This is a genomic window from Arthrobacter sp. 49Tsu3.1M3, from assembly GCF_900168135.1.
Classification (GTDB): domain Bacteria; phylum Actinomycetota; class Actinomycetes; order Actinomycetales; family Micrococcaceae; genus Arthrobacter.
Genome location: NZ_FUZD01000014.1, coordinates 57,100 through 103,688, shown reverse-complemented (window position 1 = coordinate 103,688; position 46,589 = coordinate 57,100). Strand labels below are relative to the sequence as shown.

Genomic DNA, 46,589 nt, shown 5'->3' with positions numbered 1-46,589 from the left:
GGCTGGAACCCGCCGGCACCGTTGAGATCGTTGCCGTTGGCGTCCTTGGAATCGACGTTGAAGTTCAGTTGGGTGTCGAATTTTCCGGGCGCCGGGAGGAAGACGGTGTTTTGCGCCATCGCCAGGATCTTGCCGGTACCGGGTGCGATGGAGACCATCGCCGTGCCCCATTTGTCCGGGTTGGCCCCGGCCGTGCCATCGACCTGCGCCTGCGCGGCCAGTTGGAGCCGGCTGTCCAGGGTGGTGGTGATGGTCAGGCCGCCGCGGAACAGCTTCCGCTCGCGTTCGGCCATATCCGCGCCGTAGGCCGGATTGTTGAGAATGAGGTGGGAAACGTAGTCGCAGAAGTACGGTGCCATTTCCGCGCCGGCGCATCCCTGCCTTCCTGGGGTGATCTTGAGATCCACCGGAGCGGCCACGGCTGCATCATGCTGCGCCTGGGTGATGGCGCCGTAGCTGAGCATCTTGGCGAGAACCTGGTTGCGCCGCTGGACGGCGTTTTCCGGATGGACGTCAGGATTGTAGAAGCTGGGGCTGTTCACGAGGCCGGCCAGCAGGGCAGCCTGCGGCAGGGTGAGGTCCTTGGCAGTGGTGTTGAAGAAGTAGCGGGACGCGGCTTCGATGCCGTAGGCGTCCCGGGCGAAGAACACGATGTTCAGGTACCCCTCCAGGATCTGGTCCTTGGTGTATTTCTTTTCCAGTTCGACGGCGAGCCTCATCTCGCGGATCTTGTCGGCCATGCTCTTTTGCCCGTTGAGGACAATCTGGTCGCCCCTGTCCGCCGACACGAGGGATTCGTTGAGCACATTGGTGACGTACTGCTGGGTCAGGGTGGAGGCACCCTGCCTGGCGCCGCTGGTCAGGTTGGATACCAGCGCCCGGAGAATCCCCTGGGGGTCGATGCCGGCGTGTTCGTAGAAGCGGCGGTCCTCGATCGCGACGATGGCGTCCTTGATGTACGGGGACATCTGGTCGAGCCGGATTTTTACGCGGTTTTCCGCGTAGAAGGTGGCGATCGGTTTCCCGTCGGCGGTGAGCACCCTGGTCGATTCCGACGGCGGATCAACGGTCAGTTCCGAGGGGAGGCTGTTGAACAATTTGATCGAGTCGCTGACGGCGAAACCTGTCGCGGCCACCGTGGGGACCAGAAGGCTGGCGGCCAGGACACCGCACACCGCGCTCGCCGTCAGGAACCAGAATAGCCTCCACAGGGTCTTGGCTACGAGGGATCCGGTGCGTTTCCTGGGCGACATGGTGCCTGGACTGGCTAGGTCAATGAGTCGATGGCGACGGTGATCGCCAGGATTAGCGGGACGTCCTCGCCGCCCGCGATTTCGACGCCGTAGGACTCGCGCACGCGGAACCACTTCTTGGAGATCGTGGCGACCGTATGGCCGTCGCGCTCGATCTCGTATTCGTGGTCGACGATGTTGCCGTGTGCCTTCATGTCGGGGCCGCCCTTTACGTCGATGGAGAAGCGGTCCCGGAGCCCTACCAGGGCCTTGTGGACGGTCGCGGCGGTGTCGCTGCCGCGCTCGACGGCGACCTTGTCCCGGATCGAGAGCTTGCGTTCCTGGATGCGCGCCACCTCGTTGCCGGAGGCATCCTCCAGGACGAAAGTGTCCCGCATGCGCAACGCCTTTCCATTGACTTTGTAGGCCCGTCTGCCCTCGCCGTCTTCGATCCAGAAGTCATCCCCGATCGACAGCAGTTTCTCGCGCATCTGAAACCGCTCGCCCATGGGTTCGTCGGGCCGGTGCCGTAATAGTCCCATGCCCCGACCATAGGACCGCTCCTCCGGCCGGCGCCTCACCCGAACCGGATGGTCCGGGGAACCAACCAGGGTCATGGGCCGGCGTGGCTCCAGCGCTGCTCGATCCGGCCAAATTTCCAGACTGCGAGCGCGATCAGCCAGATGATGACGAAGAGTCCCACGATGATGTACCCGACGTTTTCGAGGTCCAGCGCACCGATGGCGGCCGCCGGCCCCGATTCGAGTCCCAGTTTGTCCGCCACGAGCCCAAGCAGCACGGTGACACCGACCACCAGGGCCACAATCACCGAGAGCACCGTGACTGTGAGGTTGTAGAAGACCTTGCGGACCGGCTTCAGGAACGCCCACCCATATGCGCGGGACATGAACACGCCGTCGGCGGTGTCGAAAATGCTCATTCCGGCGGCGAACAGCACCGGCAGGACCAGGATGGCGTACCAGGGCAGGGAGAAGGCCGCGGAACCGGCGGCGAGCACGAGCAGGGCCACCTGGGAGGCGGTGTCGAATCCCAGGCCCATCAGCAGGCCGACGGGATAGATGTGCCATGGCTTGGTGATTCGTTGGGTGGTTCCGCCGAGGAGCCGCGCCAGGAAGCCCCGGTTGTGGAGCTGGTGCTCAAGCTCGGCCTCGTCCAGTTCCCCGGTCCGCATCTCGCGGAACACCCGGGCGATGCCGACCACCGAGACGAGGTTCATCAGACCGATCAGGATCAGGAACGTTCCAGCCACGACGCTTCCCACCAGTCCCAGCGTCTGCACCAGGGCCGAGTCCCCGTCGTGCACGGTGCCGGCCATGGCCCTCGCGCCGAGGGCCAGGAGCAGCGCGGCGCCGAACACCACGGTGGAGTGGCCCAGCGAGAACCAGAAGCCCACGCCCAGCGCGGCCTTTCCCTCGCCGACCAGCTTGCGGGTGGTGTTGTCGATGACGGCGATGTGGTCGGCGTCGAACGCGTGCCGCACTCCCAGCAGAAAGGCGGTAACGCCCAGCCCCACCCCGTACACGCCGGAGCGGCCCAGCGCGAAGTTCTGCGGAGCCACCGCCAGGGTCAACACACTCCAGCCGACCACGTTGAGCAGGAGGACGAAGCCGGTGATACCGGCGAGATGGAACTTGTCCCGGCGTTCCCAGCGACCGGACGTCGCCCCAACCGGCTGCGCTACAGGCAACAAGTTGCTCATAATCCGTAAGGGTAGGCGCGGGGGTCGCCGCTGCCAAGACCTCGCGGACTGCGGACCTGTGCGTGGCCGTGAGGTGCGCCGGCATCGTCTCCGCTTGCGCCGTTGACAGAAGACGCCCCTATCCGCCGGTGCGGCCGCCATGCAAGCATGGGGTCACCAATCATGCACAGCACTCCGATCATGCACAGCACTCCGATCACGCACAGCGAGGGGACTCGATGAAATCCAATGAACTGCTGCTGGATGCCTTCGGCCGGATCCGTGAGACGGTGGCCGCGGCCCTGGCCGGGGTTGATGATGCCACCCTGCTCCGGCGGCCCGGAGGCAACGGGAATTCAATGGCCTGGCTCATCTGGCACCTCAGCAGGGTCGAGGACGCGCAAGTCGCCTCCGCCGCGGGCCTGGAGCAGGTGTGGAGCTCAGAGGGGTTTGCCGACCGCTTTGGCCTGCCGCTCTCCAAGCGCGACACCGGCTACGGCCATTCGAGCGGCCAGGTGGACGCGGTGCAGGCACCGCCGGAACTGTTGCTTGAATACTACGAAGCCGTCCACCGGCAGACCGTGAATTTCCTGGAGAACCTCGGCGACGACGACTTCGACCGCATCGTCGATACCCGCTGGGACCCGCCCGTCACCCTCGGGGTGCGGCTGGTCAGCACGATTGCCGATTGCCTCCAGCACGTGGGGCAGGCGGCCTACGCTAAGGGCCTGAACTCCGCGCACGGGCACGGCTAGAGCGGTCCCGGCCATGCAGGCGGCCGATATTCGCGGACTCTTCCCGGGGCTACAGGACACCATCTATCTCAACACCGCCTCGATGAACGTCGGCTGCGCACCTGCCCGCGAGGCCTACGAGCTGGCCGTCGAGCGCTGGTCCGCGGGCAGGTTCGACTGGATGGATGCCGAGCGGGCAGGGGAGGAGGCCCGCACCATGTTCGCGGAGATCGTCGGGGCGACGGCGCGGGAGATCGCGATCGTCCCGGCCGTGAGCTCCGCCGCCGGGATAGTGGCCGCCAACCTGCCGCCGGCGAAGCGCGGCGAGAATGTCGTGGTGGCCGGGAACGAATTCGCCTCGAACTATTTCCCCTGGCTTCTGCTCCGGAACCGCGGTTACGAGGTCCGGGCCGTGGCACCGGGCGGTGACGGCGTGAGGGCCGAGGCATTTGGCCAGGCGGCCGACGGCGGCACCCGCCTGATCGCTGTGAGTGCCGTCCATTCGGCCAACGGCTACCGGGCGGACCTGGCCGCACTCAGCCGGGTCGCGGCCCGCTCCGGCGCCTGGTTTTTCGTCGACGCCTGCCAGGCCGCGGGCGCGGTGCCCCTGGATGTGGTGCGCGACGGCGTCGATTTCCTGGCCGCCGCGAGCCACAAGTTCCTGCTCGGCTCCAGGGGCATGGGCTACCTCTATGTCCGCCGCGGGCTGCTTGACCGGATCCAGCCCGTCGGTCCGGGCTGGAAAGCCGCGCGCAACCCGGCCGCGAGCTTCTACGGACCGGCCATGGATCTCTCACCCACGGCCTCAAAGCTCGACGCCTCCTTGGCGTGGTTTCCCGCCCTGGCCGAGCAGGCGGCGCTCGGCACCTTCCGCAGGTTCGGCATCGGGGCCCTGCTCGATCGCAACGCCCGGCTCGCCCGGCGTCTTCAGGAGGCCCTGGCGGCGCAGGGCTCCGCGTTCCGGCCGTTCGCTGAGCAGCACCGCTCCACGATCTTCTCCGTTCCGGTGACCGACACCGAGGCGGTCCTGGCGCGGCTCCGCCAGGCCAACGTTGTGGCATCGGTCCGGGAGGGCAGGATCCGGCTGGCGGTACATTTCTACAATCTGGACGAAGAACTCGATTGCGTGGCCGGGCTGATCGGGCGGGGCTGAGCGGCGGCGGCGCCTCTCATGGAAACTGGTGCGCGCCGCAGCACCGGTACTAGGCGCGCCCTGGGTCCTTGCCGTCGCTGGCGTACACGAGGCCGATCTGGCGCCGAACTTCGTCCATGGCCTCCATGACCTGAACGCTCTGCCGGGGCGGCAGAACGTCGTTGGCAATGGAGCCGGCCGCAATGAGCCGCTCCATTTCCTGGGCCTGGTATTGCATGCCGCGGCCGGTGACGGGTTCATCGAATCGCTCGACGACGTTTCCGTCGGCGTCGTACCGGGTGAAGGCCGACGGCGTGTACCAGACTGACGGGAGCTCGATCCGGCCTTCGGTTCCGATGATCGAGGCCTGGTTTGGTCCTGCCGTGTCCAGCGCGCAGTGCAGCACGGCCTGCTGCCCGCCATCGTATTCGAAGATCATCGCGGTCTGCCGGTCAACTCCGGTTTCGGTCATGCTGGCCGCTGCCCGGATCCCTGTGGGCGGCCCGAAGACATCGAAGGCGAAGGAGACGGGGTAGATGCCCAGGTCCAGGAGCGCTCCGCCTCCCAGCGCCGGGTCGTTGAGGCGGTGCGCCGGATCCTTGGGCAGATTCTGGTTGTGGTCCGCGATCACTGTGCGGACCTCGCCCAGGGCGCCGGACCGAATCAGCTCACGGATGCGAACCATGTGCGGAAGGTAGCGGGTCCACATTGCCTCAAGGGCGATCAGCCCCTTCGTCTCCGCGAGCTCCACAATCTCCCGGGCCTGCCAGGCGTTCATGGCGAAGGGCTTTTCGATCAGCACGTGTTTACCGGCATCCAGGGCCAACAGCGCATTCTCGTGGTGGAACGGGTGCGGCGTCGAAATGTAGACAACGTCGACGTCCGGGTCGGCCACGAGGTCCTCGTAGCTTCCATGGGACGTGGGGATCTGAAACCGGGCCGCGAACTCGGCCGCGGATGCCATGGTCCTGGAGCCAACGGCCTGGACCACTGAGCCGTTGTCGACCAGGTCCGGCGTTTGCAGCCCGGCGATGAACCCGGTGCCGAGAATTCCCCATCTCGCCCGGGGCGCGGAGAGACCTGCGGTGCCGGGTATGTCGTGCTCTGCCATGCGTTTGGGTTCCCTTCGAACATGCGGTCACGAAAGCATCGGGCGGCTCGTGGAGCGTCCAACGGCTTCGCGGGACGTGTTCGTATCCTAATCCCGATGCCTGCATTCATGGTGTGAGCGGACCCCGAAGCACACGCAGGGCCGCGGCGGCGTCACCTTCAATGACGGCGCTCTCTGCCAGGTTGGATCGACCCCAAAGACCCAGATACATCACCGGCAACGGGGCGGAAATCGATGCCAGGGCGGCACCAGGTCCCAGTGTCCAGCTGGCGGTCCCTGGCACCTGGAAGGTCACAGCTTTGTCCGGGGGCGGCATTCGGTCCAGCCGCAGCTGCCGGGGCGCGAACATAGCCAGGACCTCGTCGACACCGTCGATCATGAAGTCGTCCGCCAGGGCGGGGATCTCCAGGCCAAGCGCCTGGCAGGCGTCGACCAGGTGGATGGCGTGTTCGTGGGCCTGTCGCCGAAGCCAGAACCGGGCGGTGCGCGGCGGCGGGCCAAAGTTCCAGCATTCGCTCTCGGGATCAAGGCCCGTCATCGTCTCGAGGAAGGGTGCGGTGCCCGCCAGAAACCAGGCTGCGGCGCCCTCGGCCGGCGGTGCAGGTTCCTGGACAAAGGTGCCAGTCCGGACTACCCCGGCTGCCCACCTCTCGATTGAGCCGAGATGCCCGAAGAGCTGCTCGAGCGTCCAGCCGGCGCACGCCGGTACAACGCGGGCAAGCGTGTCCGGCGGCTGCCGGGCGAACGTGCCGAGGTGGTCCAGGGAGCTGGCCAGCTCGGCCAGGAATTCATCGGGTGACATGGGAGGAGCCTAGCGCGACGCGGGGGCAGTCCGCGGCCCGGCCCGCGCGCCCGCCAAGTACGCACTCTTGTCCGCCCAAGTACAGGGCAGGTAGTAGCTGGATGAATACGGGAATCGAAGCCGAAAAGTCGAGTAGCCTCCACTCGCGCGCTCATCACCCCCCGCTTCTAGGCTCCAAAGTACTGGGTTAATAAAGTCAATGTAGTGGTCAGAAACGGGTCTCAGCCATGCATGATCAAACAGAATCTTGGGTTTCGTCCGGCCAATTTCAGGGCCGATCGCGCGGTGGACATACGGGTGGGGCACCGCATCTCCGGAGGCAGCAGGCGGCCGGGATCCACGCCGCCCAGCCCCGACGACGCGGGTCGTCCCGGGGCGCGTGGGCTGCCCTGCTGTCAGCAACGCTCACCCTCGCCGGCCTGTCCGTCGGTGGGACCGCCGTTGCGGACGTGGGGACCATCGCCCACGATTCGCTGCGGACAGGATGGGACCAGGACGAGGCCGGACTCTCGCCGTCGGCAGTCGCATCCTCGAATTTCGGCAAACTGTTCTCCGCAAAAGTGGACGGGCAGGTCTACGCCCAGCCACTCGTGGTTGGCACGACCGTGATAGCCGCGACGGAAAACAATGCTGTCTACGGGCTGGACAGCGCGACGGGCGCCGCCAAGTGGACGCGCAAACTCGGACCGTCTTGGCCGGCGTCGACAGTTCGCTGCAGTGACCTCACGCCCAACATCGGAATCACGTCCACCCCCGTTTACGACCCGGCTACGAAGAGTGTCTTCCTGCTGTCGAAGACCAACGACGGGGCGACAGCCCAGCTCCCGCACTGGTACATGCATTCCCTCGATGTGGCCACGGGGGCGGAGAAGCCCGGCTTCCCCGTCGTCATTGATGGCGCGCCGACGAACGACCCCAGCCGTCCGTTCAATGCCATGACCGCGATGCAGCGCCCCGGGCTGCTCCTCATGAACGGGGTCGTGTATGCGGGCTTTGCCAGCCACTGCGACTACACGCCGTTCGTCGGCTACGTCGTCGGCGTATCTACCGCGGGCCGGCAGACCACAATGTGGGCGACGGAATCCGGCAACGCCAACGCGGAGGGTGGGATCTGGCAATCTGGCGGAGGACTCGTGTCCGACGGTCCCGGTCAAATCCTGTTCACCACGGGAAACGGCATTTCACCCAATCCGGGCCCGGGAACGAAGCCGCCCACCACCCTGGCGGAGGCGGTGGTCCGGCTCCGGGTCGGCAGTGACGGCAACCTGAAAGCCACCGACTTCTTCAGCCCGGCCGACAACGCGAAACTGAACCGCAACGATGCCGACCTGGGGTCCGGCGCTCCCGTCGGGATCCCGGACGGCTACGGCACCGCAGCGCACCCGCACCTGATGGCCCAAATCGGCAAAGACGGCCACATGTACCTTCTGGACCGGGACAACCTGGGCGGCATGGCGCAGGGGCCCGGCGGAACCGACGCCGTCCTGGACAAGGCCGGTCCGTACAGCGGAGTGTGGGGAAAGCCCGCGTTTCTCGGGACAAGCACCGGTGGCTACCTCTATGTCGTCGAAAACAACGGGTTCCTTCGCGCGTTCAAGATCGTCCCTGGCGCTTCGGGCGGGGTCAGCCTCGCCGCCGTCGGGACCTCCGCCGGCACGTTCGGGTTCAGCTCCGGTTCGCCGGTGGTGACGTCCTCCGGCAAGGACGGGTCCTCCGCCCTGGTCTGGGTGGTCTATGTCAGCGGAGGCACCGGCGCCGGCGCCGAACTGCGCGCCTACCGCGCGATACCGGACAACACCGGGAACCTCAAGGAAGTGTTCAGCGCCCCCCTGGGCATAGGGGCCAAGTTCTCCTCGGTGGCCACTGATAAGGGCCGCGTCTACGTGGGAACCCGGGACGGGCAGGTCTTGGGTTTTGGCGCCCCGACAACATCAGCGGTAGGGGCGAAAAACACCGACCTCGGTAACGTCGCGGTGGGGAAGACCGTGACCGGGAACGTGACGATCACCGCGTCACGGGCGGTAACGGTGAGCTCCATCACAACGAGCGCCCCGTTCAAGATCGGAACCACGCTCACGCTGCCCCGGAACCTGGCCAAGGGCGCAAGCATGACGGTACCCGTAACCTTCTCGCCGGTCGTTCCGGGCCAGGCGGACGGCACCCTGACGGTCAAAACGGCCGACGGCGAGACCGATCTCCTCGGCCTCCACGGCGTCGGCACGAAGGAGGGCCTGGGCGCGACTCCGCCCACGGTGCAGTTCACCGACGTCCCGACAAAAACGATCAGCCGGCAGACCGTCAACATCGTCAACACCGGCACAACCGTCGCCAAGATCACCGGGGTCACGCTGCCGGCTAACGCACAGCTCCGCGCCGACCCCGCCACGGTTCCGTCTGTGGGGCAGACCATCCAGCCCCTCGCGTCGGTGGCAGTGTCCATGACGTTCAGTCCCACGTCAACGAATCCCGTGACCGATACGCTCGTCGTCACCAGTGACCGCGGGTCGGTAACCGTGAAGGTGACCGCGACCGCCGTCTCGGGCGCGGCGCACCTGCAGATGCCCCGCACCCTGGACTTTGGTGACGTCCCCGTGGGGACCTCCGCCACCAGGGCATTCCAGATCACGAACACCGGCAACGTACCGATGACGATCACCAAGGCGAAGGCGCCGTTGGGGGTCTTTTCAACCACCACTCCCATTGCCGAGGGATTGAAGATTCCTGCCGGCGAATCCGCATTCCAGAGCGTAACTTTCACGCCGACGGCCTTCGGGCAGGCGGGAACTTCCGAAACCTACTACCTGATCACGGCGGACGACGGTCAGGGCGCGTTGAAGGTGATGCTCACCGGGAAGGGCACCGACGACCCCATCGCTGCCTACGCGTGGAAGATTGGCGCGGGCGACCCGCGGTCGTCCCTTGGCCGGTCGCTGACTTTGGAGTATCCCGTTGCTGGAGGGAAGTGCCAGGACTATGTGAAAGGTGTGATCTGCTGGTCCCCGGCGACCGGGGCACATTCGGTACGTGGTGAGGTTTACAAACGCTACAAGGCTGCGGGGGCCGCCGCGGGTGCGCTCGGCTTCCCCACGACCGACGAGAAGGGCTCGACGGACGGAGTGGGAAGGTACAACCACTTCTCCGGGTCGGGCGGTTCCTCGATTTATTGGACCCCGACGACGGGGGCCCACTTTGTCCTCGGTGCGATCCGGGCCAAATGGACGGCGCTGGGCGCGGAGACCGGGGCCCTGGGGTATCCGATCACGGATGAGAAGCGCAGTCCGGACGGGGTGGGACGGTACAGTGACTTCTCCGGTTCGGGCGGGTCCTCGATTTACTGGTCGAAATCGACCCAGGCACACGCAATTGTGGGTGCGATCCGGGCCAAGTGGGCGGCCGTGGGCGCGGAGACGGGCCTGGGTTACCCGACCACAGACGAAAGACGCTCCTCTGACGGCGTGGGGCGGTACCAGCACTTTTCCGGCGGCGGTGGAAACTCGATTTTCTGGTCGCCGAAGACCGGGGCGCACTATGTGCTGGGTGCGATCCGGGCCAAGTGGGCGGCCGTGGGCTGGGAGACGGGCCTGGGTTACCCGACCACAGACGAGAGGGGCGCCGCTGATGGCGTGGGGCGGTACCAGCACTTTTCCGGCGGCGGTGGAAACTCGATTTTCTGGTCGCCGAGGTCCGGGGCGCACTATGTGCTGGGTGCGATCCGGGCGAGGTGGGCCTCCCTCGGCTGGGAGAGGAGCCGGCTGGGCTATCCGACCCGTGACGAGTACCCGGTTTCTGTCGGCCGGGCCTCGGACTTTCAACGGGGCCGCCTGACGTGGAATTCGAGCACCTATAAGGTCACGGGTTAGCGGGGGCTCGTCAAGTCAGATCCTCCCGGACCGATTGGCGTCCGGACCTTATCGGTCCGGACGCCGGTCGGTCCGGACCTGTTCCGTCCGACCTGAGTGGTCTGGAAGCGGGCGACGGCTGCGGCGTAAATTGAAGATGCGGGCCGGCCGGTCTCCGGCGGTGGTGCGGTCCAACGAACCTGCATATTGAATCCGAGCAGGAGCCCGCCAAGCTGAGGAGTGATCACATGAGCCAACTTATCCAGCGCCTGCTTGCTGCGTTCAACGACCACGATCTTGAGGCAGCGGCCGCGTTGTTCCATGAGTCGTACAAAAGCGTGCAACCGGTGCACCCGGCCAGGGCATTTGTGGGACGGGCGCAGATGCACGCGAACTGGGCAGCGATATTCGCTGGCGTTCCCGATTTTCACGCAGAATTGCTCCGCTCCGTGGACGACGGTAACAACACATGGAGCGAATGGACCTGGCTCGGCACCCGCACCGATGGGCGGTCCTTCGACATGCGCGGCGTAACGATTTTCGAGATCAAGGACGGCCTCATTACGAGCGGAAGACTCTACATGCAAGAGCTTGAACGAGGGGACGTGGGCATTGCAGAGGCAGTCCATACGCTAACGGGCCGCCGGCCGGACCGGCCCACGGGTGGTCGCGGGGACTGAAGCGGAGGGCCCCAGGCGGCTGAAGGAAGGCTGCGCGCGCGTCTGAGCGATTTGGCCTGGTGCCGGAGCTGGCGCCGCGTTGGGCCGCCGCCGTCGTCGTTGTTGGCAAGCTGGTAGTAGCCGGGCGCCGGGCAGCGGTGGCTGTGCGTGCAGGACCCTTGCCGGAAGTCTGACTTCGGAGGAGGATGATCGGCACACTGAGGAGGCCCGCCATGACCCAGCTCGGCAAGTTTGAGAAGTACCTGATTGAGGAATTCTTCGACGACTACCGCTCCGGCGCCATGAGCCAGTACACCTTCACGCGCCGGGTGGCGTTCATCACCGGCAGCATGGCGGCGGCCTCGGCAGCGATGCTCCTGGTGGGCTGCACGCCCGAGGAAGTTCCCCGCAGTACCGATCCTATGCCGACGCCGGCGTCGTCCGCGCCGGAGTCCGGCACCGCGTCCGCGTCCGCGGTGCCGGGGGCCAAAAGCCCGTTGTCCGTCCCGGAGGGGGCGGCTGGACTCACGACGGCGACCGTGCAATTCGCCTCGGGCGGCACCGACATCAGTGGCTATCTCGCACGGCCCGACCACGGGGGCGCCGGGCCGGCCGTGCTGGTCTGCCACGAGAACCGCGGGCTGACACCGCATATCCAGGATGTCGCGCGCCGCTTCGCCAAAGCCGGATACGCGGCACTGGCCCTGGACCTGCTGAGCCGGGAAGGCGGTACCGCGGGAATGGACCCGGATGCTGTCCCGGGAGCACTGACCCAGGCCGGGGCGCAGCGTCACGTCTCCGACTTCACGGCCGGCTTTGACTACCTGAACGCCCAGGACTTCGTTGATCACGGGCGGATCGCCATGAACGGCTTCTGCTTTGGTGGTGGCATCACGTGGCAGTCGGCGACGGCGATCCCGGGCTTGAAGGCGACCTCGGCGTTCTACGGACCCGCCCCTGACCTGGACAAAGTCTCAGCCATCAAGGCGGCCGTCTTTGGCGTCTACGCCGAACTGGACCAGCGGATCACCGGCGCCATGCCGGCGCTTCGGGATGCCTTGGCCAAGACTGATGTCCGGAACGAGCTCAAGATCTATCCCGGCGTGGACCACGCCTTCCACAATGACACCGGGCCGCGCTACAACCAGGAGCAGGCCACCGCCGCGTGGAACGACACGCTCGCCTGGTTTGGCAAGTACGTGTAAGCGACGGGGCCGCCGCAGATGTCTCCCGACCGGATAGAGGAACGATGACCGTAGGACGAACGACGGCGGCCCCGACCGCGGCGGGCGCGTTGACTCTTGGCGTGTATGGTCCCGCGCCGGGCATGGACCGGCCGGCCGAAGCCGCCACAGCCGTGACGCTCGACTCCGACGGGGCCCAGGCCGCCGTCGTCCACGGCTGGGGACCGGTGGTGGCGGGGGACGAATTCAGCTATTCAGGGCCGCCTGACCCCGCGAAATGGACGGTTTACGCGGGCCCGGGTCACGCGGGCAAGGGGATCCGGAGTCCGAATGCGCTTGCAGTGGGCGGCGGCGTCGTGACCCTCAGCGGCGACGCGGCAGGCACCACGGGCGGAATGTCCGCCAGGTTTGCCAATCAGCAGTACGGCCGCTGGGAGGCCAGGATGAAAACGAGTGCCCGGGATCTGCAATACCATCCGGTCCTGATCCTGTGGCCGAACAACAACAGCTCACCCACGTGTGCCGAAGTCGACTATGCGGAAGGCACTGCGAACACCACTCTGATTAGGTTCAACCTGCATCACGCCTGCAGCGGACCGGGCTTCCAGACCCGGGCGGCCCGGCCGCTCGACACGACGCAATGGCACAACTATGCAGTCGAGTGGACCCCCGCCGGAATTACCGGATACCTCGATGGGTCCTTGTGGTTTACGGACACGAACCCGGCACATCAGCCCACAGTGGGCATGCACCAAACAGTGCAACTGGACTGGTTTCCCAACGGCACGCCCACCAAACCCAGCCAGATGCAGGTCGACTGGGTCCGCGTTTACAAGTAAGCGCTGCGCTTACTCGCCCGAGGCAAATTCCGGCCGGAACGGGCCGTCAGCCTCCGACGTCCCTTCGCGGTGCCCGTCCAAAGCCTTCAACGCCGCAAGGTGCTCCAGCAGGGCCCGTTCCGGATGCCCGGGATGCGCAGCCAGCTGCTGGCGCAACAACTCCCGTGCGCGGGTTTGCTCCGGGGCAGTGTCGTCGAGGACGGCGTCAATGATTCTGGCGGCCTGATGTCGGATTCCGGCGGCAGATGCGGCATGTTCCGCACCGGATACCAGGTTCTCGGAATTCTGTTCTTCGAGGCGTCCTGGAGTGGACGACGGCTCCACCGACATGGCTGTTCCTTTGGTCATCGTTCCGGCTGAGTCCGGAACCGGCCTGCCGCCTTCCCCCAATCCCGGGTACTGTACCCGGGTCCTAAGACGGGCCACCGTGACAAACCTACAACGACGCCGGGCCGCCAACCCCACACGGGAGCGAAGTTTTCGCCAAGTTTCAGGCATACGGCATAAGGCACAAGGCACAAGGCGGCTGGCCGCGAAATGCTAGCGGCCGCCGGCGCCACGGGGCGTATCCGCTGCAGTGCTTGTGTTGGTCATCTGCCCGAAAAGACGCGGAAATACTCGCCGGGTAGCCTCGCAGCAACGAATCCGTTCGAAAGGTAGTGCGTCATGCGTGTTGGACTGATCCGGGTGATGACGACGTCGGACCGACGCCTGCTCCACGCCCACGGGAAACTCCTCCAGGAAGCATTCGGCTTTACCGTCACATCCCGCTGCATTCCCGACCAGCCGTCCGGCGTCTACGACCAGGCGTCGCTTGAATCTGCGGCACCGAAAGTTGTCCGGCTGGCGAGGGACATGGCGAGGGACGCCGACGCCCTGATTATCAGCTGCGCGTCCGATCCCGGGCTGGCCGCCACCCGGGCAGCCGTGGAAATCCCGGTCATCGGGGCGGGCTCCGCAGCGGCGGCCGCGGCTCTTACTTTCGGCGGCCGGATTGGAGTTCTGGGTCTCGGCGCACACGTACCGGGCCCGATCTCGGAGGCACTGGGCGAACGCATGCTGCTCATTGACGGGGCCGGGCACGTTGAAACGCCCGATGAGTTCCTCATGCCGGCGGGGATCTTCGATGCCCTCGCCGCAGCCCACATGCTGGTTGATGCCGGCGCCGACGTCATTGTCCAGGCCAGCACTGGCCTGAGCAGCATCGGCATGGCGGACGTGCTCCGCCGCCGGCTCGGGGTTCCGGTGATCGACGCCGTGACGGCGGCCGGTTCAATGCTGGTCTCAGCGGTAGCCGCCCGGGAACTTCAAGGGGTTTGAGTCCTGCCGCCAGCAGCGGCGCGCCATCGGCCAACACCGAGGCAGCCCCGCGCCGCAGTGCGGGGCGGGGCTGCCTGGTGATTTGCCGGTCCTACTTGTAGACGCGGACCCAGTCGACCTGCATCTGGGAAGGCTTGGTGGCCGACCCGTCGGGGAACCAGTCCAGCTGCAGTGTCTGGTGCATGCCCACGGAGGGCAGGTGCGCCGTGTTCGTGTCGGAGAAGGTCTTCACGCCGTCGATGTAGCCGGTGATACCGGCCGGGGTCCACTCCACAGCGTAGTTGTGCCACTGGGTGGTGTCGATCGTCTTGGCCGCCGTGGTCTGGAAGTTCGAGCCGCCGGAGGCATAGTGCAGGAAGAACTTGATCTGTGCAGTGTTGGTGCTGCCCTCGGCGTAGTCGATCTCGGCGCAGTTGGGGGAGGTGTTGTTGTTGGGCCACAGGATCAGCACGGGGTGGTACTTCGGGTCCCGGGCGCTGGTCCGCATGCGCGTCTCCCACTTGCCGTATTTCTGCTGGGCAAATTTGGCCGACATGCCGCCCGTGGTGCCGGCCGAGTCGCCGCTGACGGTGGCCACGCCATTGGCAACCGACCACGCCTGCGGGCTCCTGACACCCTTGCCGGCATGGCCGGATCCCTTGAAGACACTCCACTTGGTGGAGTCGGGGGCGCCGGCCTCGGAAAACTCGTCACCCGCGACAACCGCACCCCAACCCCGTGCCGTGGCGGCCTGGGAACCGTCGCCGGTCGCGGCGACGGCGGCCTGCGCAGCGACGGGCGCCGTTGCTGCCGTCGGTGCCGGAGCGGCTGCCGCGTGGGTGCCGGCCGCTTGGGCGCCAACTGCCGGAGCGGCCGGCGCGGCGGCCCGTGCAGGTGCCGAATCGGCTCCGGGAGCCGCAGGTGCACCGGCGGTGCCGGTGGCAGGCTTGGGGGCCGAGGGGGCCGCCGGCTTCGGCGCTGCGGCCACCGAGGCCGTGGCCTTCGCGGCAGGACGCGCGGCCTGGGTTGCCGCCGACGACGTGGAGTCCGCAGCAGAATGCGCGGTCCCGGTGGCCGGGGAAACGGCTGCGGCGCCCGTCGTGGGACCGGCGCTGCAGCCGGTCAGGGACAGTGCGCCCAGGCTCAGCGCAATCGCTACTTTGTTCAGCTGTGATGCCGTGGAGCGTGCCTTCGGCCGTGCATCTTTGAACGTTGATTTATTGAACGTTGATTTATCGAACAGCGGTTTCTTGAACAACGGACCCCTCCGGGCTTTTGTGGCTGGCACGCACAACCGACGCTGCCAGGGCGGCGGATAATGCGGGAAGTTTCATCCGGCCCCTGCCGCGAAGCATGGCCGAGCAGACGCCGAACGGCGCAACGGGGCCCTGCAAAAGGGGCGGTCCGGGGCCCTGCATTCGGGCCGGGCCTCACGGCCAGCCGCCAACGTTACCGGACCGTTACCTCAGCCCGCAAACCTCCCGGATGCGTGACGTGCCGCGTGCCGCCTCCGCCCGGGGTGCCGCGCTACACGCAGCTGGGCTGATAAGCCGGATTGCCCGGGCGGCCGGCCGGCTGACCAAGGGCGTCGGACACGAGACGCTGGGTGACGGGGTCGTTGGGCGCCTGGTCGTGGTCAATCACGTCTGCCGGGCACTTGTCCTGGATGGTGATATTGGTGACCTGCCGGGCCGGGCCGGCGAGGAACTGGCTGGGGTAGGGCGTCACCACCTCGTCGTGCGTCGTGGAGATCACCGTGTAGGCCGGACCAGGAACCGTGTCGCCAATGGAGTTCAGCTCGGTGAGGAATGGTGAACCTGCCTGCTGGTCGGCGCAGGCCTGGCAATTCGACCCTCCCACTGAGGTGGCCGGCGGAACGGCGTCCGGTGCCGGCGTGATGAGCCCGCGGGTTCCGTGGTTGGACGGGGCGATGCCCACAAGGTGGTTCACCTTGTCCGCGCCTCCAAGGAATCCGAGGTAATAGCGCGGCATCATGCCGCCTTGGCTGTGGCCCACGAGATCGACTTTCCTGGCACCCGTCGAGGCCAGTACCTTGTCGACAAACGGGGCGAGCTGACGGGCTGAGTCTGCTACCGGGCCCGTGGCGTCGACGCCGTTGGTCGCACCGTAGTTCAGCGCGAAAATGCAGTAGCCCTGGGTTTTTAGCGCGGGCGACATCGTTGCCCAGTTCTTCGCCATGTTCTCGAAGGTTCCCGGCACCAGGATCACCGGGTACGGGTGGGCTGCCGAGGGCTTGCAGGTCCAGTCATTCGCCCCTGGTGGCGAAACGTCTACGGTGTCGGCCTGGGCCGCCGGTACCCCCATCAGGGAGGCGCCAAGCAGCGTCAGGGTCGTAGCTGCCAGGGTTGCGAGTGCTGCGGGCGTTTTCGGGTATGGCACGGATTACCTCTTCAGTTGGACCCGTCAGCTGGGACGGTCTGTGGGAATGGAAGTGAGGTAGGGGATCAGCCCCCGCTGTGATCCGACTCACGTCTCTCAATTCACGCTAGGGAAGGTGCTCCGCGGATCGCTCCGACATGCACGTTTGTGCAGGCCTTTTTCGACTTGAGCCGTGACGGTTGGGTTGCGTGGGGAGACGGCTGCACAATTGTGCAGGTTCGGGCGTGCCGCCCGCCGTTGCCTCCGGGACCCTCACTCTCCGGGCGGAAAATCGTAGGAGGCCGGGATTGTCGCCGGCGCGGTGCCGTAGGACAGGACGATCTCGTCGTGCGCCTTGAACGGGAGGTCCCGGATCCAGGCGTCGGACTTCCGGCCGTTCACGTAAACGGTCCATCCGTCCAGTGAACCCCCACCGGCGCCGGCGGCGCCGCTGCCACCGAGGACGCCCCACTCCGTCAGGAGCTGCCCGAGCGTGAAGACCTGGCCGGCGGTGGGGGACTCGATGTGGACCACGCCTGTGGTGTCGTGGGTGTGCAGTGCTGAGATGCCGTTGGCCCTGTTGTCAGCTCCCGTGGTGATGCCGATATTGGCCGGCACCGCGATGGGCTTGCCGTCCTTCAGCACGTCCAGATGTGCGTGATAGTGGTCCACGTTGCCCTCCGCCGTCAGCACCGTGAGGCCCGCTTGGGCGATCCGGCCGGGCGCCCCCGTGATGTCTAAAGCAAAATCAGCGGCGGGTGCCGCGGATGCCGCAGGCGAGTCAGGCGACGGTGGGGTAGATGGCGCCGGGGCAGAGCAGCCCGCCACCCCCAGCGTCATGGCGGAAAGTGCGATGGCGAGTGTCAGCTTGGTGTGCATGGTTGTGTAAACCGCTTTCGATCGGAGGCCTGCCTGCTCAGTCTAGGCAGATGGTCCGGGCCCACGCTCAGGACGGCATCGCACCGCGTTTCCACCGCGAGCCGAGAGGGGAAAGAATGGACAGGTGAGTGATGCCGGCGAATTCATCGACCTCTCGCTGCAGCGCGAAGCTTCCTGGCGCCGCGCTGAGCAGCTGCAGGCGCGGCTGGAAACGGAGCCGGCGGGCAGCGGCCTCCGGTACTACGGCACGTCCGTGGGCGCCGTGCGCGGCACGGTCCGGGATGCCGGCCGCCGCTATCCCGGACTGTCCCGCGATGAGGTCACTGCGCTGAGTTCCGAACTGTGGGGCACCGGGCCGGGAGGCTCCGGGAATGGAGGCTCAGGGCTGGGAGGATTCGACGTGGGGGCCGCGCCGGTTTTCGAGCGCCGGCTGGCCGCCGTCGTCCTGCTGCAGGCCAACGTGAAGCTGCTGACCAACTCCGACCTCACCCGGCTGGAGGGCTTCATCCGGCAGGCGCGGGTGCGGGACCTTGTGGATCCGCTCGCCGTCGACGTCGTCGGGCCCCTGGTGGACGGACTGGATGTTCTGGCCAGGGTGCGGGCCGACAGCGTCCTGGACCGGTGGGTGCGAGAGCCCGATGCCTGGCTGCGCCGGGCCGCGCTGCTCTCGCCGATGCTGGCGCTGCGCGCGGGCGCGGGGGACTGGGACAGGTTCGTCCGGCACGCCAACGCGGTGCTCGGCGAGCCTGGCGGGACGTTCGACGCCGACGGCACAGCTGTCCGGGACGCCGTCTCCCTTGTCCTGGCAGAGATGGCCAAGCGGAGGCCGGAGCTGCAATTCACGTCCGTTGGAGCATGACGATCCGAACCTTCGCCGCCGGCCCGGCCTTGGTCAAGGCACTTAGACGTTCGGACAGTCAGGCCTTCGGACCCCCCGGATCGCCCTGCCCGACAGCGCTGCCGGAATTTCCGGACTTGCCGCCGGCATTTGCCGGGAGCGCGAAAGTCCTGGCCGCCCGTGACCCGGCGACGGCGCTCGCGGCTATGGTGACCAGCGCACCCACCAGCAGGGCCGCGGCCTCGCCTGGGAGCAGGACCTGAAGCTGCGTTCCGATGCTCGCCGCAGCCACCGGTACGCCAAGCTGGGCCGCCGACAACACCCCCAGCGACAGCGGGAGTCCCAGGAAAGCCAGGTCGGCGTGCGCCAGCAGGGCCCCGGCCCCCAGCACCAGGCCGAGGGCCATCATGTCCGGGTGCCCGGCCAGGTCCCTGAGCGTCAGCGATGCACCCAGCCACACGAAGAAGAGCGGACCCAGGAAGCCGTCGCTGAGCGCGAACAGTTGCCGGGCCAGCCGCCGCGGTTCGCCGACCGCAGCCATCACCAGCCCGAAAGAAAAGCCTGCCATCATCACAGACACATTGCTCCACGTCGCGACACCGGCCAGGGTGAAGAGCACGGCCAGCTGGATCCGTAGCTCCAGGGCAAACTTGCGGCTTTCCGAGAGCCGGTGCACGCGCCGACGGACGCCCCGGCGCTCCAGCCAGCGCAAGCCGAAGAAGAGCACCACTGCGCACCCGGTCACCGCGAGGACACCCCGCGCCGCCTGGACTGCGTGGGGCGGATCCACCAGGAGCGGCAACGCCACAATGCAGGCTGTGTCGGCTATTGCCACCTGCGCTGTCATGGCGACGACATCCGGGCCGCCGAGGCGCAGGGAATCGACGATTGGAAGCACCAGTGCGGCCGACGAGGACGCCAGCAGCACGACGTAGAGGGGGGCATGTCCAGTCCCGAACATCAGTCCGACGCCGGTTCCGACCACCACCGCAGCCGCTGCGGCCACCATCGCCCGGCGGGAGCCCTTGCCGAGAGCGCCACGGATGTTCGGATCCCGCACGGGAACGTGGGTGCCTGCCACGAACATCATCAGCGCAAACCCGATATTGGCCAGCAGGGTGAACGTCGGGTCCGCGGGGTCCACCAGGGCCAGGCCTGAACGCCCGATCGCGATGCCGGCCAGCAGCTCACCCAGCATGACAGGCAAGTGCCAGCGCGCCGGCAGGGCCAGCAGGGGGCCAGCCAGGGCGATGACGGCGATCAGCGCCAGGGACAGGAAGGTCACGGTTCGCGGCGCCCGGCCGGCGCCGGGCCGGACCGCCGTTCCACCACCGCGTAGGCTTTCCCGTCCAGGAAGGCCCAGTCGTTGACGACCATGTACCCGAGCGCGTCCACCCGGTCATTGAGGATGTGCTCGTCGAAACCCCCGTCGCGCGGTTCCGCGTCCCATGTGCTCACGTGGACGTCCCCGCCGTCCAGGATCAGCAGCTCGGTGTTGACGTCGAAATCCTCTTGGGGCTGAGTGCTCAACTGGCAGATGGCGACACACTGGCTGTTCATTTCGGGCCTCCGCTTCCGGTGGTGCTGATGGCATCATCCTATGTTCGGAACCGGCGCCGCCCTATGGGCAAATAGCGGCCCGGGATCATGGCCCCGTTACCTGAATGTGACTTTCGGGTGCGGTTCGCGCTACGGTTGATGAGTGCCTGTTGTCTCCGATACGGGCGCTCCCCAGCCGATTGCCTAACTCTGCCGCGGCCCGGGGGTAACTCGCATCAACGTCCGGCAGAGACGGGGAAACCACTTTTGATCTGCTGATATGCAGGTCTTGGGGTGAAGCCGCACAGTGCCCGCAACGACGGGCCCGGAGTGCGGCCGGGTGCCTCCCATCCGAATCCGACAGCTCACCTCGCAGGCATTGGGAGAGGCTACATCTTTCATGACTTCAGTCAATACTTTTGCGCGCCATGCCGCCGTCCTCGCCGCCGCATCCGGCCTGGTCCTGACCAGCGGAATGGCCGCCAACGCGGCCACCGCCCCCGTGCAGCGTGACTCTGCTCCGGCGTCGAACGTCGACGTCACCGGACAGGTCAGTGCCCCCGTCAGCGCCGATTCAAGCGTCAAGATCAGCTTCGAGCGCCCCGCCGTGGATTCTGTTGCCGCGCCGGTCATCGAACAGCCCGTCGCGCCGGCTCCGGCTCCCGCTGCAGCCCCGGCGGCAGCGCCCAAGGCTCCGGCCAAGCCCGTCATCCAGGTGCAGGCCGCTCCGGCAGCAGCGCCGGCCGCGGCGCCCGCGGGCGGACGCAACGCCATCATGCTCTCGGCCGCCTACAGCCAGGTGGGCATCACCCAGGACTGCACTGCCATGGTGGAAAAGGCCCTTGGCGCCGCGGGTAAGCCCGTTGGCGACATCGGTCCCCGCGCGTTCCTCGGCCTTGGAACCGTTGTGGCGACACCGCAGCCCGGTGACATGGTGGTCCAGTCCGGCCACGTCGGCATCTACGCCGGCAACGGCCAAGTGGTCAGTGGCGGCATGAACGGCAAGAACCAGACCATGGTTCACCCGCTGTCCTGGCTGACCGCGACCGGCGGAGTGACGTTCGTCCGCGCCTAAGCCGCACGGCCCCGGCCCGGGGCCAGACAGTCCGGAAAGACCGGCGGTCGAGTTCCCTTGGGGGCAACTCGACCGCCGGTCTTTCCTGTCTCCGCATTCGGGGGTCCGGGATCCCGATGGCATATCTTTCCCCGGCGCAGGGTCCTCAGGGATTCCCGCTGCCCATGAGCGGAAGTGTCAACTTCATGACGGTTCCCTCGTCGCCCGTCGCGGCCACCTCGACGGTGCCCCCGGCCGCGACGGCAATCTCCCGGACCAAGGCCAGGCCGATGCCAAAGCTCCGCTGTCCCCGTGAGGTGCCGGTGCCGGCCGTCCGCACGAACCGGTCAAAGATCCGGGCCTGATCGACGCCGGTGATTCCGGTCCCGGAGTCCGCCACCGTGATCACGGCGCGCTTCTGCTCGATTGAGGTCATGATGGACACGCGGCCGCCCGGAGGCGTGTGGGCCAGCGCGTTGTCCGCCAGGGCGAGCACGGCACGCCGCAGTGCATTCTTCTCGATCCGGGCCAGCGGCCGGGCCGCGGCAGAGAAGTCCAGACGCACCTGGCGCTGCTCTGCCACCTGCTGGAGGCTGCCGGCGACGCCGGCGGCAGCGTCGGCGAGGTCGGCAGGGGGCGCGGAGCGGTCCGGGGCCTCCGCGGTTGCCGCGAGGAGCAGTTCGTTGACGATCCCTGTCAGCGTCGCGGCGTCCTCCCGGATCTGGGCCAGGTCCTGGCTTTGCCTGGAGCCGGGCACGGTGTTGCGCTGGGCCAGCTGGATCCTGGTGTCCAGGATGGTCAATGGCGTACGCAATTCGTGGCTGGCGTCCTGGACGAAACGCCGCTCCCTTGCGAGGGCATCACTGAGGGGACGAATGGCGCTGCGCGCGCTGAGCCACCCGACGATGCCTGCCAGCAGTATTCCCGCCACCCCGGCGATGATCATGGCTTCGAGGACATCCTTGGAATCCAGGTAGGTGAAGGCCGTCCCCGCCGCCGCCGAGCCCGGCACTTCAGGATGGGCCAGTTGGTTCGTGAGGTACAGAGCCGTGGCGGCGAGCAGCCCGAGAACCATGACCGCGCACGCAGCACTGATCCGCACCGCGACCTTGAGGGAAGCCTTGCGCAGGATGGAGTGGTCCGGATTTTCGCCGGCAGGCCGGCCGTCACTCATGCGCGTCGCCGATCTGGTATCCGAGGCCGTGCACCGTGCGGATCACGGCTTTGGAGATCTTTCGGCGCAGGTGATGAACATAGGTATCGATCACGCCGGGCTGCTCCGAGGCGTGGAAGCACGCCGCGAGGAGCTCATCCCGGGTGAAGACGCGGTCCGGTTCCGCGGCCAGGGCTGCCAGCAGCTGGCCTTCCTTTGCGGTCAGCGACACCGTTCGCCCGTAGACGGAACGGACGGAGCGCTGCGTTGGGTCAAGTTCCCATTCCCCGATCGCCACCGGTGCCGGGGCCGGGGGCGTGAAAGTCCGCGTCAGTGCGCGCAGGCGTGCTGCCAGTTCGCCGGCGTCGAACGGCTTGGTCACGTAATCGTTGGCGCCGGCGTCCAGGCCCCTGACTTTTTCGTCGGCATCGCCCAGCGCGGTCAGGATCAGGATGGGCGTGGCAATGCCTTTCGACCGCAAAGCCGTGATGAGGGCGATGCCGTCCATAGCGGGCAACCCGCGGTCCACCACCATGACGTCCCAGCTCCCGGTCAGCCCCTGGTGGAGGCCATCGTGGCCGTTGGTGACCAGCTGGACCCGGTAGGCCGGGTCCAGGAGCTCGGCGATGAGCGGTCCCAGGACGGCGTCGTCCTCGACGAGCAGCAGGGACGGAAGGTCAGCGGAGGTCATGTCAGCTATTCTTCCGCGGCCATTTCCTCAGCCCGCAGTGCGGCCCCGGGTTCTTCTGCCGTGTCGCCGGCGGCTTTGGCTGCGGGTGCGGCTGCGCCGCCGGAGTTCCGGCGGCGTTTGAGGAGCTGGACCACCCCCGGCACGACGGAGACGAGCACCATGGCCACGACGATGGCGTCGATATTCCTGGCGATGATGTCAAAGTGCCCCAGCCAGGTGCCAAGCATCGTCACGGAGGCCGCCCACGCGACGGCGCCGGTGATATTCCACAGGGTGAAGGACTTGTAGTCATAGCGCGCGGTTCCGGCGGTCAGCGGAGCAAACGTCCTGACCATGGGGACGAAGCGGGCCAGCACGACGGCGGCCCCGCCGTGGCGCCGGAAGAAGTCCTCCGTGGCGGTCAGGTGGGCTGTCTTCAGGATCCGGGCGTCGTCCTTGAACCATCGCCGGCCAAAGGTCCGTCCGAGCATGTAGCCGACCTGGTCCCCGGCGACCGCGGCCGCGGTGACGACGCCGATCAGCACGGGCAACGTCAGTTGCAGCTGCTGGTGCAGAAGGCCTGCGGTGAACAACAGGGAGTCGCCGGGCAGGAAGGGAAAGAGCACGCCCGACTCGATGAAGACCATCGCCGCGATCACACCCAGGGCGGCCGGGCCCAACCCGGCGAGCAGGCTTGCCGGGTCCAGCAGGGACAGTGTCCCGGTGGCGTGGACGGCCGGAAGGGCGGCAAAAACGTCCAGGGCGGCCATTCTCATTTCTCCTCCGCGCCTTTCTCCTCGGCGCCCAGCGGCCGGCTGCCCGAACGGGCACGAATCCGCTCCGCTGTCCGCGGCGCGAGAAGGTTCCACAGACCCGCGACCAGCACCACGGCCGCGCTCGAGGCCAGGAACGACGCCGCGACATCCGTGGGGTAGTGGACGCCGATGTACAGCCGTGACCAGGCTACGACGAGGGCCATCACCGCCGCCGCGACGGCCGTGATCTTGGCCCAGCGGGTTCCTCGAGCGAGGAAGTACAGTGCGAATCCCAGTGCCACCGCAAAGGACACGTGGCCGCTCGGGAAGCTGTTGGAACCCGTTTCCGGAGCCAGGGGATCGAACAGCAGGGCAGGGCTGGGCCGCTGGCGGGCCACGAGGAGCTTGAAGAATTCACTCGCCACCCAGCCCGATGATGCCACGAGGCCGGAAGCAACCGCCTTGGCCAGACCGCCGCCGAACACCCAGATGTACAGCGCCGCGGCGCCGATCAGCGCGAGGCCCGCCACCGGGCCGAACACGACATTCAGCGCCATCGCGACGGCGGTCAGGACGGCGGCGTGGTGCTGGCTCAGGTCCTGATCGACCCCGAGCTCGGCGGCACTGAAACCGGGTGTCAGCTGCGCCGCCAGGCCCAATGCCACGACGACGCCGGACAGCAGGACGCCCAGCACCAACCAGTGGCGGGCCTGGGGGAGTTCCCACAGCCGCGGACCCGCGGCGGGGCGCACGGCGCCGGGACGGCTTGGTGCTCCACTTCGGCTGAGTGCTCCAGCACCGCCGAGTGGCGCATCGCTCTTAACAGGGGCAGGTCCAGTCATGGGATCCTCCGGCTCGGGACAAGGGCGCCCGGACAGGCGACGACTCCAACTCTTCCGCCAACCGTTTAAGAAACGCTTAAGAAAGTGACGCGACGCCGGCTGCAGCGGGGTGCCGCACGCCCGGCTGCGCCGTGCCGGCTACGCGGCGTAGCGCAACAACGTTACCCCGTTGCCGAAGGCGCGCGTCTCCAGCAGCCGGAGCTGGGCTTCGCTGTCCGCAGCCTTGAACAGCGGGCGGCCCCGTCCGATCAGGACCGGATGGACATACAGCCAGTATTCGTCGATCAGCCCGAGCCGCCGGAAAGTGTCGGCCAGTTCTGCCCCGCCGAGGGCCAGGTCCCCGCCCGGCAGCTCTTTCAGGGCCAGCACTTCTTCCGGCACCACATCCCGGACCACGGTGGTGTTCCAGGCGGCGGATGTCAGCGTCCGGGAGTAGACGATCTTGGGCATGTCCCGCCAGATCCGGGCGAACTCGGCCATCACTGCGGCGGCTGCCGGGTCCTGGTCCGCGGAGGGCCAGAACCCTTCCATCAGCTCGTACGTGACCCGGCCGTCAAGGAAGGCACCCATGGTGCTGAGCTGTTGGTTGAAATGGCGGTGCAGCTCGTCGTCGACCATGTGCCAGCTGATGTCGCGGTCCGGGCCCTCGAAGAATCCGTCGAGGGACATCTGCATGGCCAGGATGATTTTGCGCATCTCCACTCCTTACGTTTTCACCAGCGTACGCCGCCGTTTCGGATGGCAGACCCACCTTTTCCCGGAGACGTACCCTTGCGCGGGAAGCCGCCAGCGGGAAGAATGCTGGAAGTCTATGGCCCCAACCCGGTCAGTCACCTTCGGGGAAAAATGATGCCTGCGAACGATTCGAACAACAGCACGGGGCCGCTCCGTAAGCCTGAGCCGGCGCCGCGCCACTACCGCTCCGGCGGGCACCGGGCCAACGACGGATCCAAGCCCGGTCCGCGGTCCCTCGCCCGGCGTGAGGGGAGGATCCGGCGACAGAATCTGACGGCGGCCGCCGTCGCGCTGGCCCTTGTGGCTGCCGGCGTCTATGCCGGCGTCCAGGCGGCGCTACCGGTTGACCCGCCGGCCGCTGCGGCGACGCCGACGGAGCCGGCCGCAGATGCCGGCCGGTCCGTTCCGCCGGCATCTGACCTGCCCGCAACTGCCTCGCCCGGGACTGCTTCGCCCGCGGCGGGCGCCGTCTCGGCGGCCGCCGGGAAGCCCGCTGAGGTAGCCGCCGTGCCTGCCGTCGCGGTCCCGGCCATTGACCCGGAACTGGACAGCCAGATCAACGAGATCATCGCGGCCAACAGTGCCTATGCCCTGGGGGTGTCCTTGATCGATGTCTCCGACGGCGTGGTCCACGGCTATGGGGCCCAGGATAAGTTTGTGGCCGCCAGCACGGCAAAGATCCTGGCCGCGTCGGCGTATTACCACCTCGTTGAGACCGGCCGCGCCTCGCTGACCGCCCCCATGGGCAACTCGACGGCCGGCACCCAGATCCGCCGGATGGTCCAGCAGAGCAACAACGATTCGTGGGCGCTGATCCTGCGGGCGGTCGGCCAGCGGGGCATCACGGATTACGCCGCCTCGATCGGAATCACCTACGACCGCACGGTCAACCTGCTGACTCCCGCAGAAATGGCCAGGACCCTCCAGCTGCTCTACACGGGGCAGCTGCTCAATGCCCGCAACAGCGCCCAGCTCCTGTCCTATATGCAGAACACCAACTTTGAAACACTGATCCCGCCGGCGGTTCCGCCCGGGGTAGGGGTTCACCACAAGTACGGGCTGCTGTTCGGAAACCTGCATGACGCGGCCGTCCTGGACAAGGACGGCCGGGCCTTTGTGTTCGTCGTGTACACCCGCGGCAGGAATTACTCCGATATGGGCCCCCGCACCCAGATCATTCAGCAGCTCACCCGGACCGTGACCGCCGCGTTGTTCTGACGCCGGCCCGCTGTTAGACGGCCACCTTTAGACGGCCACCGGCCCGGCGGCAGCGCGTTCCCTGTCCCGGGTCTTCCTGGACTTGGCGAACCGGAGATAGAGCGAGGGCACGATGAACAGGTTGAGCAGGGTGGACGTGACCAGGCCGCCCAGGATAACCACGGCCATGGGGTGTTCAATTTCGTGGCCCGGGATGTTGCCCATGACCACCAGGGGTACCAGGGCAAGCCCGGTGGCCAGGGTGGTCATGAGGATGGGCGAGAGCCGCTCCGCTGCCCCGCGCATCACCAGGTCGCGGCCGAAGGTTTGGCCTTCATAGGTTTCCAGATGCTGGCAGTGGTTGATCAGCAGGATGCCGTTGCGCGCGGCGATCCCCATCACCGTGAGGAAGCCGACGAGGGACCCGAGGGACAGGACGCCGCCGGTCAGGTAGGCGGCTATGACCCCGCCCACCAGGGCTACCGGCAGCGTCAGGAGCGACAGGACAGCCAGCCGCCAGCTGCGGAAGGACGCCTGCAGCAGCAGCAGGATCAGGACAAGTGCCGCCGCGGAGTAGATCATCAGGCGGTTGGTTGCCGCCTCGCGTTCGGTGTATTCGCCGAGCAGTTGCACGCTGTAGCCGGTGGGGAGGTCAAGGCTCTCCAGCCGCGATTTCAACTCACCGACCACCGTTCCCATGTCCGCGCCGTTGGCCAGGAAGGATCCCACCTCGACGCGGCGGGATCCGTTGGTGCGGTCGATCTGGTTCGGCGTCGCCTGCAGGCTCACGTCCGCGACGTCGGCGAGGCGAACCCGCGCTCCGCTGGGCGTATCGATGGGGAGATCCTCGATGCTGGTGACGGAGGAGCGGGTGGCCGGGGTGCTCCAGACCTGGACGTCGTAGGCCCGGCCGTCCCGGAAGACGTCGCCGACCTCCTCGCCTGCCACGAGTGTCGCGGCCGCGCGCCGGACATCGCCCGGTTTGAGGCCGTACTTCTGCGCCGCGGCCAGGTCAACCGTCACGGCAATCTGGGGGACTTCCACCTCAAGGGACACATGCGGGTCCTCGGTGCCCTCGATCGAGTCCATGATGGTCTTGACCCGTTGCGCCTGTTCCCGGAGCACATTGAGGTCGTCTCCGTAGACCCGGACCAGGATGGGTTCGCTGGCGCCGGTGATGACCTCTTCAATCCGCTCCTTCAGATAGGTCTGGACGTCGCGGTGCAGCCCCGGGTAGCCGTTGACCACTTCCTCCACGGCGGCCACGGTCGCGTCGTAGTCGGCGTGGCGGTCGATGCTGATCCAGTGTTCGCCGGCATTGACACCGACGATCTCGTCCGCGGCGAATGCCTGCCCGATGTGTGTGCCGCAGTTCAGGACGCCGGGGACCTTGAGGAACTCCTCACAGCCGCGCTGGGAAATCCTGAATTCTTCGGCGGCAGACGTTCCCGGTTCGGAGATCCAGTGCATCAGGAAGTCCCGTTCCTTGAACGTGGGGAACAGGGACGAACCCATCAGGGGAGCGAGGACCAGGCCCACCACCGCCAGCACGCCAAAGCCCGCGTAGCCGAACCGGGGCCGGTTCATGGCCTTGGACAGGGCGGCGTGGTAGCCGCGTTTGAGCACACGGACCAGCGGCGCGTCGCGTTCTTCCAGTTTGGCGTTGCCCAGCAGAATCAGGGCAAGAGCCGGCGTCACTGTCAGCGCCACGAACATCGAGGCCAGGACAGCCAGGGTGTAGGAGACGGCCAGCGGCCGGAAGAAGACGCCGGTCAGACCGTCCAGGAAGAAGATCGGTACGGCGGCGACCACAATGATCAGGGTCGCGTAAACGATCGGGCTGCGCATCTCCAGGGAGGCCTTCAAGACCACCGATGCCGCAGATTCGTCGCTGCCCCGGGCGCGTCGCTGCCGCAGGCGGCGCATGATGTTCTCGACGTCGATGATCGCGTCATCTACCACGACGCCCACCGCAATGACCAGCCCCGCCAGGACCATCGTGTTGATGGAGCTGGACGTGAAGTAAAGCACCAGTGCGGCTGTGAGCAGGGACAACGGAATGGCGATGATGCTGATCAGGGCCGTGCGCCACTGGAAGAGGAACGCGACGAGGATCATGACCACCAGCAGGCAGCCCAGCAGCAGCGCGATGCTGAGGTTGGAGATCGCCTCCTCGACGAAGCTGGCGGGCCGGAAGATCGTGGTGTCGAAGTTGATGCCGCTCAGGCCCGGCTGCAGCTCGTGGAGGGCTTCCTCCACGCCTTTGGTCACGTCCAGGGTGTTGCCCCAGGGCAGCTTCTCGACGATCAGCATGAGCCCGTGGCCGTTGTTGATCACGGCGTCACCAATCAGCGGCTGATGGTCCTCGACAACCTGGGCAACGTCGCCCAGGTGCAGCGCCACGCCGTCCTTTTCCCGAATCGTCACCTGGGCCAGATCCTCGGGCGTCTGGATCGGCTGGACGTGGCGGACGCCCATCCGCTGGGTCGGACTGTCAATGAAGCCGCCGGTGCCGATGAAGCGTCCGGGCGAGTACTTCAGCAGCCCGGCGTCGAGGGCGCCGGCGGTAACTTCCATGACCTGGTTGAGGGAGACGTTCTGGGCCTTGAGCTTGTCAGGCTCCACCTGGACCTGGAGCATCTGGAGCCGCTCGCCCCAGATGGCCACGTTGGCCACCCCGGGGACCCGCAGCAGACGGGCCCGGATGGTCCAGTAGGACAGCATGGACATTTCAATGAGCGAATGTTCCGACGACGTCATCCCGATCTTCATCACGCGGCTGGTCGCGGACAGCGGCTGCAGCATCACCGGCGGGGCCGCCCACGTCGGCAGCGCCGCGGTCACCGACGCCATCCGTTCCGACACGAGCTGACGGGCGTTGAGCAGGTCAGTGCCCTGGTGGAAGAGCAGCACGATCGAAGACAGCTGGGGCACGGACTTGGACCGTATCTCGTCCAGGCCCGGCATCCCGCTCACCGCGGCCTCGATCGGCACACTGACGAGCTCTTCGACTTCCTGGGCGGTCAACCCGAGGCATGCGGTCTGGATTTCGACTCGCGGCGGGGCGAATTCCGGGAAGACATCCACGGAGGCGGCGCCCAGCTGCAGGGAACCGAGCAGCATCACGGCGCACGCGAGGGCGACAACAACCGTCTTGAAACGGAGGCTGATCCCGATGAGCCAGCGCATGTCACTCGGCCGTATCGAATTCGGTGCCGAGAAGTTCTTCGGCACCTGTCGTGACGACGACGGTCCCTGCCGGCGGCCCGTCCGTCAGGACGGCGACGTCGCCGTTGATGCGCTGGACTGTGATCGCTTGGCGGACGTAGACCCGGGGCTCAGGGTTGGTATAGACCCATGCCTTGCCCGAGCTGTCATACAGGATGGCCCCATAGGGGGCGGTGAGCTTCCCGGTCTTGGGATCCACAGCAATCACCGCTGTCGCGATCCCAACCCGTTCGACGGCGTGATCGGTGAGGGTGAGCCGGTGAAGATCCGTGCCCGGGACTTCAGCGATCGCCGCCGGTTCGCCTTCGGACGGTGCGGCCTCCGGTGCCTGGGCGCAGCCTGTAGCGGAGAGCGCCGTGAACGCCGTCACGATCAGCGCAGTGATGAAAACCGCGACCTTGTTGCCCCGCGGCGAAGGTGTGGAGTTCATGACGCATCCCGGCTTTCAGTTGGTGCAGCGGTGCCCTGGCGCGCCGGCGCGCCGGGTGCTTGCTGCGGCTCGAACCGAAGCAGCACAGCAGGCACGACAAACAGGGTGAAAAAGGTTGTTGTCAGCAGGCCGCCCCAGATGATCACGGCCAGCGGCAGGATAATTTCCGCTCCGACGACGCCGCCCAGCAGGACCAGGGGCAACAGCACCAGGGCCGTAATCACGGTGGACATCAGGACGGGTCCGAGCCTCTCCCTGCTTCCGCGGACCACCAGCGCGGGCCAGGGTGCCTCAGCGTCGGTTGCCCGCAGGTCCCGTACGTGGCCTGCCAGCAGGAGGGCGCCGCGGACCGCGATACCGAGGACAGCGGCGAAGGCGACCAGGGCGACCAGGGCGTTGACGCCTCCGGTGGCCTGGGCGGCCAGCACGCCGCCGGACACTGCCAGGATCAGGCCCAGGAAGAGCGGGGCGGCGAGCCGCCAACTCCCCGTCGCCGTTTGCAGCAGCACCAGGATGCCGGCTGCGGCGACTGCCGCGAGCAGCCAGAGCCACTGGTAATTGCTTTGCTGCTGGGCGTACTGGGTGAGGATCTCGGCGTGGTAGGACATCGGGAACTGCATCTGCTGCAGGGCCGCGTTGATGTCACGCTGGATGTCTCCCAGCGGGCGCCCCTGGATGTCGGCCTTCACGTCAATGCGGCGCGAGGTGTCATCGTGCAGGATCACGGATTCGTTCCCCACCATGGTCACCTGTGCGACGTCGCCGAGGCGGGCGTGCCCGCCGTTGGGGGTGTCGATGATCAGGTTGCGGACGCTGTCCAGGCTGCTGCGGGTGGCCGCGGCGCCCTTGACGATGACGGAGAAGACTTTCTGCTGTTCGTAGAGGTTGCCGACTTCAATGCCCTGCAGGAGGGCGGCTGCCGCGCGTCGGACGTCGCCGGGGACGACGCCGGCCTTTTGGGCTGCGGCGAGGTCCACCTTGACTTCGGCGATGGGCTGTTCGGCGGGCAGATCGACGTGGGCATTAGCCACCCCGGCCGTGTGCTCCAGGATTGTTTGGACCTCCGCCGCCTTCTGCCGCAGGATCGCCGGGTCGAGTCCGAAGACCCGGACGGCAAAGCCGCTGTCGGCTTCTTCCCGGATCTGGTCGATCCGTTCCTGCGGATAGGTGGAGACTTTGCTGGTCAGGCCCGCATAGCCCGCGATCACGCGGTCGACGGCGGCGGCCGTGTCGGCGTAAGACGCGTCGGGGGCAACGGTCACCCACAGCTCGCCGGAGCTGACGTCGCCGACCTGATCGGAGGTGATTGCGCGCCCGATGTGTCCGCCCACGTTGGCCACGCCGGGCACCGTGCGAAGTTCGTCGGCTGCCGACTCGGTGATCCGGCTCATTTCCTGGTCCGAGGTTCCGGCGATCGCGCTCCAGTGCACCACCAGGGTTTTGTCCGCGAGGACGGGCACCACGGGATGGGTTCCGGCCAACTGGGGTGCGAGTGCCAGTCCGGCCAGCGCCACAACGGCGGCGGCGGCGAACACCCACCGGGTTTTGCCTGCCAGGCGCTTCACGTGGCCGCCGTAGGCGCCTTCAAGCCGCCTGAGGGACCGCCGCTCCGGGGCCTTGGAACCCGCGGGGAGGACGAACGCGAGGGCGGCCGTGACGGTGAGGGCGACGATCATCGAGACAACCAAGGCGATCAGGTAGCTCTGCACCAAGGGTCCGAACAGGGCGCCGTTCTCACCCGGGATGAACAGCACGGGCGTGAGGGCCAACGCCATGATCAGCAGTGAGTAGAGCATTGGCGTGCGGGCTGCCCGCAGGGCGCCCGGGATCACCGAATCACGTGGCTGCCTATCCTGTGACGGCGTAGACTCCGTCCCGCCGTCGGCCGTTTCGCGGCGGGACCTGGCCTCGGCCCTTCGTGCCCGGGCGATGCCGCTGAGGTCTTCCGCGACGTCTCCGACGATGACCGCCAGTGCCAGCACCAGGCCGGCCAGGACCATGGTGTTCATCCCGGTGCCGCGCCAGTCGAGCACCAGCGCCGCCGCGGTCAGCGACACCGGGATCGTGATCAGGCTGATCAAGGCGGTGCGCCAGGAACGGAAGAACGCCCCAAACAGGGCGACAATGAGCAGCAGCGTCACGAGCAGGGCGGCGCCGAGCGTCCCGATTTCTTCGTCGATAAAGGACGCCTGCCGGTAGACGCTGGTATCTATCGCGACCCCGGGCAGGCCGGGCTGGAGTGCGTGCAGGGCCTCGTCAACGCCCCGGGTCACCTCCATCGTGTTGGTCTCCGGGAATTTCTCGATGACGAGCAACAACTCGGCTTCCTTGCTCAGCAGGGCGTCGCCGATCAGCGGCTGGTGGTCTGTGGACACCGTGGCCACATCTTTGAGCAGGAGATTGCCGGGCGCACCCTGGACGGGGACCTGGCCCAGGTCCTCCGGCGTGGTGATCGGCAGGACATGCTGGACACCGATCCGCTGGTGGCCCGTCTCGAAGAAGCCGCCGGTGCCGGGTGTGGACGCCTCCAGGTAGCTCAGGGGCGAGACCCACACGGAGTTGCCGGTCGTCTTGATGATTTCGTCCAGCGTGACACCCTTGGCTTCGAGCTGCGCCGGATCCACCAGGACTTGGAGCTGCTGGTCGCGCTGGCCCCAGATCGCCACGTTGGCGACGCCTGGCACGGCCAGGAGCCCGGGTTTCATGGTCCAGCGGGCCAGGACTGACATGTCGATGGCCGACATGTTCTTGGAGGTCAGCCGGATCATCATGACCCGGCTGGTCGAGGACAGCGGTTGCATCAGCACGGGCGCCGCCGAAACGTTGGGCAGTGCGCGTGCCTGCGTCAACCGTTCCGAGACCAGCTGGCGTGCGCGCAGGAGGTCGGTCCCCGGCTTGAACACCATCTGGATCGAGGACAGGCCCGGGACGGATTTGGACCTGATGGCCTCCACCCAGGCGACCCCGTTCAACAGGTCGGCTTCCATGGGTGAGGTAATGAGCTGCTCAACCTCGGCGGCCGACAGTCCCAGGGCTTCGGTCTGGATCTCCACCTGGGGCGGGGCAAATTCCGGGAAGGCGTCCACGGACATGCCCGGCAGGCTGGTGAGCCCGAAAGCCAGGATTCCCGCGGCGGCTGCCAGGACCAGGAGCCTGAACTGCAGCGTCCAGCGCACGATTGCCCGCATCATGGCCGGTACCCCGCAGGCCCCGCAAGGTTGCCTGGACCAGCGGAACTAAAGCCGCTCCGGCGTCGTCGGTAGCGTGTGCCGCCGGGATGGTACGGGGGAAGCGGGCCGTGCAGCGGCCCTGCCGCGCAAGCGGTTTCTGGGAGGACGATGCTTACTGCTGTTCCTGATTGGCCAACTGCACATATTTTATTCACGGCGAGGCTCCTCAACCGATAGCCATAGCGCCCCCCAGCCGTCAAGAGCAATAATGATCTTCGGGCACACAGGCGTCAATAGAGATACAGGTGATCGCCATGAAAGCAGTCGCAGGGGACCGCATCGTCATCCGGGGGACCACGGTCGAATCCACGGACCGGCACGGTCAGATCCTTGAAGTGAGGGGAGCCGACGGTGCGCCGCCGTACCTCGTCAGGTTTGACGACGGACACGAGACGATCATGTTCCCCGGTGGTGATTTCGTCGTCGAACGGCCCGGGACCGGGCCCTGAGAGCGTGGCCCCCGGTAGTGCGGCCCGGGAAATCGGCCCTAGAAACTTGAGGAGCTTCAGAAACTTGAGGAGCTCCCGGACCCGGAAAAGCTTCCGCCGCTGGATCCGTACCCGGTGGTGGCGCCGCCGCCGCGCGCGCTGCTGACACTGCTGACGCCGCTGCTGAAGCCGGTGTTGAAGCTCGGGACCGAGAAGAAGTAGTAGGACGGGTACACCGTTCCGAGGATGCTCGGCTCGTACGTGCGGCCGTATTTTGCCTTCGTTCCCGCCTGCGCGCTGTCCATTTCCTCGCGCATGAGCCCGGCTTCCTTCTCATTGCGGGCAAAGGCCTGGATCAGGGTGTCGGCGTGATTTTTCAACAGCTCCGAGAGGTGGGTCCGGGCGTCACGCAACCGGTCCAGCGCCGTTTCGGGTGTGATGGAGCCGTCCGCCAGTTCCGCCGACCAGCGCTCCATGTCACGCCGGCTTTCATCGCGGAAGGACCGCAGTGCCACCGCCGTCCCCGCGGTTCCCTCGGCGCGGCGCTGGCTGAGCAGGTCTTCCACGCCGTCCAGATCGTTGCGGAACGGCGCGAGCTGGCGGTCCCAGGCGGCAGGCCAGGACGAGCCTCGGTTGAGCAAGGCATTGGTATCGGCGATCACGTCGTCCAGGGCGTCGAGTTCGGCCGCGGCGTCGGCGTAACTCCGGACCAGTTTAAGGTTGGGCCGGCGGCCCAGGTCCCGGCTGCTGAGGGCGTGTACATGGTTGGAGAGTTCGGTGGCTGTACCGTAGCGGTTCACGAACGTGCGGTGTTTTTCCAGCACCGTGCTCCCGTACCGGGAGGACTCGGGAATGGTGCTGGCGTTGAGCTCGGTCACCTGCAGGTCCATGCTGACATTGGCGTAGCTGGCGTCGCCCCGGGCCAGTTCCTTCCGGCTGGACACCCGGGTCCGCCACCGCACGATCAGCCACGCCGCGGCAGCGCAGACCGCGGCGGCCACCGCCGCCCAGACTGTGACGAGGAAAGCTGTGGAACGGTACCACGGCTGATTGATGAGTTCGGCGCCGCGGCGGATCCCGGCAATGGTGCCCTCGGTCCACTGCGCATCGCGAAGCAGCTCTTTGGCGGCGTTCTGGATGTCCTCGCGCTGTTCGGGCGAGACCTTCCGGTCCTCACCCATGTACGTCCCCACATGCCGGCCCACCGGATCCAGGGCGAAGATGAACAGGCCGTCTGCCCACTTCTGCCCGTCGGCACTGATCCATTCCGGATGTTCGGTACGGGCGAACCGCAGGACTTCTTCGTTCAGATTGTCGGCGGCAGTGCCGTTATAGGTGTAGACCGCAACTTTGGTGGGCTCATAAAAGTCGGTGGCCTGCACCGCCGGCAGCAGCGTCCGCTGGTCCAACACCCCGGCGCGGTCTTCGACGACGACGGCGGTCGGCGTCGTGGCGAGCGCGGCCGGGGCGCCGCCGAGAAGGCCGGCCATCAGCACAACCACAGCGGCGAGGGCTTTGCGCATGATCCCCATTTCCTGAGCGTAGTGGCTGGCTTCGGCTGCGTCGACGCGGACGCCGCGGAAAGGGGACGAAAGACATCGTGACCGTCCGCTGGACGGCGGCCATACTTGCGCCATGAGGCCGTCGCCTGAAGGACTGCCGGAGGGACCCCGGCCTGAGGATCCCGGCCCGGAAAACCGGGGGAGCCGCGTCCGGTTGGGCCGGTCACCGCCTAGGATTGCCGCATGTCTACTTATGAAGTTACCCGCAGCGCAGTCATTCCAGCCCCGGCGCAGGACATCTTTCCGCTGGTCAACAGCTTCCACGAATGGACCAAATGGTCCCCTTGGGAGGCCGTTGATCCGGCCATGGAACGGAGCTACTCCGGCAGCGATTCCGGCGTCGGTGCCAAGTACACCTGGAGCGGAAACCGCAAGGCCGGCTCCGGCACCATGGAAATCGTGGACACGGCCGAGCCGCGCAACATCAAGATCCGTCTCGAGTTCACCAAGCCCTTCAAAGCGGTCAACCCCACCTCCTTCACGTTCACGCCCTCCGGTGACGGCACTCAGGTCACATGGACGATGACCGGGGAGAACAAGGGCATCGGCAAGGTGTTCGCCCTGTTCATGAACATGGACAAGATGGTCGGCGCCGACTTCGAAAAGGGCCTGGCCGCCCTGGCCGGCGCCGTGAAACAGCGCCAGGCCTGAGCGGGGGATGCCGCCGGGCCGCCCCGCGGCGGCCCGTCATTCCCGGCACGTTGGCCGTGAGTTGCTGCCGTTCAGGCCTGCCCGGCGGTCCGGACCAGTTCCGGGTGATGAATCCGGGCAACCTCGGGGTGGGCCCGCAGCCAGCCTTTGAGCACGTTCGCGCCGTAGGACGCGAGCATCGGATTTTCCGGATCATCAGTGACCCCCCGGGACCGGGCCGCGAGTGCGGGAGGCAGGGGCACTGGCTCAATGACGGCGTCGAGCCGGGGCGAGAAGAAGAAGGGCACCGTGTAGCGGTCTACGCCGGCCGGGGGCGCCTCGACGCGGTGGATGGTGGCGGCCAGGTAGCCCTGGGTCGCGACTTCGAGCATTTCGCCCAGGTTGATGACCAGGGCGCCCGGAATGGGTTCGACCGGAATCCAGATGTCGGTGCCCGGCGGGAGTACCTGCAGGCCGCCGACCTGGTCCTGGAGCAATAAGGTGACGAAGCCGTAGTCCGCGTGCGCGCCGACACCCTGCGGACCGGCATCGGCGACGACGCCGCCGACGTAGTGGACCAACTTGGCCATCCAGGCCGGTGAGTCCCGGAAGGGTTCATCGAAGTATTCTTCGGGCAGTTCCAGCGACACGGCGATGGCGCTGAGCAATTCAGCCCCGACGCGGGACATCCGTTCCGCCCAGGCCATGCACACGGTGCGCAGCTCGGGCAACGCCCGGTCCGGCAGCAGGTTCGGTCCTTGGACCAGCCAGTACGGCTGCTCCGGCGGGTAGTCCTCGACAGCGGGGCGCTCCGGTCCAAAATCCAGCTGCTCCCGCGCGTCCGGCCGCCCCTGGGTGATTTCGTGGCCCAGCCGCGTGTAACCGCGGAAATGGGGCGAGAGCCGGTTGTCCAGTTCCAGCCTTGATTCCAGCGGAAGCTCGAAGAACCTCCGCGTGACGTCGAAGAGCTCATCCACCTCGGCGGCAGAGGCCCCGTAACCGGTCAGCTGGAAGAAGCCCACCCGGTGCGTGGCGTCGCGCAGTGCCTCAATAAACGCCGGGTCAAACGTGCCGTCCCGCCCCCTGGCGGTACTCAGGTCCAGGAGCGGAATGGAATCCGATGGTGCGCCCATGAGTGCAAACTACCACCACAGCATTCACTACTGAACTCATTCCCAGCAACTGTGCAGGGTCCTCGCGGGATTTCTTGACCGCGGTGTGAAAGAGTGCAGACACTGAAGCCGCCAAGGCCACGCTGACAGGTCAATCAGAAAGCCGGAATCCATGAGCCGGACTGCCACGAAAAATCATCGACGAATCGCCGCGCGGCTGCTTGTTGCAGCCGTTCTGGTGGTCTCGGCAGCGGCGTGCGAGCCGGGGCCGCCGGGCGGCAACCCGGCTCCCACTGCCGGGGGCACCGCCACGACGGGCGCGGCGTCGAAGCCCGGGCACGTGTTTGTCATCAATCTCGAGAACAAGGGCTACAACAAGGTGTGGGGCGCAGGCTCGGAGGCCCCCTACCTGTCGCAGACGCTTCGCAGTCAGGGCGTCCTGCTTTCCAAGTACTACGGGGTCGCCCACAATTCGAACCCGAACTACCTGGCCCAGATCTCCGGCCAGCCGTCCAATGCCATGACGAGGGAGGACTGCCCCACCTACGCCGCGTTTGAGCTGACGGGGACGGGCGCGCTCGGCCTGGCGGAGGGAGCCGGCTGCGTCTATCCGGCCTCGGTCCCCACGGTCGCCGGGCAGCTCAGTGCCGCAGGTAAGACCTGGAAGGGTTACATGGAAGACATGGGCACGCCGTGCCGTCATCCCGAACTCGGCGGGCAGGACACCAGCCAGGGCGCCAAGGTGGGTGACCAGTACGCAACGCGGCACAACCCGTTCGTGTATTTCCAGGCCATCACCTCGTCACCGGACTGCCAGAGCAACGTGGTGGACTTCAGCGAACTCCGCAGTGACCTCCAGTCCGTAGCCACCACCCCCAACCTGTCCTACATCTCGCCCAATCTTTGTAATGACGGCCACGACAATCCCTGCGTCGACGGCAGCGCAGGCGGACTGGCCGCCGCCGACACTTGGCTGAGCCAGCAGGTCCCGGCCATCCTGGACTCCCCGGCGTTCCGGCAGGACGGGATGCTGGTGATCACCTTCGATGAGTCCGAGGGCAAGACCGTTGGGCCCTCAGGGCTGCTGCCCGGAGGGACGGCAGGCGGCAGGATTGGTGCCCTGGTCCTCTCGCCGCTCATTAAGGGCGGCACGACGTCGGACCGGCCCTACAACCACTTCAGCCTCCTGGCCAGCATCGAGGACGCCTTCTCGCTTCCCCGCCTCGGGTACGCCGGGGCGCCGGGACTGAACAGTTTCGGCGGGGACGTCTTCAACGCGGGCTCCTAGCGGCAGCGCCAGGAGCGGCCGTCAGTTGGCCGCGGGTGCCGCCCCGTTGCCGTTGAAATCCTGGCCATATTCAGCCGTGATCAGGATGGGAAGGTGATCCGACGCGCCTCGGGCCAGGGTTTCCACGCTTTCGATCTCGAGGCCCTGGGACGTGGCGAAGTCGAAATGGCCCTTGAAGACTTTGTACCGGGTGTAGGTGCGTCGGTCACTCATTGTGAGGTCGTAACCGGCGTCCTTCATCTGCGCTGTCAGGGACTTGGTGAAGAACGGATAGTTGAAGTCACCCACCATCAGGGACATCAGTCCGCCGCCCATGCTGAGCAGCTCGGCGTGGGCGGCATGGATCTGGTTCCGGCGAAGTGAGTTGGACGCCGTCAGCGGCGCAGCGTGGAATGACGCGATGACAAGCCCGTGGTCGGTCTCGTTGTCGGTCACCCGCGTACCGATGAGCCGCTCGTGTGCGGGGGAGAGGACACGGTCGTGCATGGACTTCTTAAGGGCGAAGGTCTTGGTCTCGTAGGCCGTGAAACGGCTCATGCGGTAATAGATCGCCAGGCCCAGCCGGTTGCCCTTGGTGGAATCGGCCAGGTGCAGATCCCCGATGGTCTCCGGCAGATCGTCCGTGTCGCACTCCTGGAGGCACAAAGCATCAATCTCGAAATCACGTGCCAGATCGACCAGCTCGCCGCTGGCCGCGTGCTTGCGGAGGTTGTAGCTGATGACTCTAAGCAGGGGGAGCACCTCTTCGGTGAATAGTCGTTAAAACCTCACCCGAGTCTACCCAGTCCGAGCGGATCGGGTGGGAACAAGCGCTACGCGCGTCCGGGGTCCGCGCCGGATCGGAGCCGGAAACACAGCGGCCGGGAACACTGAAAGCGCGGCAGGATAGTGTGTTCTGGAATCACCAGCCATGCGAAAGGGCGGACGTTGACTGCTGCACTACCGGAACTTGCCGAGGGCGATTTCTACTACGAGGTCCTGGGGGACGGGCGGTTCCGCTCCACCATCCACGCCCAAGGCGCCTGGAACGAACACGAGCAGCACATGGCCCCCGCGTCCGGCATCATGGCCGACTGCCTTGCCCGGCATGAGCCCCGCGAAGATATGCGCATGGCCCGGCTCAGCTACGAAATCCTCGGGCTGATCCCCGGCGGAGAGTTCGAGATCGTGACCTCCACCCTGCGCCCGGGACGGACCATCGAACTGGTGCAGGCCGAGCTCGTGGCCGGCGGCCGCACTGCCATCCGTGCCACGGCCTGGCGAATGATCACCTCTGACACGTCCGCCATCGCGGCTTTCGAGGATCCCAGGATTCCGGCGCCGGAGGACTGCGAGCCGTACGACGCTGCGGCCGTCTGGCCCGGCGGCTACATCGCCTCACTGCACATGCGGATCGCCGAGGGCCACCGGGCGGGCTCGGGAACTGTCTGGCTCCGCACCGACTACCCACTGACAGACCGGGCGGACAGCGGCGACCTTGCCCGGCTGGTCGGCCTCGTGGACACAGCGAACGGCATCGCCGCCCGGGTTCCGCCGGGCAAGGGCAGCTACGCCTTCCCCAACCTGGACCTGCAGATCCACATGTACCGGCAGCCGGAGGGGGAGTGGCTTGGGCTGGACAACGAAGTCACGTTCGGTACGGACGGGATCGGGCTTACCTCAACGGTGTTGCATGACGTCACAGGCCCGTTTGGACGCGCGGAACAGATCCTGACGCTGCGCAGGTCCTAGTTCGTGTGGAAGACGAGCCAGCCGGCCAACGTGGCCAGCGCCGTCAACACGGCACCCCAGAGGATGTCGACCACGATCAGTTGCCGCGGCCAGGTCCTGAGCGTGGCGGCATTTGTCAGATCGTAGGTGGCATAGCCAAACACGCCCAGCGCGGCACCGTAGCCCACAGCGCTGAGCCAGCTGCCGCCGTCGAGCGCTGGCGTCAGGGCAAAGAACACGATCCCGGCAATGTAGATCACGTAGAACACCACCGCGTAACCTAGATTGGGCTTGTCGGCCATCAGGTCACCAATCTGGCGGCGGTAGAACGGGTTCATCGTCTTGAGCCAGATGGCGTCGATGATGGCGAATGCGGCGGCTACGACGAGGAATTGCAGAATGACCATAAGGGAGCATAACAACATGCCGCAGGCGCCAGCCGGGTCCCGGACACTGACGGTGGTGCGGCAGCAGGAATCACTTGGCGCCGCGGCCGACCTCGACTTCGCGCTCGGGCTCCTGCAGAAGGTCAAGACCGGCTCACTCGGTCCCACCTTGCGGCTGTATCGGCCGGTCCCCACGGTCGCCTTCGGCCAGCGCGACACGCACCTGCCCGGCTTCGAGGCCGCCGCCAACGCCTGCCGGCAGCTGGGCTTCGAGCCGCTGGTCCGCAAGGCCGGAGGCCGCGCGGCGGCGTACCACGAGCGAACGCTGGTCATCGACCACCTGGAACCCGATGCGGACGCGATTGCCGGGGCCAAGGGGAGGTTTTCGCGCTTCGGCGAACTGCTCGCCGGGGCACTGCGCGACGCCGGCGTGGATGCCGGCGTCGGTGAGATCCCGGGGGAGTACTGCCCCGGGGAGTTCAGCGTGCACGGCACCGACCCGTTGGTTCCGGAACACCGGATCAAGGTGGTCGGCACCGCCCAGCGTGTGGTCGCCGGCGGCTGGCTCTTCAGCTCCGTGATCGTGGTGGCGGACTCCGCCCCGATCCGCGCGGTCCTGGAGGCCAGTTACGCCGCCCTCGGCCTCGAATGGGACCCGGCGACGGCCGGCGCGGCCGACGACCTGGTGCCGGGCCTCGACGTCGATGCGGTCGAGGCCGCGGTGATCGCCGCCTACGGGCGCTACGCCCCGCTCAGCTACGCGGAGTTTTCGAGCCTGTCCTAGCGACGGACCCCGCCGGGCGGCGTCCCTCCGTCGATGCAAGGGCGCTGCCCAGGTTGCGGTATTTCGCCAGGCGCCGGGGGAGGAGTTCGTCGACTCCTGCGTTGGAGAGCATGGCGAGTTCGTATTCAATGGCGCGGCCGAGGCGGCTGCAGAAGGCCAAAACCTCGTCGGCGGCGTTGGGGCGTTCGTCCACGATGTGCTCCACCAGTCCGTTGGCGTGCAGCGACGCGACGTTGACGCCCTGGGCCTCAGACATGGCCGCGGCGAAGCCCGTGCTCCGATGGACGATCGCGCTCGCGCCTTCGGGCGGCAACGGCGACAGCCACGCGTGCTGCGCGGCGACGGTGCGGTCCGCAGGCAGGAGGGCCAGTGCCCCGCCGCCGGCCCCCTGCCCCAGCAGCACGGACACCGTGGGTGCGTTGAGCCCGATGAGGTCGTGCAGGGAGCGGGCGATCTCGCCGGCCAAGCCGCCTTCCTCGGCTTCCCGGGACAGGGCGGCGCCGGCGGTGTCGATGATGGTGACCAGCGGCAGCCCGAGTTCCTCCGCCAGGCGCATGCCGCGCCGGGCCTCCCGGAGGGACGCCGGCCCCATCGCCGTCGGCCGGTCGGCCCGCGGCCGCGTGTGGCCGATCACGACGCAGGATTCCCGGCCGAAACGGGCCAGGGCCAGCTGAAGGCCGGGGTCCTTTTCGCCCTGGCCGGTGCCGTTGAGGGGGAGCACGTCCCGGGCCCCGTGCACCAGCAGCTGCCGGAGATCCGGCCGGCGGGGGGCGCGGGAGATACCGATCGACTCCCAAGCGCCGGCGCCGGGCGGCTTCACGGACAGTGTGGCGGGCGCAGGCACCGGCGGGCGGGGGCCGGTGACCAGGATGCCCAAGGCGCGGTCGACGACGTCGGACAGCTGCGAAGGCGGGACCACCGCGTCAATGAGCCCTTTGTCGAAAAGGTTCTCCGCCGTCTGGACGTTCTCCGGGAACGGGGTGGAATGGAGTGCCTCGTAGACCCGGGGTCCGAGGAAGCCGAGCAGGGCGCCGGGCTCGGCGGCGGTGATGTGGCCGAGGGACCCCCACGAGGCCATGACGCCTCCCGTGGTGGGATGACGCAGGTAGACCAGGTAGGGCAGCCCGGCCTTGCGGTGGGTGCGGACGGCGGCGCTGATCTTGACCATGGAGAGGAACGCGACGGTCCCTTCCTGCATCCGGGTCCCGCCCGACGCCGGACCGGCCAGGAGGGGCAGGCCCTCGCGGGTGGCCCGTTCGACGGCGGTGACGATCCGTTCCGCGGCGGCCTGGCCGATGGAGCCCGCGAGGAACCGGAACTCGCTGACGATGATGGCCACCCGGCGGCCCCGGATCAGGCCTTCGCCGGTAAGGACGGATTCGTCCACGCCGGTCCTGGCCCGGGCGGCGGCCAGTTCCTGCCGGTACTCGGGGCCGGGATCGGGGTCCAGCACCGGAGCGTCCCAGCTGCGGTAGGACCCGGGATCGAGGACAGCGGCGATGAGTTCGGTGGCGTCCAGGTGCCGGACCTTCTGCTGGGTCACCATGCCCGGGGACCTTCCTGGACTGTGGCTGTGGCTGTGGCCGGGCCGGTGACTGTTGCCGCGCCTGCTCGGGCGCCGGCTGGGGTGCCGGCTGTCAGCCCCAGCCACCGCCGGATCTGCTCCCCGTCCTGGTCCAGCAGCGGCGGTGCGGTGTGGGACGTCAATGTGGTTTCCGTCGCGCCGGCGGCGCTGAAGAACCGTAGCGGCGGTCCGGGCAGGCTCACGGTGCCGAGCATTTTGTGCTCGACGTCGACCACCAGCCGCTGCGAGTGGACCTGTTCCCATTCGTAGACTTCGTCCAGGGTTCTGACCCTGCCGGCCGGAATGCCGGCGTCGTTGAGCTTGGTGAGCAGCGGCTCCGCCTCGAAATCGGAGAACACCCGCTCCACTTCTTCGATGACTTTCTCGCGATTGCGCACGCGGTCCGCATTGGTGGCGAACTCCGGCCGCACGGCGTCGATCCCAAACGTCGAGGCGAACGTTCTCCAGAGCTTTTCGCTTCCCACGCTGATCTGCACCCTGCCCTGCCGGCAGTGGAACAGTCCGTAGGGGGCAATGGACGGGTGGTGGTTGCCCTGGGCCTGCGGCACTTCGCCCGCAACCGTGGCCCGGGTGCCCTGGAAGGCATGGACCCCGATCAGGGCCGCGAGCAATGAGGTGCGGACGATCTGGCCCCGGCCGGTCCGCTCACGCTGGAGCAGCGCCGCGAGGGTGCCGAACGCCCCGTACATGCCGGAGAGGAGGTCGGCGATGGGGACCCCGACCCGCTGCGGATCGTCCGGGCCGGATCCGGTCAGGGACATCAGCCCGGCCTCGCCCTGGAGGATCTGGTCGTAGCCGCTGCGCTGGGATTCGGGCCCGTCGTGTCCGAATCCTGTGATGGAGAGGACCACCAGCGCCGGATTCAGGGCGTGCATCTGCGCGGCGGAGAATCCGAGCCGGTCCAGGACGCCGGGACGGAAGTTCTCGATGACCACGTCAGCGCGTTCCAGCAGCTCCCGCAGCACTGCCCGCCCGTCGTCGCTCTTCAAGTCCAGGGCAATGGATTCCTTGTTGCGGTTGCAGGACAGGAAGTACGTGGCCTGCGGATCATCCTCGGGGCCCACGAATGGCGGTCCCCAGCCGCGGGTGTCGTCGCCGGTGCCGGGGTTCTCCACCTTGATCACCCGCGCGCCGAGGTCAGCCAGCATCATCCCGGCATGCGGTCCGGCGAGCGCGCGGCTCAGGTCCACAACGAGATAGCCGGTGAGGGGGCCTTCGGCGTCGGGCATGGATTCGGTGCTCATGGGCGTGTTCCTTCTTTGGTCGGTCGTGGCGGGCGCGCGGTGGGCTTGCGCGGTTGGGTGATTTGTCGGCTGCATCCAGCGGTCATATCCAGCGGTCACATCCAGCCTGGGACTACCATGACCAGCCAGGCGACGGCCGGTCCGACGGCGACGACGATGCCGCTGTAGGCCAGGATCTGCTTGTAGAACCTGTCCTTGTCCACGTCCTCGGGCGCGTTGGCCAGGACCAGGGCGCCGTTGGTGGAGAACGGGGACACATCCACGATCGTGGAGGCCACGGCCAGGGCGGCGATCACGCCGACGGCGCCGACCTCGCCGGTGGCCAGGAACGGCACCGCCAGTGGAATGAGGGCCGCGAGGATGGCAGTGGAGGAGGCGAAGGCCGAGACGATGGCGCCGATGTAGCAGATCAGCAGGGCGGCGAGCAGGGGCATGCCCAGATCCGCCACTCCGCCGGACACGAATGCGATGGTGCCGGCTTCTTCGAGGACGCCCACGAAGGTGAGCATGCCGCAGATGAGCAGGACCGTGGACCAGCTGATCTTGTTGACGGCGCCCTTCTGCGCTGCGGGAGACACGAGGGCCAGGACGATCGCGATGGTGATTGAAACAAAGCCGACGTCCACCTTGAATCCGAGCGAGATGACGGCCAGCGCGATCAGGCCAAGGATGGTGATGAGCTGGGGAATGGAGGCACGGGCGCCGCTGGCCGGAGGTGCGCCGGCCGCGCCGGGACCTGCAGCCGAGGATGTACCGGAGCCTGAGGTGCCCTTGGCCGAGACGCCGGCGGCGGAGATGTCGGATCCGGATCCCTGCAGCGTGACGCCGGCGGCGCGGGCACCCACGCTGACGGACAGGCGCTTTTCTGCGGCTTGTTCCACCAGCCGCCCGGCCGGGGTGGACAGCAGTTTGCCGCCGCCGAGGACGACAAACAGCACCAGCGCGATGGCCAGGTTGAAGAGGAAACTCGCCAGGAAGATCGCCATCGGGTTGGCGTCCAGTTCCGTCTTGGCAATGATGCTGTTGACGGTGACGCCATAAACGGCGATGGGGGAGAAGCCGCCGGCCTGTGCGCCGTGGATCACCATCATGCCCATCATGAGCGGATTGATTTTGTGTTTGGCGGCGAAGCTGAGGGCGATCGGCGCAATGATGGCCACGGCGGCCGGGGAGAGGGCGCCGACGGCGGTAATCACAGCTGTGATGGCGAACATGACCCACGGGATCAGGGCAACCTTGCTGCCGACCAGCCGAACGGCGCCCCGGACCAGCAGGTCGATGGTGCCGTTGTTTTGCGCGATGGCGAACAGGTAGGTGACCCCGACGATGGTCAGGAACAGGCCGCCGGGGAAGTTGGCCAGGATTTCGTTGGTGGACATCCCCAGCACCACGGAGCCCAGCAGGAAGGCGCCAACAAAGGCCAGGGCACCCATGTTGAGCGGCAGCACCGTGGCCAGCAGGAACATCACCGCCAGGATGATGATGGACAGGACGGGAGCGGACATCGTTGGTCCTCCGGATCGAAGTGGTTGAACTGGCTTAGTGGCCTAGCCTCCTAGACACTAGGTGTCCTTGTCAATAGTTCTCCGGTAGTCTTAGGGGTCAGGACAGGCTGGAAGGACGCCCATGGCAAAGCAGGCGGCAACGCATCAGATTTCCCGCGTTTCGCGGCCCCGGCTTTACGAGCAGCTGGTGGAGCAGATCATGGACTTCATCGAGTCCGCCGAGCTGGGCCCCGGGGACACGTTGCCGGCCGAACGGGAACTTGCCGAGCGGTTGGGGGTCTCCCGTGCCACCCTGGCGCAGGCCTTGGTGGCCCTTGAGGTGCTTGGCGTGATCGACGTCCAGCACGGCACCGGAGCGGTGCTGGTCTACCGGCCGAACGTCCCATCCGTGATCAAAGGCCTCCGCGAACACCGGAGCCGTCTGCCCGAGATCGTTGAGGCGCGGAGCACGCTTGAGGTCAAGCTGGCCGAACTGGCCGCGGCCCGCCGGACGGAGCAGGACATGAACGCGATTGATCACGCCCTCGAGGCCATGGCTTTAGAGGTCGCCTCAGGAGACCGCGGCGCACGCGGCGACGAGCTGTTCCACCAGGCCGTCACCACCGCGGCCCACTCGGCAGTCCTTGCCCAGCTCATGACCTTCATTGCCGGCATGGTCCTGGAAACGCGCCTCGAATCACTCGGACAGCCCGGCCGGCCGGAGCAGTCGCTCGCCTCCCACCGCAAGATCGCCGACGCGATCAGGTCCCGGGACTCGTCGGCCGCCGCGGCGGCGATGCTTGAGCACATCGATCTCGTTTCCGACGTTGCCCTCCTGAAGAACAGCTAGGCCGGAATAGACGTGAACCTTTCCTTCGATCCGCCGTGTGGCCCGATCGCCGGATGGCGCGACGGCG

Annotated in this window: 43 protein-coding genes and 1 riboswitch (1 of these 44 running past the window's edge); of the genes, 17 read left to right on the top strand and 26 right to left on the bottom strand. The window is 67.1% G+C overall.

Annotated features, from left to right (window positions below):
• The 3 genes from B5X90_RS14850 to B5X90_RS14840 all read right to left on the bottom strand — a co-directional run.
• The coding region (locus tag B5X90_RS14850) for a transglycosylase domain-containing protein (RefSeq protein ID WP_143264772.1) at positions 1-1,253 on the bottom strand (1,253 nt) is incomplete at its 3' end.
• Between the two features lie 14 nt (positions 1,254-1,267).
• On the bottom strand, positions 1,268-1,774 hold the full coding sequence (locus tag B5X90_RS14845; protein ID WP_079554339.1) for an LURP-one-related/scramblase family protein: 507 nt from the start codon (positions 1,772-1,774) through the stop codon (positions 1,268-1,270).
• Between the two features lie 71 nt (positions 1,775-1,845).
• Positions 1,846-2,952, bottom strand: coding sequence for a HoxN/HupN/NixA family nickel/cobalt transporter (locus tag B5X90_RS14840; RefSeq protein ID WP_079554337.1), 1,107 nt, complete (start codon positions 2,950-2,952; stop codon positions 1,846-1,848).
• A gap of 218 nt (positions 2,953-3,170) precedes the next feature.
• On the opposite strand from B5X90_RS14840, the gene B5X90_RS14835 reads away from it, so the two are divergent.
• Both B5X90_RS14835 and B5X90_RS14830 read left to right on the top strand, forming a co-directional pair.
• Positions 3,171-3,686 (top strand): mycothiol transferase, encoded by a 516-nt coding sequence (locus B5X90_RS14835; RefSeq protein ID WP_079554335.1) that lies wholly within the window; start codon positions 3,171-3,173, stop codon positions 3,684-3,686.
• Positions 3,687-3,699: 13 nt separating this feature from the next.
• Entirely contained in the window at positions 3,700-4,818 is a 1,119-nt protein-coding gene (locus tag B5X90_RS14830) for an aminotransferase class V-fold PLP-dependent enzyme (protein WP_079554333.1), read from the top strand.
• A gap of 49 nt (positions 4,819-4,867) precedes the next feature.
• Here the strand turns inward: B5X90_RS14830 and B5X90_RS14825 are convergent, their stop codons facing one another.
• Together B5X90_RS14825 and B5X90_RS14820 are read right to left on the bottom strand one after the other, a co-directional pair.
• A complete protein-coding gene (locus tag B5X90_RS14825) occupies positions 4,868-5,908 on the bottom strand; it encodes a Gfo/Idh/MocA family protein (RefSeq protein WP_079554331.1) in 1,041 nt (346 codons plus the stop codon).
• Positions 5,909-6,014: 106 nt separating this feature from the next.
• The gene (locus tag B5X90_RS14820; protein ID WP_079554329.1) at positions 6,015-6,710 is read right to left on the bottom strand and encodes a maleylpyruvate isomerase family mycothiol-dependent enzyme; all 696 of its coding nucleotides are present in this window, start codon (positions 6,708-6,710) and stop codon (positions 6,015-6,017) included.
• 449 nt (positions 6,711-7,159) lie between these two features.
• Here B5X90_RS14820 and B5X90_RS14815 point away from each other — a divergent pair, with 449 nt between their 5' ends.
• The 4 genes from B5X90_RS14815 to B5X90_RS14800 all read left to right on the top strand — a co-directional run bounded on the left by B5X90_RS14815 (position 7,160) and on the right by B5X90_RS14800 (position 13,231).
• Entirely contained in the window at positions 7,160-10,570 is a 3,411-nt protein-coding gene (locus B5X90_RS14815) for a choice-of-anchor D domain-containing protein (protein WP_179129158.1), read from the top strand.
• Between the two features lie 227 nt (positions 10,571-10,797).
• Complete coding sequence (locus tag B5X90_RS14810) at positions 10,798-11,229, top strand: nuclear transport factor 2 family protein (protein ID WP_079554325.1); 432 nt, start codon at positions 10,798-10,800, stop codon at positions 11,227-11,229.
• Positions 11,230-11,441: 212 nt separating this feature from the next.
• Positions 11,442-12,413: a dienelactone hydrolase family protein gene (locus B5X90_RS14805; RefSeq protein WP_079554323.1), complete on the top strand. Its 972-nt coding sequence runs from the start codon at positions 11,442-11,444 to the stop codon at positions 12,411-12,413.
• Between the two features lie 44 nt (positions 12,414-12,457).
• Complete coding sequence (locus B5X90_RS14800) at positions 12,458-13,231, top strand: glycoside hydrolase family 16 protein (protein WP_256860260.1); 774 nt, start codon at positions 12,458-12,460, stop codon at positions 13,229-13,231.
• Positions 13,232-13,240: 9 nt separating this feature from the next.
• On the opposite strand, the gene B5X90_RS14795 is transcribed toward B5X90_RS14800, so the two are convergent.
• The gene (locus B5X90_RS14795) at positions 13,241-13,579 is read right to left on the bottom strand and encodes a hypothetical protein (protein WP_143264771.1); all 339 of its coding nucleotides are present in this window, start codon (positions 13,577-13,579) and stop codon (positions 13,241-13,243) included.
• Positions 13,580-13,897: 318 nt separating this feature from the next.
• Between B5X90_RS14795 and B5X90_RS14790 the strand changes: the two genes are divergently transcribed.
• Positions 13,898-14,551: an aspartate/glutamate racemase family protein gene (locus B5X90_RS14790; protein WP_079554317.1), complete on the top strand. Its 654-nt coding sequence runs from the start codon at positions 13,898-13,900 to the stop codon at positions 14,549-14,551.
• A 91-nt stretch (positions 14,552-14,642) separates the two neighbouring features.
• Here the strand turns inward: B5X90_RS14790 and B5X90_RS14785 are convergent, their stop codons facing one another.
• From B5X90_RS14785 to B5X90_RS14775, 3 genes are all read right to left on the bottom strand, one after another.
• A complete protein-coding gene (locus B5X90_RS14785) occupies positions 14,643-15,788 on the bottom strand; it encodes a glycoside hydrolase family 16 protein (protein WP_256860259.1) in 1,146 nt (381 codons plus the stop codon).
• A gap of 269 nt (positions 15,789-16,057) precedes the next feature.
• Positions 16,058-16,855 carry an esterase/lipase family protein gene (locus tag B5X90_RS14780; RefSeq protein ID WP_079554315.1) on the bottom strand — a complete coding sequence of 266 codons (798 nt, stop codon included), beginning with the start codon at positions 16,853-16,855 and terminating at the stop codon, positions 16,058-16,060.
• Positions 16,856-17,182: 327 nt separating this feature from the next.
• Positions 17,183-17,788 (bottom strand): hypothetical protein, encoded by a 606-nt coding sequence (locus tag B5X90_RS14775; RefSeq protein ID WP_079554313.1) that lies wholly within the window; start codon positions 17,786-17,788, stop codon positions 17,183-17,185.
• 124 nt (positions 17,789-17,912) lie between these two features.
• Between B5X90_RS14775 and B5X90_RS14770 the strand changes: the two genes are divergently transcribed.
• Entirely contained in the window at positions 17,913-18,647 is a 735-nt protein-coding gene (locus B5X90_RS14770; RefSeq protein WP_079554310.1) for a DNA alkylation repair protein, read from the top strand.
• 58 nt (positions 18,648-18,705) lie between these two features.
• On the opposite strand, the gene B5X90_RS14765 is transcribed toward B5X90_RS14770, so the two are convergent.
• Both B5X90_RS14765 and B5X90_RS14760 read right to left on the bottom strand, forming a co-directional pair.
• Complete coding sequence (locus B5X90_RS14765; RefSeq protein WP_079554308.1) at positions 18,706-19,911, bottom strand: cation:proton antiporter; 1,206 nt, start codon at positions 19,909-19,911, stop codon at positions 18,706-18,708.
• Positions 19,908-20,186, bottom strand: coding sequence for a hypothetical protein (locus B5X90_RS14760; RefSeq protein ID WP_079554306.1), 279 nt, complete (start codon positions 20,184-20,186; stop codon positions 19,908-19,910). Before B5X90_RS14760 ends, B5X90_RS14765 begins: the two co-directional genes overlap by 4 nt.
• 170 nt (positions 20,187-20,356) lie before the next feature.
• Positions 20,357-20,558: riboswitch (cyclic di-AMP (ydaO/yuaA leader) on the top strand.
• A gap of 7 nt (positions 20,559-20,565) precedes the next feature.
• On the opposite strand from B5X90_RS14760, the gene B5X90_RS14755 reads away from it, so the two are divergent.
• On the top strand, positions 20,566-21,240 hold the full coding sequence (locus B5X90_RS14755; RefSeq protein ID WP_079554304.1) for a hypothetical protein: 675 nt from the start codon (positions 20,566-20,568) through the stop codon (positions 21,238-21,240).
• A 145-nt stretch (positions 21,241-21,385) separates the two neighbouring features.
• Here B5X90_RS14755 and B5X90_RS14750 read toward each other — a convergent pair whose 3' ends face one another.
• The 5 genes from B5X90_RS14750 to B5X90_RS14730 all read right to left on the bottom strand — a co-directional run bounded on the left by B5X90_RS14750 (position 21,386) and on the right by B5X90_RS14730 (position 25,335).
• Positions 21,386-22,393: a sensor histidine kinase gene (locus B5X90_RS14750; RefSeq protein ID WP_079554302.1), complete on the bottom strand. Its 1,008-nt coding sequence runs from the start codon at positions 22,391-22,393 to the stop codon at positions 21,386-21,388.
• Positions 22,386-23,063, bottom strand: a complete 678-nt coding sequence (locus tag B5X90_RS14745) for a response regulator transcription factor (protein WP_079554300.1) — start codon at positions 23,061-23,063, stop codon at positions 22,386-22,388. Before B5X90_RS14745 ends, B5X90_RS14750 begins: the two co-directional genes overlap by 8 nt.
• Before the next feature lie 5 nt (positions 23,064-23,068).
• Entirely contained in the window at positions 23,069-23,812 is a 744-nt protein-coding gene (locus tag B5X90_RS14740; protein ID WP_079554298.1) for a DedA family protein, read from the bottom strand.
• Between the two features lie 2 nt (positions 23,813-23,814).
• Positions 23,815-24,639, bottom strand: coding sequence for a phosphatase PAP2 family protein (locus B5X90_RS14735; RefSeq protein ID WP_256860258.1), 825 nt, complete (start codon positions 24,637-24,639; stop codon positions 23,815-23,817).
• Between the two features lie 138 nt (positions 24,640-24,777).
• Positions 24,778-25,335 carry a dihydrofolate reductase family protein gene (locus B5X90_RS14730; protein ID WP_079554296.1) on the bottom strand — a complete coding sequence of 186 codons (558 nt, stop codon included), beginning with the start codon at positions 25,333-25,335 and terminating at the stop codon, positions 24,778-24,780.
• A gap of 150 nt (positions 25,336-25,485) precedes the next feature.
• On the opposite strand from B5X90_RS14730, the gene B5X90_RS21695 reads away from it, so the two are divergent.
• Positions 25,486-26,592 (top strand): serine hydrolase, encoded by a 1,107-nt coding sequence (locus B5X90_RS21695; protein ID WP_256860257.1) that lies wholly within the window; start codon positions 25,486-25,488, stop codon positions 26,590-26,592.
• 27 nt (positions 26,593-26,619) lie between these two features.
• Here the strand turns inward: B5X90_RS21695 and B5X90_RS14720 are convergent, their stop codons facing one another.
• From B5X90_RS14720 to B5X90_RS14710, 3 genes are read right to left on the bottom strand one after another with little or no spacing between them, the layout of a single operon-like run.
• The gene (locus B5X90_RS14720) at positions 26,620-29,760 is read right to left on the bottom strand and encodes an efflux RND transporter permease subunit (RefSeq protein WP_079554294.1); all 3,141 of its coding nucleotides are present in this window, start codon (positions 29,758-29,760) and stop codon (positions 26,620-26,622) included.
• Position 29,761: 1 nt separating this feature from the next.
• Positions 29,762-30,229: a hypothetical protein gene (locus B5X90_RS14715; protein ID WP_028276172.1), complete on the bottom strand. Its 468-nt coding sequence runs from the start codon at positions 30,227-30,229 to the stop codon at positions 29,762-29,764.
• Complete coding sequence (locus B5X90_RS14710; RefSeq protein WP_256860256.1) at positions 30,226-33,420, bottom strand: efflux RND transporter permease subunit; 3,195 nt, start codon at positions 33,418-33,420, stop codon at positions 30,226-30,228. The genes B5X90_RS14715 and B5X90_RS14710 overlap by 4 nt, the downstream gene beginning before the upstream one ends.
• A gap of 293 nt (positions 33,421-33,713) precedes the next feature.
• Between B5X90_RS14710 and B5X90_RS14705 the strand changes: the two genes are divergently transcribed.
• Positions 33,714-33,908: a DUF1918 domain-containing protein gene (locus B5X90_RS14705; protein ID WP_079554356.1), complete on the top strand. Its 195-nt coding sequence runs from the start codon at positions 33,714-33,716 to the stop codon at positions 33,906-33,908.
• 56 nt (positions 33,909-33,964) lie between these two features.
• On the opposite strand, the gene B5X90_RS14700 is transcribed toward B5X90_RS14705, so the two are convergent.
• A complete protein-coding gene (locus tag B5X90_RS14700) occupies positions 33,965-35,419 on the bottom strand; it encodes a DUF5129 domain-containing protein (protein WP_079554292.1) in 1,455 nt (484 codons plus the stop codon).
• 213 nt (positions 35,420-35,632) lie between these two features.
• Here B5X90_RS14700 and B5X90_RS14695 point away from each other — a divergent pair, with 213 nt between their 5' ends.
• A complete protein-coding gene (locus tag B5X90_RS14695) occupies positions 35,633-36,100 on the top strand; it encodes an SRPBCC family protein (protein ID WP_079554290.1) in 468 nt (155 codons plus the stop codon).
• Positions 36,101-36,171: 71 nt separating this feature from the next.
• On the opposite strand, the gene B5X90_RS14690 is transcribed toward B5X90_RS14695, so the two are convergent.
• Positions 36,172-37,212 carry an isopenicillin N synthase family dioxygenase gene (locus B5X90_RS14690; protein ID WP_079554288.1) on the bottom strand — a complete coding sequence of 347 codons (1,041 nt, stop codon included), beginning with the start codon at positions 37,210-37,212 and terminating at the stop codon, positions 36,172-36,174.
• A 151-nt stretch (positions 37,213-37,363) separates the two neighbouring features.
• Between B5X90_RS14690 and B5X90_RS14685 the strand changes: the two genes are divergently transcribed.
• Positions 37,364-38,479 carry an alkaline phosphatase family protein gene (locus B5X90_RS14685; RefSeq protein ID WP_256860255.1) on the top strand — a complete coding sequence of 372 codons (1,116 nt, stop codon included), beginning with the start codon at positions 37,364-37,366 and terminating at the stop codon, positions 38,477-38,479.
• 21 nt (positions 38,480-38,500) lie between these two features.
• Here the strand turns inward: B5X90_RS14685 and B5X90_RS14680 are convergent, their stop codons facing one another.
• The gene (locus B5X90_RS14680; protein ID WP_256860254.1) at positions 38,501-39,220 is read right to left on the bottom strand and encodes an endonuclease/exonuclease/phosphatase family protein; all 720 of its coding nucleotides are present in this window, start codon (positions 39,218-39,220) and stop codon (positions 38,501-38,503) included.
• 186 nt (positions 39,221-39,406) lie between these two features.
• Here B5X90_RS14680 and B5X90_RS14675 point away from each other — a divergent pair, with 186 nt between their 5' ends.
• Positions 39,407-40,210 carry a thioesterase family protein gene (locus tag B5X90_RS14675; RefSeq protein WP_079554286.1) on the top strand — a complete coding sequence of 268 codons (804 nt, stop codon included), beginning with the start codon at positions 39,407-39,409 and terminating at the stop codon, positions 40,208-40,210.
• On the opposite strand, the gene B5X90_RS14670 is transcribed toward B5X90_RS14675, so the two are convergent.
• Positions 40,207-40,596: a DUF2177 family protein gene (locus tag B5X90_RS14670; protein WP_079554284.1), complete on the bottom strand. Its 390-nt coding sequence runs from the start codon at positions 40,594-40,596 to the stop codon at positions 40,207-40,209. The genes B5X90_RS14675 and B5X90_RS14670 overlap by 4 nt on opposite strands.
• Before the next feature lie 16 nt (positions 40,597-40,612).
• Here B5X90_RS14670 and B5X90_RS14665 point away from each other — a divergent pair, with 16 nt between their 5' ends.
• A complete protein-coding gene (locus tag B5X90_RS14665) occupies positions 40,613-41,359 on the top strand; it encodes a lipoate--protein ligase family protein (protein WP_079554282.1) in 747 nt (248 codons plus the stop codon).
• Here the strand turns inward: B5X90_RS14665 and B5X90_RS14660 are convergent.
• From B5X90_RS14660 to B5X90_RS14650, 3 genes are all read right to left on the bottom strand, one after another.
• Positions 41,328-42,905 (bottom strand): carboxyl transferase domain-containing protein, encoded by a 1,578-nt coding sequence (locus B5X90_RS14660; protein ID WP_079554280.1) that lies wholly within the window; start codon positions 42,903-42,905, stop codon positions 41,328-41,330. The two genes, B5X90_RS14665 and B5X90_RS14660, sit on opposite strands and share 32 nt — an antisense overlap.
• Positions 42,899-44,188, bottom strand: a complete 1,290-nt coding sequence (locus tag B5X90_RS14655; protein ID WP_079554278.1) for a CaiB/BaiF CoA transferase family protein — start codon at positions 44,186-44,188, stop codon at positions 42,899-42,901. Before B5X90_RS14655 ends, B5X90_RS14660 begins: the two co-directional genes overlap by 7 nt.
• 95 nt (positions 44,189-44,283) lie before the next feature.
• Positions 44,284-45,693: an SLC13 family permease gene (locus B5X90_RS14650; RefSeq protein WP_079554276.1), complete on the bottom strand. Its 1,410-nt coding sequence runs from the start codon at positions 45,691-45,693 to the stop codon at positions 44,284-44,286.
• 121 nt (positions 45,694-45,814) lie between these two features.
• On the opposite strand from B5X90_RS14650, the gene B5X90_RS14645 reads away from it, so the two are divergent.
• Both B5X90_RS14645 and B5X90_RS14640 read left to right on the top strand, forming a co-directional pair.
• The gene (locus B5X90_RS14645) at positions 45,815-46,522 is read left to right on the top strand and encodes a FadR/GntR family transcriptional regulator (protein WP_079554274.1); all 708 of its coding nucleotides are present in this window, start codon (positions 45,815-45,817) and stop codon (positions 46,520-46,522) included.
• 12 nt (positions 46,523-46,534) lie between these two features.
• On the top strand, positions 46,535-46,589 hold the 5' end (the start) of the coding sequence (locus B5X90_RS14640) for a carboxylesterase family protein (RefSeq protein ID WP_079554272.1). Its footprint extends 1,265 nt past the window's final position; only the first 55 of its 1,320 coding nucleotides appear in the window; the start codon lies at positions 46,535-46,537; the stop codon falls past the right edge of the window.

What these genes read in the sequence shown, in the direction of transcription:
- B5X90_RS14745 (WP_079554300.1), bottom strand. Translation starts at nt 23,063, where the DNA reads ATGACCTCCGCTGACCTTCCGTCCCTGCTGCTCGTCGAGGACGACGCC.
- B5X90_RS14795 (WP_143264771.1), bottom strand. Translation starts at nt 13,579, where the DNA reads ATGACCAAAGGAACAGCCATGTCGGTGGAGCCGTCGTCCACTCCAGGA.
- B5X90_RS14685 (WP_256860255.1), top strand. Translation starts at nt 37,364, where the DNA reads ATGAGCCGGACTGCCACGAAAAATCATCGACGAATCGCCGCGCGGCTG.
- B5X90_RS21695 (WP_256860257.1), top strand. Translation starts at nt 25,486, where the DNA reads ATGATGCCTGCGAACGATTCGAACAACAGCACGGGGCCGCTCCGTAAG.
- B5X90_RS14755 (WP_079554304.1), top strand. Translation starts at nt 20,566, where the DNA reads ATGACTTCAGTCAATACTTTTGCGCGCCATGCCGCCGTCCTCGCCGCC.
- B5X90_RS14835 (WP_079554335.1), top strand. Translation starts at nt 3,171, where the DNA reads ATGAAATCCAATGAACTGCTGCTGGATGCCTTCGGCCGGATCCGTGAG.
- B5X90_RS14740 (WP_079554298.1), bottom strand. Translation starts at nt 23,812, where the DNA reads ATGGCCGCCCTGGACGTTTTTGCCGCCCTTCCGGCCGTCCACGCCACC.
- B5X90_RS14830 (WP_079554333.1), top strand. Translation starts at nt 3,700, where the DNA reads ATGCAGGCGGCCGATATTCGCGGACTCTTCCCGGGGCTACAGGACACC.
- B5X90_RS14845 (WP_079554339.1), bottom strand. Translation starts at nt 1,774, where the DNA reads ATGGGACTATTACGGCACCGGCCCGACGAACCCATGGGCGAGCGGTTT.
- B5X90_RS14825 (WP_079554331.1), bottom strand. Translation starts at nt 5,908, where the DNA reads ATGGCAGAGCACGACATACCCGGCACCGCAGGTCTCTCCGCGCCCCGG.
- B5X90_RS14820 (WP_079554329.1), bottom strand. Translation starts at nt 6,710, where the DNA reads ATGTCACCCGATGAATTCCTGGCCGAGCTGGCCAGCTCCCTGGACCAC.
- B5X90_RS14780 (WP_079554315.1), bottom strand. Translation starts at nt 16,855, where the DNA reads ATGGGGGTACCGGCGGCCCAGGCCGACACCGTAGACGTTTCGCCACCA.
- B5X90_RS14660 (WP_079554280.1), bottom strand. Translation starts at nt 42,905, where the DNA reads ATGGTGACCCAGCAGAAGGTCCGGCACCTGGACGCCACCGAACTCATC.
- B5X90_RS14730 (WP_079554296.1), bottom strand. Translation starts at nt 25,335, where the DNA reads ATGCGCAAAATCATCCTGGCCATGCAGATGTCCCTCGACGGATTCTTC.
- B5X90_RS14790 (WP_079554317.1), top strand. Translation starts at nt 13,898, where the DNA reads ATGCGTGTTGGACTGATCCGGGTGATGACGACGTCGGACCGACGCCTG.
- B5X90_RS14705 (WP_079554356.1), top strand. Translation starts at nt 33,714, where the DNA reads ATGAAAGCAGTCGCAGGGGACCGCATCGTCATCCGGGGGACCACGGTC.
- B5X90_RS14805 (WP_079554323.1), top strand. Translation starts at nt 11,442, where the DNA reads ATGACCCAGCTCGGCAAGTTTGAGAAGTACCTGATTGAGGAATTCTTC.
- B5X90_RS14700 (WP_079554292.1), bottom strand. Translation starts at nt 35,419, where the DNA reads ATGGGGATCATGCGCAAAGCCCTCGCCGCTGTGGTTGTGCTGATGGCC.
- B5X90_RS14665 (WP_079554282.1), top strand. Translation starts at nt 40,613, where the DNA reads ATGCCGCAGGCGCCAGCCGGGTCCCGGACACTGACGGTGGTGCGGCAG.
- B5X90_RS14690 (WP_079554288.1), bottom strand. Translation starts at nt 37,212, where the DNA reads ATGGGCGCACCATCGGATTCCATTCCGCTCCTGGACCTGAGTACCGCC.
- B5X90_RS14760 (WP_079554306.1), bottom strand. Translation starts at nt 20,186, where the DNA reads ATGAACAGCCAGTGTGTCGCCATCTGCCAGTTGAGCACTCAGCCCCAA.
- B5X90_RS14800 (WP_256860260.1), top strand. Translation starts at nt 12,458, where the DNA reads ATGACCGTAGGACGAACGACGGCGGCCCCGACCGCGGCGGGCGCGTTG.
- B5X90_RS14715 (WP_028276172.1), bottom strand. Translation starts at nt 30,229, where the DNA reads ATGAACTCCACACCTTCGCCGCGGGGCAACAAGGTCGCGGTTTTCATC.
- B5X90_RS14645 (WP_079554274.1), top strand. Translation starts at nt 45,815, where the DNA reads ATGGCAAAGCAGGCGGCAACGCATCAGATTTCCCGCGTTTCGCGGCCC.
- B5X90_RS14840 (WP_079554337.1), bottom strand. Translation starts at nt 2,952, where the DNA reads ATGAGCAACTTGTTGCCTGTAGCGCAGCCGGTTGGGGCGACGTCCGGT.
- B5X90_RS14735 (WP_256860258.1), bottom strand. Translation starts at nt 24,639, where the DNA reads ATGACTGGACCTGCCCCTGTTAAGAGCGATGCGCCACTCGGCGGTGCT.
- B5X90_RS14710 (WP_256860256.1), bottom strand. Translation starts at nt 33,420, where the DNA reads ATGATGCGGGCAATCGTGCGCTGGACGCTGCAGTTCAGGCTCCTGGTC.
- B5X90_RS14810 (WP_079554325.1), top strand. Translation starts at nt 10,798, where the DNA reads ATGAGCCAACTTATCCAGCGCCTGCTTGCTGCGTTCAACGACCACGAT.
- B5X90_RS14650 (WP_079554276.1), bottom strand. Translation starts at nt 45,693, where the DNA reads ATGTCCGCTCCCGTCCTGTCCATCATCATCCTGGCGGTGATGTTCCTG.
- B5X90_RS14695 (WP_079554290.1), top strand. Translation starts at nt 35,633, where the DNA reads ATGTCTACTTATGAAGTTACCCGCAGCGCAGTCATTCCAGCCCCGGCG.
- B5X90_RS14670 (WP_079554284.1), bottom strand. Translation starts at nt 40,596, where the DNA reads ATGGTCATTCTGCAATTCCTCGTCGTAGCCGCCGCATTCGCCATCATC.
- B5X90_RS14720 (WP_079554294.1), bottom strand. Translation starts at nt 29,760, where the DNA reads ATGCGCTGGCTCATCGGGATCAGCCTCCGTTTCAAGACGGTTGTTGTC.
- B5X90_RS14655 (WP_079554278.1), bottom strand. Translation starts at nt 44,188, where the DNA reads ATGAGCACCGAATCCATGCCCGACGCCGAAGGCCCCCTCACCGGCTAT.
- B5X90_RS14775 (WP_079554313.1), bottom strand. Translation starts at nt 17,788, where the DNA reads ATGCACACCAAGCTGACACTCGCCATCGCACTTTCCGCCATGACGCTG.
- B5X90_RS14750 (WP_079554302.1), bottom strand. Translation starts at nt 22,393, where the DNA reads ATGAGTGACGGCCGGCCTGCCGGCGAAAATCCGGACCACTCCATCCTG.